Origin of the sequence: Streptomyces ruber (assembly GCF_014648075.1) — a bacterium.
GTDB lineage: Bacteria > Actinomycetota > Actinomycetes > Streptomycetales > Streptomycetaceae > Streptomyces > Streptomyces ruber.
On sequence record NZ_BMQK01000002.1, the window covers coordinates 575574 to 632109 of the forward strand.

The 56536-nt window shown below is 72.3% G+C and carries 53 protein-coding genes (2 of these 53 only partly in view); 28 read left to right on the plus strand and 25 right to left on the minus strand.

What is annotated here, in order from left to right; translation table 11 throughout:
* Together IEZ04_RS07010 and IEZ04_RS07015 are read right to left on the minus strand one after the other, a co-directional pair.
* Positions 1 to 45, minus strand: partial view of a methyltransferase gene (locus IEZ04_RS07010; protein WP_189215805.1) — the start only. 1026 nt of this gene lie to the left of the window's left edge; the window shows 45 of its 1071 coding nt (coding positions 1–45); it begins with the start codon at positions 43 to 45; the stop codon falls past the left edge of the window.
* Between the two features lie 43 nt (positions 46 to 88).
* On the minus strand, positions 89 to 526 hold the full coding sequence (locus IEZ04_RS07015) for an ester cyclase (protein ID WP_189215806.1): 438 nt from the start codon (positions 524 to 526) through the stop codon (positions 89 to 91).
* Here IEZ04_RS07015 and IEZ04_RS07020 point away from each other — a divergent pair.
* On the plus strand, positions 525 to 1583 hold the full coding sequence (locus IEZ04_RS07020) for a class I SAM-dependent methyltransferase (protein ID WP_189215807.1): 1059 nt from the start codon (positions 525 to 527) through the stop codon (positions 1581 to 1583). The genes IEZ04_RS07015 and IEZ04_RS07020 overlap by 2 nt on opposite strands.
* Here IEZ04_RS07020 and IEZ04_RS07025 read toward each other — a convergent pair.
* The 5 genes from IEZ04_RS07025 to IEZ04_RS07045 are packed head-to-tail and all read right to left on the minus strand — an operon-like array spanning position 1561 to position 6592.
* Positions 1561 to 2577, minus strand: coding sequence for an acyltransferase domain-containing protein (locus tag IEZ04_RS07025; RefSeq protein ID WP_189215808.1), 1017 nt, complete (start codon positions 2575 to 2577; stop codon positions 1561 to 1563). The genes IEZ04_RS07020 and IEZ04_RS07025 overlap by 23 nt on opposite strands.
* A gap of 10 nt (positions 2578 to 2587) precedes the next feature.
* The gene (locus IEZ04_RS07030) at positions 2588 to 3649 is read right to left on the minus strand and encodes a ketoacyl-ACP synthase III family protein (RefSeq protein WP_189215809.1); all 1062 of its coding nucleotides are present in this window, start codon (positions 3647 to 3649) and stop codon (positions 2588 to 2590) included.
* Entirely contained in the window at positions 3646 to 4941 is a 1296-nt protein-coding gene (locus IEZ04_RS07035; RefSeq protein WP_189215810.1) for a ketosynthase chain-length factor, read from the minus strand. The genes IEZ04_RS07030 and IEZ04_RS07035 overlap by 4 nt, the downstream gene beginning before the upstream one ends.
* Positions 4942 to 4946: 5 nt before the next feature.
* Positions 4947 to 6206, minus strand: coding sequence for a beta-ketoacyl-[acyl-carrier-protein] synthase family protein (locus IEZ04_RS07040; RefSeq protein ID WP_189215811.1), 1260 nt, complete (start codon positions 6204 to 6206; stop codon positions 4947 to 4949).
* Positions 6203 to 6592: an antibiotic biosynthesis monooxygenase family protein gene (locus tag IEZ04_RS07045; RefSeq protein ID WP_189215812.1), complete on the minus strand. Its 390-nt coding sequence runs from the start codon at positions 6590 to 6592 to the stop codon at positions 6203 to 6205. Before IEZ04_RS07045 ends, IEZ04_RS07040 begins: the two co-directional genes overlap by 4 nt.
* Positions 6593 to 6752: 160 nt before the next feature.
* Here IEZ04_RS07045 and fabG point away from each other — a divergent pair, with 160 nt between their 5' ends.
* Positions 6753 to 7538 carry a 3-oxoacyl-ACP reductase FabG gene (gene fabG / locus IEZ04_RS07050; RefSeq protein WP_189215813.1) on the plus strand — a complete coding sequence of 262 codons (786 nt, stop codon included), beginning with the start codon at positions 6753 to 6755 and terminating at the stop codon, positions 7536 to 7538.
* Positions 7539 to 7566: 28 nt separating this feature from the next.
* Positions 7567 to 8514 (plus strand): aromatase/cyclase, encoded by a 948-nt coding sequence (locus IEZ04_RS07055; protein WP_189215814.1) that lies wholly within the window; start codon positions 7567 to 7569, stop codon positions 8512 to 8514.
* Positions 8515 to 8597: 83 nt separating this feature from the next.
* Here IEZ04_RS07055 and IEZ04_RS07060 read toward each other — a convergent pair whose 3' ends face one another.
* The 4 genes from IEZ04_RS07060 to IEZ04_RS07075 are packed head-to-tail and all read right to left on the minus strand — an operon-like array spanning position 8598 to position 12731.
* Positions 8598 to 9353 carry an SDR family NAD(P)-dependent oxidoreductase gene (locus IEZ04_RS07060; RefSeq protein WP_189215815.1) on the minus strand — a complete coding sequence of 252 codons (756 nt, stop codon included), beginning with the start codon at positions 9351 to 9353 and terminating at the stop codon, positions 8598 to 8600.
* A 9-nt stretch (positions 9354 to 9362) separates the two neighbouring features.
* On the minus strand, positions 9363 to 10694 hold the full coding sequence (locus tag IEZ04_RS07065) for an activator-dependent family glycosyltransferase (RefSeq protein ID WP_189215816.1): 1332 nt from the start codon (positions 10692 to 10694) through the stop codon (positions 9363 to 9365).
* 7 nt (positions 10695 to 10701) lie between these two features.
* A complete protein-coding gene (locus tag IEZ04_RS07070; protein ID WP_229820871.1) occupies positions 10702 to 12273 on the minus strand; it encodes an NDP-hexose 2,3-dehydratase family protein in 1572 nt (523 codons plus the stop codon).
* A gap of 2 nt (positions 12274 to 12275) precedes the next feature.
* Positions 12276 to 12731, minus strand: a complete 456-nt coding sequence (locus tag IEZ04_RS07075) for a nuclear transport factor 2 family protein (RefSeq protein WP_189215817.1) — start codon at positions 12729 to 12731, stop codon at positions 12276 to 12278.
* 228 nt (positions 12732 to 12959) lie between these two features.
* Between IEZ04_RS07075 and IEZ04_RS07080 the strand changes: the two genes are divergently transcribed.
* From IEZ04_RS07080 to IEZ04_RS07105, 6 genes are all read left to right on the plus strand, one after another.
* Positions 12960 to 13214, plus strand: a complete 255-nt coding sequence (locus IEZ04_RS07080) for an acyl carrier protein (RefSeq protein ID WP_189215818.1) — start codon at positions 12960 to 12962, stop codon at positions 13212 to 13214.
* On the plus strand, positions 13211 to 14074 hold the full coding sequence (locus IEZ04_RS07085) for an SDR family NAD(P)-dependent oxidoreductase (protein ID WP_189215819.1): 864 nt from the start codon (positions 13211 to 13213) through the stop codon (positions 14072 to 14074). Before IEZ04_RS07080 ends, IEZ04_RS07085 begins: the two co-directional genes overlap by 4 nt.
* Before the next feature lie 82 nt (positions 14075 to 14156).
* On the plus strand, positions 14157 to 14987 hold the full coding sequence (locus IEZ04_RS07090; protein WP_189215820.1) for a VOC family protein: 831 nt from the start codon (positions 14157 to 14159) through the stop codon (positions 14985 to 14987).
* Positions 14984 to 16252 carry a cytochrome P450 gene (locus IEZ04_RS07095; RefSeq protein ID WP_189215821.1) on the plus strand — a complete coding sequence of 423 codons (1269 nt, stop codon included), beginning with the start codon at positions 14984 to 14986 and terminating at the stop codon, positions 16250 to 16252. The genes IEZ04_RS07090 and IEZ04_RS07095 overlap by 4 nt, the downstream gene beginning before the upstream one ends.
* A 364-nt stretch (positions 16253 to 16616) precedes the next feature.
* Complete coding sequence (locus IEZ04_RS07100; RefSeq protein ID WP_308429783.1) at positions 16617 to 17354, plus strand: AfsR/SARP family transcriptional regulator; 738 nt, start codon at positions 16617 to 16619, stop codon at positions 17352 to 17354.
* Between the two features lie 22 nt (positions 17355 to 17376).
* Positions 17377 to 18489 carry a DegT/DnrJ/EryC1/StrS family aminotransferase gene (locus IEZ04_RS07105; RefSeq protein WP_189215823.1) on the plus strand — a complete coding sequence of 371 codons (1113 nt, stop codon included), beginning with the start codon at positions 17377 to 17379 and terminating at the stop codon, positions 18487 to 18489.
* 3 nt (positions 18490 to 18492) lie between these two features.
* On the opposite strand, the gene IEZ04_RS07110 is transcribed toward IEZ04_RS07105, so the two are convergent.
* Genes IEZ04_RS07110 through dnmZ form a run of 3 tightly spaced genes read right to left on the minus strand, consistent with a single transcriptional unit; the run spans position 18493 to position 21320 of the window.
* Positions 18493 to 19416: an NAD-dependent epimerase/dehydratase family protein gene (locus IEZ04_RS07110; protein ID WP_189215824.1), complete on the minus strand. Its 924-nt coding sequence runs from the start codon at positions 19414 to 19416 to the stop codon at positions 18493 to 18495.
* Positions 19417 to 19423: 7 nt separating this feature from the next.
* The gene (locus IEZ04_RS07115) at positions 19424 to 20062 is read right to left on the minus strand and encodes a dTDP-4-dehydrorhamnose 3,5-epimerase family protein (protein WP_189215825.1); all 639 of its coding nucleotides are present in this window, start codon (positions 20060 to 20062) and stop codon (positions 19424 to 19426) included.
* Positions 20063 to 20102: 40 nt separating this feature from the next.
* Positions 20103 to 21320 (minus strand): amino sugar nitrososynthase DnmZ, encoded by a 1218-nt coding sequence (dnmZ, locus tag IEZ04_RS07120; RefSeq protein WP_189215826.1) that lies wholly within the window; start codon positions 21318 to 21320, stop codon positions 20103 to 20105.
* Positions 21321 to 21483: 163 nt separating this feature from the next.
* Between dnmZ and IEZ04_RS07125 the strand changes: the two genes are divergently transcribed.
* A complete protein-coding gene (locus tag IEZ04_RS07125) occupies positions 21484 to 22263 on the plus strand; it encodes a cyclase family protein (RefSeq protein ID WP_189216040.1) in 780 nt (259 codons plus the stop codon).
* A 52-nt stretch (positions 22264 to 22315) separates the two neighbouring features.
* Entirely contained in the window at positions 22316 to 23545 is a 1230-nt protein-coding gene (locus tag IEZ04_RS07130) for a class I SAM-dependent methyltransferase (RefSeq protein WP_189215827.1), read from the plus strand.
* On the opposite strand, the gene IEZ04_RS07135 is transcribed toward IEZ04_RS07130, so the two are convergent.
* From IEZ04_RS07135 to drrA, 3 genes are all read right to left on the minus strand, one after another.
* Positions 23538 to 25115: an FAD-binding oxidoreductase gene (locus IEZ04_RS07135; RefSeq protein ID WP_189215828.1), complete on the minus strand. Its 1578-nt coding sequence runs from the start codon at positions 25113 to 25115 to the stop codon at positions 23538 to 23540. The two genes, IEZ04_RS07130 and IEZ04_RS07135, sit on opposite strands and share 8 nt — an antisense overlap.
* 112 nt (positions 25116 to 25227) lie before the next feature.
* Positions 25228 to 26076 (minus strand): daunorubicin/doxorubicin ABC transporter permease DrrB, encoded by an 849-nt coding sequence (gene drrB / locus IEZ04_RS07140; protein ID WP_189215829.1) that lies wholly within the window; start codon positions 26074 to 26076, stop codon positions 25228 to 25230.
* Positions 26073 to 27062 carry a daunorubicin/doxorubicin transporter ATP-binding protein DrrA gene (gene drrA, locus IEZ04_RS07145; protein WP_229820873.1) on the minus strand — a complete coding sequence of 330 codons (990 nt, stop codon included), beginning with the start codon at positions 27060 to 27062 and terminating at the stop codon, positions 26073 to 26075. The genes drrB and drrA overlap by 4 nt, the downstream gene beginning before the upstream one ends.
* 234 nt (positions 27063 to 27296) lie before the next feature.
* Between drrA and rdmE the strand changes: the two genes are divergently transcribed.
* Positions 27297 to 28910: an aklavinone 12-hydroxylase RdmE gene (gene rdmE, locus IEZ04_RS07150; protein WP_229820874.1), complete on the plus strand. Its 1614-nt coding sequence runs from the start codon at positions 27297 to 27299 to the stop codon at positions 28908 to 28910.
* Here rdmE and IEZ04_RS07155 read toward each other — a convergent pair.
* The gene (locus IEZ04_RS07155; RefSeq protein ID WP_189215831.1) at positions 28888 to 29913 is read right to left on the minus strand and encodes a helix-turn-helix transcriptional regulator; all 1026 of its coding nucleotides are present in this window, start codon (positions 29911 to 29913) and stop codon (positions 28888 to 28890) included. The two genes, rdmE and IEZ04_RS07155, sit on opposite strands and share 23 nt — an antisense overlap.
* Positions 29914 to 30439: 526 nt before the next feature.
* Between IEZ04_RS07155 and IEZ04_RS07160 the strand changes: the two genes are divergently transcribed.
* Positions 30440 to 31039, plus strand: coding sequence for a response regulator transcription factor (locus IEZ04_RS07160; RefSeq protein ID WP_189215832.1), 600 nt, complete (start codon positions 30440 to 30442; stop codon positions 31037 to 31039).
* 15 nt (positions 31040 to 31054) lie between these two features.
* On the opposite strand, the gene rfbB is transcribed toward IEZ04_RS07160, so the two are convergent.
* Together rfbB and IEZ04_RS07170 are read right to left on the minus strand one after the other, a co-directional pair.
* On the minus strand, positions 31055 to 32029 hold the full coding sequence (rfbB, locus tag IEZ04_RS07165) for a dTDP-glucose 4,6-dehydratase (RefSeq protein WP_189215833.1): 975 nt from the start codon (positions 32027 to 32029) through the stop codon (positions 31055 to 31057).
* The gene (locus IEZ04_RS07170; protein WP_189215834.1) at positions 32026 to 33093 is read right to left on the minus strand and encodes a glucose-1-phosphate thymidylyltransferase; all 1068 of its coding nucleotides are present in this window, start codon (positions 33091 to 33093) and stop codon (positions 32026 to 32028) included. The genes rfbB and IEZ04_RS07170 overlap by 4 nt, the downstream gene beginning before the upstream one ends.
* Positions 33094 to 34144: 1051 nt before the next feature.
* Here IEZ04_RS07170 and IEZ04_RS07175 point away from each other — a divergent pair.
* Positions 34145 to 35059, plus strand: a complete 915-nt coding sequence (locus IEZ04_RS07175; protein WP_189215835.1) for a HipA family kinase — start codon at positions 34145 to 34147, stop codon at positions 35057 to 35059.
* A complete protein-coding gene (locus IEZ04_RS07180) occupies positions 35056 to 35337 on the plus strand; it encodes an Rdx family protein (protein ID WP_189215836.1) in 282 nt (93 codons plus the stop codon). The genes IEZ04_RS07175 and IEZ04_RS07180 overlap by 4 nt, the downstream gene beginning before the upstream one ends.
* Positions 35338 to 35343: 6 nt before the next feature.
* Here the strand turns inward: IEZ04_RS07180 and aceB are convergent, their stop codons facing one another.
* Both aceB and IEZ04_RS07190 read right to left on the minus strand, forming a co-directional pair.
* A complete protein-coding gene (gene aceB, locus IEZ04_RS07185) occupies positions 35344 to 36969 on the minus strand; it encodes a malate synthase A (RefSeq protein WP_189215837.1) in 1626 nt (541 codons plus the stop codon).
* Positions 36970 to 37107: 138 nt separating this feature from the next.
* Complete coding sequence (locus IEZ04_RS07190) at positions 37108 to 37719, minus strand: nucleotidyltransferase family protein (RefSeq protein ID WP_189215838.1); 612 nt, start codon at positions 37717 to 37719, stop codon at positions 37108 to 37110.
* 257 nt (positions 37720 to 37976) lie between these two features.
* On the opposite strand from IEZ04_RS07190, the gene IEZ04_RS07195 reads away from it, so the two are divergent.
* Positions 37977 to 38324: a DUF5955 family protein gene (locus IEZ04_RS07195; protein ID WP_189215839.1), complete on the plus strand. Its 348-nt coding sequence runs from the start codon at positions 37977 to 37979 to the stop codon at positions 38322 to 38324.
* On the opposite strand, the gene IEZ04_RS07200 is transcribed toward IEZ04_RS07195, so the two are convergent.
* Positions 38321 to 39121: an IclR family transcriptional regulator gene (locus IEZ04_RS07200; RefSeq protein ID WP_189215840.1), complete on the minus strand. Its 801-nt coding sequence runs from the start codon at positions 39119 to 39121 to the stop codon at positions 38321 to 38323. The genes IEZ04_RS07195 and IEZ04_RS07200 overlap by 4 nt on opposite strands.
* 270 nt (positions 39122 to 39391) lie before the next feature.
* Between IEZ04_RS07200 and allB the strand changes: the two genes are divergently transcribed.
* The 4 genes from allB (at position 39392) to IEZ04_RS07220 (ending at position 44022) form a co-directional block, all read left to right on the plus strand.
* Entirely contained in the window at positions 39392 to 40741 is a 1350-nt protein-coding gene (allB, locus tag IEZ04_RS07205) for an allantoinase AllB (protein ID WP_189215841.1), read from the plus strand.
* 59 nt (positions 40742 to 40800) lie between these two features.
* On the plus strand, positions 40801 to 41988 hold the full coding sequence (gene alc, locus IEZ04_RS07210) for an allantoicase (protein ID WP_189215842.1): 1188 nt from the start codon (positions 40801 to 40803) through the stop codon (positions 41986 to 41988).
* A 143-nt stretch (positions 41989 to 42131) separates the two neighbouring features.
* Positions 42132 to 42557, plus strand: coding sequence for a ribonuclease domain-containing protein (locus IEZ04_RS07215; RefSeq protein ID WP_189215843.1), 426 nt, complete (start codon positions 42132 to 42134; stop codon positions 42555 to 42557).
* Positions 42558 to 42792: 235 nt separating this feature from the next.
* Complete coding sequence (locus tag IEZ04_RS07220; protein WP_229820875.1) at positions 42793 to 44022, plus strand: cytochrome P450 family protein; 1230 nt, start codon at positions 42793 to 42795, stop codon at positions 44020 to 44022.
* Between the two features lie 34 nt (positions 44023 to 44056).
* Here the strand turns inward: IEZ04_RS07220 and IEZ04_RS07225 are convergent, their stop codons facing one another.
* Positions 44057 to 45067, minus strand: coding sequence for a Gfo/Idh/MocA family protein (locus IEZ04_RS07225; protein WP_189215844.1), 1011 nt, complete (start codon positions 45065 to 45067; stop codon positions 44057 to 44059).
* A gap of 188 nt (positions 45068 to 45255) precedes the next feature.
* On the opposite strand from IEZ04_RS07225, the gene IEZ04_RS07230 reads away from it, so the two are divergent.
* From IEZ04_RS07230 to IEZ04_RS07255, 6 genes are all read left to right on the plus strand, one after another.
* A complete protein-coding gene (locus IEZ04_RS07230; protein ID WP_189216043.1) occupies positions 45256 to 45990 on the plus strand; it encodes a GntR family transcriptional regulator in 735 nt (244 codons plus the stop codon).
* A gap of 98 nt (positions 45991 to 46088) precedes the next feature.
* Positions 46089 to 47234 carry an ROK family glucokinase gene (locus tag IEZ04_RS07235; protein ID WP_189215845.1) on the plus strand — a complete coding sequence of 382 codons (1146 nt, stop codon included), beginning with the start codon at positions 46089 to 46091 and terminating at the stop codon, positions 47232 to 47234.
* On the plus strand, positions 47231 to 47818 hold the full coding sequence (locus IEZ04_RS07240) for a sugar kinase (RefSeq protein WP_189215846.1): 588 nt from the start codon (positions 47231 to 47233) through the stop codon (positions 47816 to 47818). Before IEZ04_RS07235 ends, IEZ04_RS07240 begins: the two co-directional genes overlap by 4 nt.
* 136 nt (positions 47819 to 47954) lie before the next feature.
* Complete coding sequence (locus tag IEZ04_RS07245) at positions 47955 to 50852, plus strand: SCO1167/SCO6262 family helicase (protein WP_189215847.1); 2898 nt, start codon at positions 47955 to 47957, stop codon at positions 50850 to 50852.
* Between the two features lie 563 nt (positions 50853 to 51415).
* Entirely contained in the window at positions 51416 to 53284 is a 1869-nt protein-coding gene (locus IEZ04_RS35765) for an SWIM zinc finger family protein (protein WP_444545449.1), read from the plus strand.
* Positions 53285 to 53828: 544 nt separating this feature from the next.
* The gene (locus tag IEZ04_RS07255; protein WP_268245654.1) at positions 53829 to 54401 is read left to right on the plus strand and encodes a Tn3 family transposase; all 573 of its coding nucleotides are present in this window, start codon (positions 53829 to 53831) and stop codon (positions 54399 to 54401) included.
* 296 nt (positions 54402 to 54697) lie between these two features.
* Here IEZ04_RS07255 and IEZ04_RS07260 read toward each other — a convergent pair whose 3' ends face one another.
* On the minus strand, positions 54698 to 55141 hold the full coding sequence (locus tag IEZ04_RS07260) for an Rrf2 family transcriptional regulator (protein WP_189215849.1): 444 nt from the start codon (positions 55139 to 55141) through the stop codon (positions 54698 to 54700).
* Between the two features lie 161 nt (positions 55142 to 55302).
* Here IEZ04_RS07260 and IEZ04_RS07265 point away from each other — a divergent pair, with 161 nt between their 5' ends.
* Together IEZ04_RS07265 and IEZ04_RS07270 are read left to right on the plus strand one after the other, a co-directional pair.
* Entirely contained in the window at positions 55303 to 55773 is a 471-nt protein-coding gene (locus IEZ04_RS07265; protein ID WP_077797483.1) for a nuclear transport factor 2 family protein, read from the plus strand.
* Between the two features lie 687 nt (positions 55774 to 56460).
* Positions 56461 to 56536, plus strand: the 5' end (the start) of a protein-coding gene (locus tag IEZ04_RS07270; RefSeq protein ID WP_229820876.1) for a hypothetical protein. It continues 95 nt past the right edge of the window; only the first 76 of its 171 coding nucleotides appear in the window; the start codon lies at positions 56461 to 56463; its stop codon lies beyond the right edge, outside the window.

The window sequence follows — 56536 nt, forward strand, 5'->3', positions numbered from 1 at the left end:
GTCGATCTGCTGCGGCCGGGCCGCGACGGTCGGTTCGGCTGTCATGGGTGTGTCCGCGCTCCTGTCAGGGCGTCGACGGGGAAGGTGGTCAGCGGCGCCAGCCCTCAGGCGTGGGCCAGGGCTCGCCGAGCTGGCGGTATGTGCCGAGGTAGTCGGGCCAGTCGCGGTGGTCGCGGATCTTGCCGTCGACGATGCGTATGAGGTGGATCTGCTCACCGGAGAAGCGGCGCCCGGTGGGCGGCATGCCGACGAGGTTCCCGACGTGCCGGCCGTAGAGGGCCAGCTTCGCCCGTACCCACGAGCCGTTCTCCTCGTACGCGATCTCCTCCAGGTGCGCCTCCTCGGAGAAGGCGTACTTGAGCCAGGTGACGGCAGCCGCGAACGCCTCGGGACCGCGTGCGTCCGGATTGTGCTCCAGCGCGCCCGGGTTCAGGTACTCGGGGTGGATGAACTCCGCCACATCGTCGGTCTTTCCTGTGTTGTAAGCCTCCACCATGCGCCGGACCAGATCGATCTGTGTGCTCATGAAATTCTCCTCCCGCACCGGAAACGATGCCGCCGGCGGCGGCTGCACCCACGATTTTTGTTTTCTCTCGCAGCGATGTACAGAAGGCACCGGAGTTACTCGAACGGCACTCCACCGCTCTTCTAGTGCAGGTCGAATACTGGAGTCCGGGCCGGAATGGAACCCGATCGCCGAATCGCAGAGGCAGGAGCCGACGTTGCAGGACACGTCCTACAAAGAGCAGGTGGCGCACGCCTTCGACCAGTCGTCGTCGACTTATGACCGTCTGGGGGTGCAATTCTTCGGACCCATGGGGCGCCGCCTCGTGGATATCGCCGAACCGGCGGTCGGTGAACGTGTGCTCGACATAGGGTGCGGGCGCGGTGCATGTCTGTTTCCGGCGGCGGAGAAGGTCGGCCCGAAGGGCCGTGTCCACGGCATCGACATCGCTCCCGGAATGATCGACGAGGCGCGGAAGGAAGCGGTGGGGCGTGGCCTGCGCAACGTCGTCCTGGAGGTGATGGACGCCGAATCGCCGACCTTCCCGCCACGCTCCTTCGACCTCGTCATGGGGAGCTACAGCGTCATCTTCCTGCCGGACGCGGTGAGCGCGCTGGCGCGCTACGCCGCGATTCTGGACGACGCCGGAAGGATCGCCTTCACCAGCCCGGAGTTCCGGGCCGGCACGTTCCCCTTCCTGCCCCCGGAGTTCACTCCGCTCATCCCGCGGGCGCTGCTGGAGCACCTGCCCGAGCAGTGGCGGCCCGAGGCGTTGGTCCGGCGGTTCAACAGCTGGCTGGAGCGGGCCGAGGACCTGCGTCAGGCTCTTGAGCGCTGCGGCTACACCTCGGTCGACGTCATCGACGAGCCGGTGCGTATGACGGCCCTGTCCAGCGAGGCGTGGGTGGAGTGGTCCCACACCCAGGGGATGCGGCTGCTGTGGCAGCACCTTCCCGAAGCCCAGCGGACGGAACTGCGCGAACGGCTCATCGAGGGGCTCGACGAACTGAGCGACGACAACGGGGCGCTCGCCATCGACGTGCCGGTCCGTTTCGTCACCGCCCGGGTCGCCCGTTGAGCGAGGAGGTGCGGGCACGCACCGCCGCCAGCGCCGCCGCCGCGGACTCCCGGTCGGCCTCGGCCGCGCCGGCCCGCGGCGGCAGCAGCGGTACCACGGTATTCCGCCCGGACCGTACCGTCGGATGCCGGCGGGCGATGGTGCTCAGCCCCTGCCCCGGGCCCGTCTCCAGGCAGACCACCTCCGTGCGCGAGGTGAGGACCGCGTCCAGCGCCGGCCAGAAGCGCACGGTCTCCACGGGATGCCCGGCCCAGTACGACGGGTCGGCGGCCACGCGCGCGGTCACCAGCCCGCGACGGTAGCCGGAATGCAGGGGAACGCGCGGCGCCGTCACCGGTGTGGCGGCGAACCGCTCGGCCGCACCCGCCGCGTACGGGGCCAGCACGGGACTGTGGAAAGCGGTCATCGAGGGCACCTCACGGCAGGTCAGGCCCGCCTGGCGGAGCCGCCGGGTGACCGCGCGGAGCGGCCCGTCGGGTCCTGCCAGGATCGTCTGACGGGGTGAGTTGACGGCCGCGACCGTCACCTCGCCGTCCCCGAGGTACGGAGCCAGCGCGTCCTCGCCCGCGGCCACCGCCAGCATGCCTCCCGGCGGGGCCGGGGCCAGCCGGCGTACCCGGTCCAGCAGGAGGCCCGCCGCATCGCGCAGGGTGAACACCCCGGCGAGCGCGGCAGCGGCCATCTCCCCGACGCTGTGTCCCAGCAGCGCCCACGGCCGGCCGGTCGCGGCCGTCACCATCCTGCCGAGGGCGTAGTCCACGGCGAACAGCAGCGGCTGGGAGCGGGTGACGTGGTCCAGCGGCACGGCGGGGTGTTCACTCATCCAGTCGGCGCGCAGCCGGCGTCCCTCCCCGTCGGCGGTGACGTCGTACGCATCGAAGACCTCGTCCATGGCAGCGGTGAACACCGGATCGTGTCCGTACAGGCCGACGGCCATCCGCGCATGCTGCGACCCCTGTCCGGGGAACAGGAGGAGAACGACGGACGGTGTCATGACGGGCTCCTCACCGGGCGGCCGGAGCGGCCGCCCACGACGGGCGTTCCAGCAACTCGACGACGGCGCACGACCAGCTGAAGCCGGCGCCGACGCTCACCAGCAGACACAGTTCCCCCGGGGAGAGGCGGCCGGAGGTGATCAGGTGGTCGAACCCGGCGATCGGGTCACCGCCTCCGAGATGGCCGGTGCGCCGGCCGAACTCCCACGTGGTGCGTCTCGGGTCGACGTCCCACTTGTTGAAGAAGGCCGCGCTCAGCCGACGCCAGCCCATGTGCGGCAACACCACCCGGCTGATGTCGCCGAGGCCGACCCCGGCCGTCCGCAGCGCGCCGGTCAGCGCCGCCTCCTGGCCCGCCGAGACCCGGGCGACACTGAACGAGGTACCGGTCTCGGCCACGTACGCCCGCTTGTGCGCGTCCAGGTCCACGGTCCGCTGCTCCTCCGGCGACGGCGGGCCGAACGGGTGCCCGCCCCGGTGCATGCCCTCGAGCACCGGCTCGGAGACGGTCACCAGGCTGCGCAGCCGGGCGAAGCCGCCCTGCCGGGAGACCACCAGGGCCGTACCGCCGTCGGCGTACACCGTGCCGGGGTCGCTGCGCCAGCGGTCGAAACCCGGCGGACGCATCCGGTCGCCCGTCGTGATCAGCGCGGCCGTCCGGTCCGGGGAGGCGAGCAGGTAGGCGTGGGCCAGCTCGAGGGCAGCCATGCCGCCGTTGGACACCTGCCGCACCTCCATGGCCGGGCAGCGGTTCCCGACGGCCACCCGCTGGACGTAGGAGGCGGGCGCCCACAGGTGGTGCCCCTGGAAGTACAGGCTGGCGTGGAGAACGAGGTCGATCCGGGCCGGGTCGACGCCGGAACGGCGCACGGCCTCCTGGGCCGCCAGAGCCGCCATCTCGGCCGGGGTCTCCTTGTCCGCGACCGCCACCGACAGCATCGCCGTCGAGGTGGCGAGTCTGCGGTCACAGTGCCCGGCGGCCACGGCCTGCTCCGTGGTCACCGGCGGAGGCAGCCAGATCCCGCAGCCGGCCACGTACAGGTCCCCGGGAGCCGGTACCGGTGCGGTCATGCGGCCTCCCGGACCACGAGCGCGCTGTTGAAACCGCCGTAGCCGCGGGCGACGACGAGGGCCGCCGGGCCGGCGGCCCGGGCCGCCCTCCCGGCCAGGGGCCGCGGCCGTTCGGTCACCAGGTCGAGCGGCAGCTCCGGATCGGGGTCGACGTGGGCGGTCACCGGAACCACACCGTCCCGCAGCGCCAGCAGAGCGGTCGCCACGTCCAGCGGCCCGGCGCCCGAGTACAGCCGGCCGGTGAGGGTCTTGGGCACCGTCACCGGGACCCCGCGCGGCCCGAAGACCGCCGCCAGGGTCTCCGCCTCGGCCGCGTCCAGCTCCGGCACCGCGGCGCCGTCGGCGAACACCACGGCTACGTCGGCGGCGTCCAGCCCGGCGTCGGCCAGCGCTCCCTCGACGGCACGGACGAGCGAGGAGGGGCGGCCGGAATCCGGCGGGGGGTCGAAGCTCGCCCCGTACCCCGCGATCTCCCCGTAGACCGTCGCACCCCGGGCGGCGGCCCGCTCCCCGTCCTCGACGGTGAGGATGGCTCCTCCCTCGCCCGGGACGTGCCCGGCCGCCCGTCGGTCGAAGGGCAGGTATGCGGCCGTGGGGTCGTCCGATGCGCTCAGTCGGCCCGACTTCACCTGGGCCGCCATGCCGTACGGGCACAGAGACGAGTCCACGGCGCCCGTGACGATCAGTTCGGATCCGCCTCGGATCTTGCGCCGGGCGTGCGCGAGCGCGTCGAGGCCGCCCGCCTGCTCGGTCACCACCACGCCGACCGGGCCGCGGAGGTCGTGACGGATCGCGATCTGCCCGGTGTTGACGGCGTAGAACCAGGCGAACGACATGTACGCGCTGACGTGTGCCGGTCCCTCGCTCCAGAGATGCTGCAGCTCCCGCTGGCCGAAGTCGAAACCGCCGGACGCGCTGGCCGTGATCACGCCCGCGTCCAGCGGGGAGGAGGGGGAGTACCGGGCCTCGCGCAGCGCCCAGTCGGCGGCGGCCAGCGCGTACTGCGTCATCCGGTCGGTCTGCGCCAGCAGCCGCTTCGGCAGGTGGGCGTCGGGTACGAAGCCGGTCACCTCCCCGGCCAGCCGGCCCAGGCTGCCGTCGCCCGCGAACCGCCGCAGCGGCCCGATGCCGCCCCGGCCTTCCAGGACGGCGTCCCAGTACTCCTGCGCGCCCAGACCGTTGGGGGCGATGATGCCGAGGCCCGTCACGACCGTACGGCCCGTACCGCCCCGCCCGGCCGTGGGCGACGAGGAGAAGTCAGAAGGTGCGGTCCGTGCCGCCGTACGTGTCATTCGGCTCACCTCTCGAACCGGCTCAGCACCATGGCGCTCTGGAAGCCGCCGAAGCCGCTGCCCACGGTCAGGGCGTGCCGCACCCGCTGCTCGCGCGCCGTCAGCGGGACGTAGTCCAGGTCGAGCTCCGGATCCGGGTCGTGCAGGTTCGCGGTCGGCGGGATGGCGCCGTACTCGACCGCCAACGCCGTCGCCGCCACCTCCAGGGAGCCGACCGCGCCCAGGGAATGCCCGATCATCGACTTGATGGAGCTGATCGGCACGCGGTGGGCGTGGTCGCCCAGGGAGCGTTTGAAGGCGGCGGTCTCGTGCCGGTCGTTCTGCTTCGTCGCCGTTCCGTGGGCGTTGACGTAGTCCACGTCCGACGGGACGCGGCGGGCCTCGTCGAGCGCCGCGGTGATCGCAGCGGCCATCTCGGCGCCGTCGGCGCGCAGCCCCGTCATGTGGTAGGCGTTGCTGCGCGACGCGTACCCGCCGATCTCCGCGTAGATCCGCGCCCCCCTGCGCAGCGCGGCCTCCGCCTCCTCCAGGACCACGATCGCACCGCCCTCGCCCAGGACGAAACCGTTGCGGCTGCGGCTGAACGGGCGGGACGCGGTTCCGGGCGTGTCATTGTGGTCGGAGGTCGCCCTGATGGCGTCGAAGCAGGCCACGGTGATCGGCGCTATGGGAGCGTCCACCCCGCCGGCGATCATGGCGTCCACCGAGCCCTCCCGGATGAGCTCACATGCGTACCCGATGGAGTCGATCCCGGAGGTGCACCCGGCCGAGACGACGTTCACGGGCCCCTCCGCCTCGGCGAGCCAGGCCACTTCGGCGGCGATGGAACTGGGCACGAAGTAGTCGTACAGCTCGGGCGATCCCCTGTCGGGGTCCACGACCCAGTGCGCTCCGCTGTCACTGAGGGCGACGTACTCCGACTCCAGCTTCTGGGTGCAGCCCACGGCGGTCCCCACACACACCCCGACCCGGTGGGCCGACTCCTCCTCGATCCGCAGCCCGCTGTCGGCGAGCGCCTCCCGGCCGGCGACCAGTGCGAACTGGCCGGCGCGGTCGAGGCGCCGGGTCTGCTCCCCGGACAGCCCGGCCGCCACGGGGTCGAAGTCGCACTCGGCGGCGATACGGGAACGGAAGGGCGTGGCGTCGAAGGTGCTGATGGCCCGGGTCGCGGTGGTCCCGGACAACAGGAACTTCCAGAACGGCTCGGTCCCCGTGGCGCCGGGGGCCACCACGCCGATCCCGGTGATGACGACCCGCCGGTTCACACCGACCACCCTCCGGGCCCGGACGGGGCCGGCACGTCCGGTGCCACGCGCACCTGGCGATGCCGGTACAGGGCCGGTTCGCTGGTGCTCAGTGCCCGCAGGGCCGCCGCGTGGGCGGGGAAGTTTGGGTGTGCCAGGGCGGCGCGGAAGGAGGCTTCGTCGTCCCAGACCGCGACGTTCACGTACTGCGGGCGGGTTCCTGCCGCTCGGTGACCGGTCTCCGCCGGTACCAACAGGGTGTGCCAGCGGAAACCGGGCCGACGGCACAGGAACTCGGCCGTTCCGGCGAACGCCGCCTCGAAGTCCTCGGCGGATCCGCTCAGCGTGAATCGGTTGACGAACATCACCGATCCGCGGCCGGCGTCGTTCGTTTCTGGCAGAGGCATCGCTGCTCCACAGGTCCGTTGGTCCAGGTGGTGCGGGAGGGGCGTCGGTCACGCCGGTCTCCGAGGCTCTGCGGCACCGCTCGCGGACCGCTGGAAGCCGGGTCGTCAAGCGCGGCTCGAGCACGGCCTGTGAGATTGGCCCTCCGTCGAAGGGAGGACCATGTCCGACGCAGTCAACCGGGTCGCACTCGTCACCGGGGGAACCAGCGGCATCGGTCTCGCCGTGGTGCGAAAGCTCGCCAGGGACGGGACCCGGGTGTTCCTGTGCGCCCGCGACGAGAGCGCCGTCACCAGGACCGTGAAGGAACTGCAGGCATCGGGACTGGAGGTGGACGGCGTACGGTGCGACGTGCGCAGCACCGAGGAGGTCGACCGGCTGGTCCGTACGGCACGCGACCGCTTCGGACCGGTCGGCATCCTCGTCAACAACGCGGGCCGCGGCGGTGGCGGGGTGACCGCCGAGATCTCCGACGACCTGTGGCTGGATGTCCTGGACACGAACCTCGGTGGAGCTTTCCGGGTCACCCGGGCGGTCCTCGCCCGCGGCGGCATGCTGGAGCACGGATGGGGCCGGATCATCAACGTCGCCTCCACGGGCGGCAAGCAGGGAGTGGCGCTCGGTGCCCCCTACTCCGCCTCCAAGAGCGGTCTGATCGGCTTCACCAAGGCCGTCGCGCTGGAGCTGGCCGGGAAGGGCGTCACCGTCAACGCCGTCTGCCCCGGTTACGTCGAGACGCCCATGGCGCAGGGTGTCCGTCGGCGTTACGCCGCCTTCTGGGGCGTCACCGAGGACGACGTGCTGGAGAAGTTCCAGGCGAAGATTCCCCTCGGCCGCTACTCGACGCCCGACGAGGTGGCCGGGATGGTGCACTACCTGGTCTCCGACACCGCCGACTCGATCACGGCCCAGGCCGTCAACGTCTGCGGTGGCCTCGGCAGCTACTGACCGTCCGCGACACAGCCCAGGAGGGCAGATGACCGAGTCGCCCCTACAGGAGACCGAGCACGAGACACACATCTCCGCCCCGCCGGACGCCGTGTTCGCCGTGCTCGCCGACGCACCGGGCTGGCCTGCGGTGTTCCCGCCCAGTGTGCACGTCGAACAGATCGAGCGCACCGGCTCCGGCGAGCGGATCCGCATCTGGGCCACGGCGAACGGTTCGCTGCGCACTTGGACCTCGCGGCGCGAGTTCGACGAACGGGCCCGCAGGATCCGTTTCCGGCAGGAGGTGTCCGCCCATCCGGTCGCCGCGATGGGCGGCGAATGGACGGTCGAGGAGGCCGGCGACGGCGGCACCCGGGTACGGCTGACGCACGACTTCCGGGCCGTGGACGACGACCCGGAGACGATCGGCTGGATCCACCGGGCCGTGGACCGCAACAGCGAGGCGGAGCTGGCGTCCCTGCGCTCCGCGCTGGAACGGCCCGACGGCACCGCGCCGACGACCTTCGAGGACACCGTCCTCGTCAACGGCCGGGCCGAGGACGTGTACGAGTTCCTCTACCGCAGTGACCTCTGGCCGGAACGGCTCTCGCACGTCGCGCGGATCGCGGTCAAGGAGGAGGAACCGGGGCTCCAGCACATGGAGATGGACACGCTCGCGGCCGACGGCTCGACGCACACCACCGCGTCGGTGCGGGTGTGCTCGCCCGAACGGCGGGTCATCGTCTACAAGCAGCTGCGTACCCCGGCCCTGCTCTCGCTCCACCTCGGGCGCTGGTCGGTCCGTCCCGGCGGTGACGGCGACGGGATCGCCGTCACCTCGGCACACACCGTGTCGGTGATCCGCTCCGCTGTCCCCGGCATCCTCGGCGAACGGGCGACCGAGACGGACGCTGTGGACTTCGTCCGCCGGGCCCTGGGCCGCAACAGCCTGCTGACCCTGGAGGCGGCCAAGAGGTACGCCGAGTCCCGCGCCTGAACACGGTTCCGTACGGCCCGCAGGGCGCCCTCCGGCGAGCGGAGGGCGCCCTGCGGGCGTCACCGGCCGGGGCCGGCCCCGCATCACGTCACCGAGAGACCTCCGTCCACGGCCAGGACCGCCCCGCTGGCGTAGGAGGCACCGGGATCGGCGAGCCGCACCACCCACCACGCGATGTCCTCGGGCCGGCCCACACGGCCGAGCGGGACACGCCGGGCCATCGTCTCCAGGAAGCCGTCGTAGGCATCCTGGGACATCCCCGACCGTGTGCCCGTGCCGGTCTCGATCACCCCGGGGGCGATGCCGACCACGCGTATGCCACGGGGACCGAGCTCCACGGCCCAGGACCGGGTCAGCAGGTCGAGGCCCGCTTTGGTCGCCCCGTAGACGGCGTTCCCCGGCCAGGCGCGCCGGCCGAGCGCCCCCGCCGAGCCGATGTTCACCACCAGACCGGAGGCGGACTCGAGCGGACCGAGCAGGGCCCGGGTGAGCAGGACGGGGGCCACGAGGTTCGTGGCCACCTGTGCCTGCAGCGCGGCCGGGTCCAGCTCGCCGAGGTTCCCGAAGGCGGCGGTGGCGGCGTTGTTCACGAGGACGTCGACGACGCCACCGAGCCGTTCCTGCACCTCGCGGGCGATCGCGTCCGGTGCCGAGGGGTCGGTGATGTCCATGGTCAGCGCATGTGCGGTGGTGTGCCCGTGTACCGTCTCGGCCAGCGGACCGGGGGTCCTGCCCACGACGAGGACGCGGTCGCCCCGGTCGGCGAAGGCGCGGGCGACGGCTCGTCCGATGCCGGAGCCACCACCGGTCACGATCACGGATCGCTCTGTGTTCGTCATGTGGCGAGGCTAGAGAGCCGCGGTGGAAGGCGACTTGAGCGAGGGGAGCCGCTCGGTGTCGCCGGCCCGGTGCTCGGCGGTCAGCCGCTCCAGCACGGGCACGATGTCGTTCGGACTCGGCGTTCCGACCATCTCGGTGCGCACCCTGCGGGCTCCGGCGGCGTAGGACGGGTCGTCGAGCAGGGCGAGGACGCGCTCGCGCAGCAGCTCCGGCGAGACATCACCCGCGTCGACGTACATGCCCGCCCCGCTGCGGGCCAGGCCGTACGCCTTCTCCATGGCGTCCCACATCATGTCGGGCACGATCAACTGCGGTACCGCGTGGACCAGTGCGGTCATGAAGGTGCCGGACCCACCGTGGTGGATGATGCCCGCGCAGGACGGCAGCAGGGCGTTCAGCGGGACGAAGTCCACGGCCCGCACGTTCGGCGGCAGGGCACCCAGTCCTTCGCGCAGTTCGCGCGGGAGGGTGGCGACGACCTCCACGTCCAGACCGTCCACGGCGGCCAGCACGTCGGAGGCCGCGACCGTACCGGCGCCGGCCGCCTCGCCCAAGGACACCCCGAGCGTCAGGCACAGGCGCCGCGGATGGCGGGGCGGTTCGCGCAGCCAGTCCGGGAGCAGGGAGGGCCCGTTGTACGGCACGTAGCGGACCGGCACGTAGGGCAGATCCAGGGGGATGCGCATCGACGTCGGCGTGGGATCGACGGTCCACTGCCCGAGGACGAGCTCCTCGCTCATGTCCGCGGCGCTGCCGCCGCACCGCTCCAGCGTCCAGGTGAGCCACTCGGCCAGCGGATCGTCCCGCAGCTCGGGCGGCTGCCGGTCCAGCAGGGCGCGGAAGGCCTTCCTGTTCCTGCCCATCTGGTCCGGGCCGAACAGCAACCGGGCATGCGCCGCCCCGCTGAGCCGGGCGGCCACCGGACCGGCCAGCGTCAGCGGATCCCAGATCACGAGGTCCGGCCGCCAGTCACGGGCGAGGGCGACGAGGTCGTCGACCATGGGTTCGGGGCAGACGTTCTGGAAGACCATGGCGGTCATCGCGGTGAACATGCCGAGCGCGTGATCCCACGGATACGGGTCGTAGCGGGTGTTGCTCATGGCGAGACCGCCGAGGTTGCGGTCGTCCTCGAAACTGGCGTTGGCCTCGCGGGTCTCCTCCTCGATGTTGAGGTCCTCGCCGATCCTCACGGCGGTGAGGCCGGCCCGGACGATGTCGTCGAGCACGTCGGGCTGGCTGGCCACAAGGACCTCGTGCCCCGCGGTCCGCAGCGCCGACGCCAGGGTGACCTGGGCGTAGACGTGGGAGCGCGCGGCCATGGTCGTGAACAGGACTCGCACGGGCAACTCACCTCCGGGGCGGGGCGGACGGCACGGCCGATCGGATGACGGGCGAGCCCACGGACAGACTGTGCAGACAGGCGACCAGGGTGCGGGCCTGGACGTTGACGTAATGGGAGTGCCGGAGCAGCTCGGCCAGCTGGTGGAGCGTCAGCCAGCGGTAGGCACCGCCGTCCGGGATGTCACGGTCGGCCTCGACGATCATGTAGGTGTTCACGGCGTGGTGGAAGCGCCCGCCCTCCTCCGAGAGTGCTGTCGCGTAGCGCACGCGCTCGGGCGGTGCCTCCAGCACGGCGTCGAGGAAGCGGGGCCTGGCTTCGGCCGGCAGGACGTCCAGACTGCCCGGAGTGCACTGCACGGTGGGCGCGATCTCCACGACGTCGACGTAGCCGGGCTCCACGCGCGCGTGCGCCAGGACGTGCAGGACGCCGTCGATCCGCCGGACGACGAATGCCGCGACGCCCTGGTCCCTGGGCTCGATCATCGGCTGGCTCCACCCGGACACCTCCCGCGAGGCAGCCGTCACGTCGACGGCCATGACCTGCAGGAAGCGTCCGCTCTCGTGGGCGATCACACCGTCGCGCGCGTACCAGTGCGGCAACGCGTTCAAGGCGGCCGGGCGAGTGTGCACGTCGGTGCGGCTGCGCAGGTCGGCGATCCAGCTGACGATGTCCACGGTGCTGTGCAGGCTGCCCGCAGCGGCCGTGCACGACCGTACGACGGACCGGTGGAAGCCGGCTTCGGGACGGCCCGCGCCGCCGTCGGGAGCGCCGGGGTGATCCGTACCCGCGGACCGGGCGTTCCCAGGGCCGTCGGCCGCGGCCGGTTCCGCAGCGGCCAGCGGGTGCGGGCCCCGGCTCGCGAACGGCAGACAGGCGAGCACCGTCCGGGCATCCATGTTCACGAGGTTCTCGACACCCAGCAGCCGGTGCAGCTGACCCAGCGTCAGCCAGTGGAAGTCCGCGCGGAGCGGCACGTCGCCGGTCACCTGGACGACCATGTTGCGGTTGCGCTTGCGGTAGAACCAGGATCCCTGCTCGGACTGGAGCACGTCGGCGATCACCCGCCGTCCGGCGGTGTCACGGAAGTGCTCCAGGTACGGTATGGCCTTGCCGCCGTGCACCCGCGTGTAGTTGCTCCGGGTCGCCTGCACGGTCGGCGAGAGCTGCAGGCCGCCCACGTTGCCGGGCTCGAACTTGGCCTGTACCAGGAAGTGCGGGATCCCGTCGAACTCCTTCACCAGGAAGCCGAGGATGCCGACCTCCGGCTGGTTCAGTATCGGCTGGGACCAATGCGGCACGGGTGCACCCGGGATGCGGACGTCCAGGCCCTCGATGGCGAAGAACTTCCCGGTGCGGTGGGAGATGGTTCCCGTGGCCGCGTCGCGGTCCCACTCCTTGAGGGCGTCGAGCGGGATCCGCTCGGTGCGGTGGACGACCCGGGCCGAGCGGTCGGCGTACCACGCCCAGAAGCGGTCCATGCCGCCCAGACCGTCCCGGGCGAGAACGGACCGGGCGATCCGGGCGGTCAGTGCGGCGTCGTCGTGACGGCGCACCGACAGGGCGGGGAAGTCGCCCATGGTCAGTCCAGCCCGTCCCGGGTGACCACACGGTGCCTGACCCGCCACTCGTCGGCCACCCGCACCAGGATGTCGCTGCACACCGTGCTGCGGCGCAGCACCGGCTCGCCGCCGCGCGGTGTCTCCAGTACCGCCGCGTAGCTGCGGGCCGTGACCTCGTCGCCCTTCCCGGCCACGGTCAGCATGCCGATCCAGTGCCTGCGGGTGATGCCGTCGGCGGCGAACCGGTCAGCCGTGCGCCGGGCCGCCCGCGCGATGTCCGTGGCCCCGCGGACGGCCTCGCCGCCCACCTCGAAGACACCGTCGTCGGCGAACGTACGCGCCCAGTCCTCGGCCCTGCCGTCGTCCAGAAGCTGCATCTGCCGTGCGTAGAACCGCTGTATCTGAAGGTGGACGGCGGGATCGGCCGCATCCGCCGAGTCGGTCGCCGGCCCGCCGGCCGCCGGAAACGTGTCCATGGTTGCCCCCTGGGTCGCTCTGTGGCCTTGGTCGGCCCGGTCCATGGCCCGGCCGGGCGCGCCCGCCGGCCGGGGCCGTGCCCCACCCTGTGCCGTCTGCCTGGAGGGAAGGCGGACAACGACCGGTCCACCACCGCTCCAGCGCGACTGGACGCCCCGCGTCGAGGGTGGTCGCCGCGGTCCCGACGAGACCGCGCAGACGTGCAGCGACGGGTACGGAGGAGAGGAATGGCTGAGCTCAGCCTGACGGAACTGCGGGAGATCATGCGGCAGAGCACGGGCGAGGACGAGGCGCACGACCCGGCGGACGCGGGAGCCATGACGTTCGAGGACCTCGGGTACGACTCCCTGGCCGTCCTGGAGACGGTCAACCGTATCGAGCGGACCTACGGGGTCAAGCTGCCCGAGGAGGAACTGTCCGAGATCAGGACACCGGACGGCCTGCTGGTGTTCGTCAACGAGAGGCTGCGGGCGGCGGCATGACGGCGGCCGCTCCGAGCCACGGACACCCCCGGGACGGGCTGGCGGGCCGCACGGTGCTGGTCACCGGGGCCACGTCCGGTATCGGCCGGGCGGCCGCCCTCGCGATCGCCCGCCAGGGGGCCCACGTCGTGCTCGTCGGCCGTGATGCCGAGCGTCTCCGGACGGTCACGGAGGAGGCCGGGCGGACCGCAAGCCCCGTCCCGGCGGCCTTCCGCACGGACTTCACAGAACTGCGGCAGGTGCGCGGACTGGCGGAACAGCTGCGCGAGCGCTACCCGCGCATCGACGTCCTGGTCAGCAACGCCGGTGCCATGTTCTGGTCGCGCACGACGACCGCGGACGGGTTCGAGGCCACCATCCAGGTCAACCACCTGGCGGGCTTCCTGCTGGCGCGGCTGCTGCGGGACCGGCTTGCGGGCGGGCGGCTGATCCTCACCTCGTCCGACGCGTACACCCAGGGCCGGATCGACCCGGACGACCTCAACGGCGACCGCCACCGTTACAGCGCCGGCCAGGCGTACGGCACGTCCAAGCAGGCCAACATCATGGCCGCCGCCGAGGCCGCCAGGCGCTGGCCGGACGTGCTGGCGGTCAGCCATCATCCGGGAGAGGTCCGCACCCGCATCGGACGGGGCACGATCGCCTCGTCGTACTTCCGGTTCAATCCCTTCCTGCGCTCCGCGGCGAAGGGCGCCGACACCCTCCTGTGGCTGGCGGCCGCACCTGCCGGGGAGCTGACCCCGGGCGGCTACTACACGGATCGGCGGCTGTCCCCGGTCAGCGGCCCGACGGCGGACGCCGGTCTCGCGGCCAGACTCTGGGAGGCCAGCGAGGCCGCCGTGGGCTGCACCACAGGCTGACGGTGACTGTTCGGCCGTGCCCGCACTCCGACTCGACGCGCACACGGACCCCGTGTGCCGCTTCACCGAAAGGACACGATTCGTGACCAGGTTCGCGCCCGGCGCTCCCGCATGGTTCGACCTCGGTTCGCCCGACGTCGCCGCCTCGGCGGACTTCTACAGCGGCCTGTTCGGCTGGACCGCCACCGTGGTGAGCGATCCGGCGGCCGGCGGGTACACGACGTTCAGCCACGACGGGAAACTGGTCGCCGCGGTCGCCCGCCACCAGATCGACACCCCGTACCACCGGCCGTACGGGCCCGGGAACGACCAGCACGGCATGCCGGCCATATGGACCGTGTACTTCGCCACCGATGACGCCGATGCCCTGACCGAGCGGGTCGGGGCGGCGGGCGGTGAGGTCATCATGACCCCGATGGACGTCCTCGGCCTCGGCCGGATGGCGGTCTTCGCCGACCGTGCCGGGGCGGCGTTCGCGGTCTGGCGCAAGGGAGTCATGGAAGGGGCCGAGGTGACCGGCGTCCCCGGCTCCGTCGGCTGGGTCGAGCTGGTGACCGGTGACGTCGACGGCTCCCGGGCCTTCTACCCGGCCACGCTCGGACTGACTCCGGTGGACACGGGCCTGGAGGGGGTGACCGACCCGGTCTGGCACCTCGGGGACGACCCGGTCGCCGGTACCCGCGAGCTGGGCGTCACCGGCGCGGTACGGCCGCACTGGGCCGTGCTGTTCGCGGTGGGCGATTGTGACGCCACGGCCCGGCGCGCCGTGGAGCTGGGCGGCTCCGTGGAGAACGAACCCGCTGACACGCCCAGGGGGCGGCGGGCGGACCTGCTCGACCCGCACGGAGCCGGGTTCTCGGTGATCGAACCGCACGACAGGTCCTCCGCCGCGGCGGCGGGCGGTGCCTCGTGACGTCCGGCGCGCCCCGGGTGGACGCCGAACCGTTCGGCTGCCCCGTGATGGCCATGCGGCGCAAGCCCGAGGTGCACGACACCTTCCGGGAGGCGGGCCCGGTCGTCGAGGTGAGAGCCCCCGCGGGTGGCCCCGCGTGGGTCGTCACCGACGACGCCGTGGCCCGTGAGGTGCTGACCGATCCACGGTTCGTGAAGGACCCCGAGCTCGCCCCCGCGTCCTGGCGGGGAGTGGACGACGGACTCGACCGCCCCGTCCCCGAACTGCGTCCCTACACGCTCATCGCCGTGGACGGCGAGGACCACCGGCGGCTGCGCCGCATCCACGCCCCCGCCTTCAACCCGCGTCGGCTGGCCGAGCGGGCGGACCGGATCGCCGTCATCGCCGGCCGGCTGCTCACCGAGCTCGCCGACGTCTCCGACCGGTCGGGCGAACCGGCCGAGCTGGTCGGCGGGTTCGCCTACCACTTCCCGCTGCTGGTCATCTGCGAGCTGCTCGGGGTGCCGGTCACCGACCCGGTGATGGCACGGGAGGCCGTGAGCGTCCTCAAGGCCCTGGGGCTCGGTGGCCCACAGAGCGACGGGGGTGGCGGCACGGGGGCGGACGGGGAGGTGCCGGACACCTCGGCACTGGAGGGCCTGCTCTCCGAGGCCGTGCGCTCCGCCCGACGGAGCGACACGCAGACCATGACCCGCGTGCTGTACGAACGGGCGACGGCCGAGTTCGGCTCCGTCACCGACGACCAGCTCATCTACATGATCACGGGGCTCATCTTCGCGGGTCACGACACGACCGGTTCCTTCCTGGGCTTCCTGCTCGCGGAGTTCCTGGCGGGTCACCTCGCGCCGGACGCCGACGACGACGCCGTCTCGCGATTCGTGGAGGAGGCGCTGCGTCACCACCCGCCGGTGCCGTACACGTTGTGGCGGTTCGCCGCCACGGAAGTGACCATCGGCGGAGTCAGGCTGCCGCGTGGAGCGCCGGTGCTCGTGGACATCGAGGGCATCAACACCGACGCTCGCCACCACGACGACCCGCACGGCTTCCACCCGGACCGCCCGTCGTACCGGCGGCTCACATTCGGCGACGGCCCGCACTACTGCATCGGTGAGCAACTGGCCCAGCTGGAATCGCGCACGATGATCGGCGTGCTGCGCAACCGGTTCCCCGCGGCACGACTGGCCGTGCCGTACGACGAGTTGCGGTGGAGCCGGCAGGGGGCGCAGACGGCGCGGCTCACCGGGCTGCCCGCCTGGCTGCGCTGACCGGCCGGCCGCCACCGGTCGGGGACCGCCCACCGTGAATGACGCGGTGGGCGGTCGCCGTGTGCGCCGGTGCCGCGGCGGACACGTCCCGTGGGCGCCCACCGTGACTCCCGCATGCCAGGATGTGATGAATTCACCTCAGCCGGTGCCGTACACACTTCTACGGCGCGCATTTCCTTGCGAGGATGTACCAAGCAAACGGGGCCGCCCGAAGCGATCCTTCGGTCGCCGGAGATATTCCACCTGCTGACGCCAATGGAAGGCCACAGAGGGAGCACCGGCAATGCAGATCAATATGTTGGGTCCACTCGTCGCACACAAGAACGGCATATCGGTGACACCGATAGCCCGTAAACCTCGACAGGTGTTCTCGCTCCTTGCGCTGCAGGCGGGCACGGTCGTGAAAGTGCCCGCACTCATCGAAGAGCTCTGGGGAACCCAGCCCCCGGCCAGCGCGCTGACCACGCTGCAGACCTACATCCTCCAGGTGCGCCGGGGCATCACGGTGGCCCTCGGCGCGAGCCACAACGGACCCGCCAAGGACGTGCTGCGCACCTGCTACGGCGGCTATCTGCTCGACGTGAGCCGCACCTGCACCGACGTCCACGCCTTCGAGCGCCTCGCCGAGGAGGGCAAACGGGCCTTCGGGAAGGGAAACCTCGACCTGGCGTCCGCGCGTTACCGCCAGGCCCTCGGCCTGTGGCGCGGCGACGCGCTCGTGGACGTGCATGCCGGCATGCGGATCGGCATGGAGGTGGCGCGCCTGGAGGAGAGCCGGCTCGGTGTCCTGGAGGCCCGTGTGGAGACCGACCTGCGGCTGGGCCGGCACACGAGCCTGCTGCCCGAGCTGTCGGCGCTCACCGCACGCCATCCCATGCACGAGAACCTGTGGGCCCAGTTCATGATCGCCCTGCACCGTTCGGGCCGCACCAGCCAGGCCCTCGAAGCCTTCATCAAGCTGCGCAAGACGCTGGTGAACGAACTCGGCGTCGAACCGTCCGCCCGTCTCCAGCACCTTCAGCACGCAATTCTGCGAGCCGATCCCGGCATCGACCGGATCGGCCCCGAAGTGCCGACGGCCGCTTCCGTCGTAATCGCCTGACCGCGCCCTGAGAAGGAGTCACGTGTCCACCCACGTCTGGCAGTACCTCAACGAATACCGGGAAGAACGCGCCGACATTCTCGACGCGGTCGAGACCGTCTTCGAATCCGGCCGGCTCATTCTTGGAAGCAGTGTCCGCGCTTTCGAGGAGGAATTCGCCGCATACCACGGCCTGTCGTACTGCGCCGGCGTCGACAACGGCACCAACGCGCTGGTTCTCGGTCTCCGTGCGCTCGGGATCGGCCCCGGGGACGAGGTCGTGACCGTTTCCAACACGGCCGCTCCCACCGTGGTCGCCATCGACGCCGTCGGCGCCACACCCGTCTTCGTCGACGTGCGCGAGGAGGACTACCTCATGGACACCGATCAGCTCCGGTCGGTGATCGGCCCGCGTACCCGGTGCCTGCTTCCCGTCCATCTGTACGGACAGAGCGTGGACATGGCCCCCGTGCTCCGGCTCGCCGCCGAGAAGGGCCTGAAGGTGCTGGAGGACTGCGCCCAGGCACACGGTGCACGGCGTCACGGGCGGCTGGTCGGCACCGACGGCCACGCGGCGGCCTTCTCCTTCTACCCGACCAAGGTCCTCGGTGCCTACGGTGACGGTGGCGCCGTGGGCACCCAGGACGCCGACGTCGACCAGCGCCTGCGGCGCCTGCGCTACTACGGGATGGAGGAGCGCTACTACGTCGTGGACACCCCCGGGCACAACAGCAGGCTCGACGAGGTGCAGGCCGAGATCCTGCGCCGGAAGCTGCGCCGCCTCGACGCCTATGTCGAAGGCCGCCGTGCCGTCGCCCGCCGCTACGAGGAGGGACTCGGCGACCTCGACGGCCTGGTGCTGCCCAGGACGGCGGAGGGCAACGACCACGTCTACTACGTGTACGTGGTCCGGCACCCGGAACGGGACCGCATCCTCAAGGCGCTGACCGCCCATGACATCCACCTGAACATCAGCTACCGGTGGCCGGTCCACACCATGAGCGGATTCGCCCACCTCGGTTACGGCCGGGGCGACCTGCCCGTGACCGAGCGGCTGGCCGACCAGATCTTCTCCCTGCCGATGTACCCGTCCCTGCGCGCCGACGAGCAGGAGAAAGTGATCGACGCAGTGCGGGAGACCGTCGGCAGCCTGTGAGTCTCAAGCGGCGGCACCGTGCGCGACCCGCCACATGCTGTGCACCGAGTCCCGCAGGCCGATGCGCGGCGTCCAGTCCAGCAGGCGCCACGCCCGTGTGACGTCCAGCTGTGTCCAGTCGCCGCCCTTGCTCCGCACCGGGAGGTCCCGGCGGTCCGTCCGGTCCTCCGGGAAAGCGGCGGCCTCCAGGAGCCAGCCGACCAGGTCGCCGATCGGCACGGCCTCGCCGCGCCCGACGTTGACGACCAGTCCGCCGGCCGCCGGGGCCTGCCCGGCCCGGACCACCGCCCGCGCCACATCCCGTACGTCGACGTAGTCCCGCCGGGCGTCGGCGACACTCAGCTCCAGCCGCCCGCCGTCCGCCAGCGCGGTCCGCACCCGTGCCATCAGGGCCGCCAGGAAACTCTCCTGCGGGGGGTGGGGACCCGACATGTTCGCCGCGCGCAGGACCACCGCGTCCAGCAGGCCGTCCCGCACGGCGGTCAGGACGGCCGACGAGGTCTCCAGCTTGATGCGCGCGTAGGGTGTGACCGGCTCCGGCACCAGGTCCTCGTGGAGCAGCGTGCCGGCCGGGACCGGGCCGTACTCGTGCACCGAACCCAGGTGCACCAGGCGCGGCCGGTGCGGCACCGACCCGAGAGCCTCGACCAGGCGCCGCACCAGCCGCAGATGCGAGTAGGTCATCTCCTCCTCCGTGTCGCCCCAGCCGCCCGCCGCATTGACCACGACGTCCGCCGGCGGATCGCCCAGCACCGCGGCGATCCGCTCGGGGACGGCGGCCGCGAGGTCCAGGGCGGTGAAGCCGACGCCGGTCAGGTGCGGCGCCGGACGCCGGGCCACGCCGTGCACGTCCCACCCCCGCGCCGCGTACGCCGCGCACACCTGCCGGCCGACACTGCCCGTCGCGCCCAGAACCACGACCCGCATGCCGGCCTCACCCGTCCCCGCGAGTCGTGGCGCGCCCTCCGGCCGACGGCCACAGCGTCGACTCGACCGCCCGGCACGCGGCGTACTCCGGAAGGGCGCCGGCGAGCCGGGCCTGCTCCATGGTGGGCGCGACCCGGTCCCGCTCGGACAGCACCGGCTCCAGGTCGCCGGGCACGGGCAGCCCGAGTGCGGGGTCCAGCACCGACACGGCGAGCTCGTTCGCCGGGACGTACTCCCCGGACAGCATGTACGACATGACGGTGTCGTCCTCCAGAGCCACGAACGCGTGTCCCACCCCGACCGGGAAGTACACCGTCCGGAAGTCCCGGGGCTCCAGCTCGACGGCGTCCCACCGGCCGAAGGTCGGGGAGCCGACCCGCAGGTCGACGACGATGTCCAGCGACCTGCCGCGGGCGCAGTAGACGTACTTGGCCGAGCCCGGCGGTGTGAGCGTGTAATGCACGCCCCGCACCACTCCCCGCCGCGACAGGCTGTGGTTCGTCTGCCGCACCGGGAAGAGGGGGTGGCCGACCGCGGCCGTGAACGCCTCCTCCCGGAACGGTGAGACGAACAGTCCCCGCTCGTCCGGGAACACCTCCGGAGCGAACGTGAACGCTCCCTCCACCATCAGCTCCCGTGCCTTCATCGCCCTCCTCCGGCTCCGAGGGTTCCGCTTCGCCCGGCGCTCATCGCCCGAGCGCCGCTTCGCTCAGATAGTCGACGCCGTCCGTGAAGTTGTAGGGGTGCATGAACCCGCCCGCCCGGACATCGCGGTACATGCGCGCCAGCGGATGCGAGTTGCTGTAGGCGGCACCGCCCACCAGGGTCACACAGTCGTCCACGACACTCACGGCGTGCCGGTTGACCAGCAGCTTGGCGTACTGGAACGACGTCATCATCGCGCGGCCGCGCGCGCCGAGGTCGCCGCCGAGGTCGTCGGAGAGCCGGTCCGTGGTGGCCAGCGCGCTGGCCACCGCCGTGTGCAGCGCGAACAGCCGTGCGTCGATCTCGGCGACGGTGGTCCGCACGGCGGCCGGCGGTGTGCCGCCGCGCCGCCGCAGCTCCTCGACGGCGATCCGGCGGGCGGAGTCGGCGATGCCGACGTAGATGCCCAGCATGGCGATCGAGCTGACCGTCTGCCCCGCGAGCGCCGCATCGTCCCGGACTCCGGGCACCCCGCGCGGCAGCACTCGGTCCTCCGCCACGGGGCAACCGTCGAAGACGATGTCCACGCTGCCCGAGGACCGCATCCCCATCCCGTCCCAGTTGTCCAGCACGGTGAGGCCGGGGCTCGTGCGGGCGATCACGGGCGCGGCCAGACGGACGGGGGCGCCCTCCTCCTCCAGACGGGCCGACACCACGTAGTGGGTGGCGATGCCGGCCATACTGACCAGCGTCTTGCGGCCGTCCAGCCGGTAGGAGCCGCTTCCGGCGCGCGTGAGCACGGTGGTGCCGCGCACATCCTTCACCGCGCCGCACACGACGGCCTCACCGGAACCCATCTGCCGCAGCAGGTCCTCGGCGAACGGTCGCGTCGACGGCGTACCGTGCCGCCACTCGAAGTCCAGTGTCAGGCCCCGGCTGAACTGCATGTGCAGTGCCAGTGCCACCCCCGCGTCCCGGCCGGCGACGTGGGCGAGGGCGAGCGCGACATCGTGCAGTGACCGTACACCGAGCCCTCCGAGCTCCTCCGGGACGGTGGCGCCCAGCACTCCCTCCTTGCGCATCCGGTCGAAGAGATGGACGGGCAGGGTCGCCTCACGGTCGTTCTGCCGGCTCTCCGCCTCCAGGGCCGGCCGGTACCGCCCCATGAGGTCGAGCAGCCGCTGCCCGGCTGCGGTCCTGGGCTCGCGCAGGCCGTAGTCGGCCCGGGAACCGGGGTCGTGCACAGATGCCTCTGTCATGGCTCCTCGATGGGCTGGGGGACAACACCGGGAACCACGATGCCGACCAGTGTTCGAGAGCCGCTGGAGCGAAGGTGCGAGGCACGTGGTCCACCGGTGTTCCGTCGCCGCTCGAGGAGCTGCCGGTGTGCTGTGGTGGCCCGAGAGAGCGGAGGCGACGACCATGCGCATCATCGACATCTCCACCGCGGTGGACGCGTCGGGATGGGAACCGGACCAGGTGCGACACGAGGTGCTCGACCCCCGGGACGGCGCCGTGCACATGAGCGAGGAGATGCGGGGGCACTTCGGCGTGGATCTCGACCCCGACGATCTGCCCGACGGCGAGTTCCTGTCGCTCGACAGGCTCACCCTCACGTCCCACACCGGCACGCACGTGGACGCCCCCTCCCACTACGGCTCGCGGGCTCACTACGGCGACGGCAGGCCGCGGCACATCGACGAACTCCCGCTCGACTGGTTCTACGGGCCCGGGATGCTGCTCGACCTCACCGGCTGCGAGGGACCGACGGCCGGCGTCGAGGACCTGAAGGAGGCGTTCGTCCGGATCGGGCGCGTGCCGGAGCCGGGCACCATCGTGCTGCTCCGCACCGGCGCCTCCGCCTGGGCCGGGACCGAACGGTACTTCACCGACTTCACCGGTCTGGACGGTCCCGCCGTGAACCTGCTCCTCGACCGGGGAGTACGGGTCATCGGCACCGATGCGTTCAGTCTGGACGCGCCCTTCGGCGCCGTCATCCGCCGGTACCTGGAGACGGGGGACCGGTCGGTCCTCTGGCCGGCCCACTTCATCGGCCGCCACCGGGAGTACTGCCAGATCGAGCGGCTGGGGAACCTGGCCGCGCTGCCGGGTGACCACGGCTTCCGTGTCGCGTGCTTCCCGATCAAGATCACCGGCGCGGGTGCCGGGTGGACCCGCGCGGTCGCCTTCGTCGACGAATGACTGTTCCGGGCGGTGCCCACGGCCCGGCGGCTGCCCAGCATCAGGAGGGATCATGGAGCCGAACGAAACGACATGTCGTATCTGCGGTGGCCGAGTACGGGAGTTCTTCGACTTCGGCCGCCAGCCGCTGTCCGACTTCTTTCCGTCGGAGGAGGAACTCGACAAGGAGTTCTTCTTCCGGCTCGCGGTCGGGATGTGCGCCACGTGCACCATGGTCCAGCTGCTGGAGGAGGTGCCCCGGGACCGTATGTTCCGCTACGACTACCCGTACCACTCGTCGGGTTCCGAGCGGATGCGCGAGCATTTCGCCTCCACCGCCCACCGGCTCATCAGCACCGAGCTGACCGGACGGGACCCGTTCTGCGTGGAGATCGGCAGCAACGACGGGGTGATGCTCGGTACGGTACGCGACGCCGGCGTCCGGCACCTGGGCGTGGAGCCCTCCGGCGGCGTCGCGGAGGTGTCCCGGGCCAAGGGCATCCAGGTGCGGACCGCGTTCTTCGAGGAGTCCACCGCCCGGGAGATCGCCGAGGAACACGGACCCGCCGATGTCATCTACGCGGCCAACACCATCTGCCACATCCCCTACCTCGACTCCGTCTTCCGGGGCGTCGACGCGCTGCTCGGCCCGGACGGCGTCTTCGTCTTCGAGGACCCGTACCTGGGCGACATCGTGGAGAAGAACACCTTCGACCAGATCTACGACGAGCACTTCTACCTGTTCACCGCCCGGTCGGTGCACACCACCGCCCGCCGCTTCGGGTTCGAACTGGTCGACGTCGAGCGGCTGCCCGTGCACGGCGGCGAGGTCCGTTACACCATCGCCCGTGCGGGCCGGCGGCGGCCGAGCAAGGAGGTCGGCGAGCTCATCGCGGAGGAGAGCCGCCGCGGGCTCGCCGACCTGACGACACTGGAGAAGTTCGGTGCCGAGGTCAGACGGGTCTGCTGGGACCTCGTGTCTCGCCTGCGCGAACTGCGCGACCTCGGCTTCTACGTGGTCGGGTACGGGGCGACCGCCAAGAGCGCCACCATCCTCAACTACGCCGGGATCGGTACCGACCTGCTGCCGTGCGTCTACGACACCACGCCCGCCAAGATCGGCCGTCGGCTCCCCGGGTCACACATCCCCATCCGCTCGGCGGAGGAGTTCAAGGCTCCCTACCCCGACTACGCGCTGCTCTTCGCCTGGAACCATCTCGACGAGATCCGTGCGCGGGAGGCGGCGTTCACGGAGCAGGGAGGCCGCTGGATCCTCTACGTCCCGGAGTTCCGCATCAGCTGATCACGGTGTCGTCGTCCCCGGGCAGTCGGACGGACAGCGCGTGCCGGAAGACGTTGCCCGGGTCCCAGCGCTCCTTGACCCGCTGGAGCGGCGCGTAGTTGTCCCGGAAGTACAGGCGGTGCCAGGGGACGCCGCTGGTATTGAGCACCGGGTCGGCCAGGTCGGCGTCGGCGTAGTTCACGAAGGCGCCCCCGTAACCACGGTCCGGGTCGGGCACTCCGCCCGCGTCGCCGAAGACCTCCCCGTAGGACGCCCGCACCCACTCCAGGTGGAGGGCGTCCTCCCCTTCGTCGAACCAGAACACCGACCAGTACGTCTTGAGTACCGCGTCCCGGTGGGCCGTGGCCGTGTCCGCCGGGCCGGCCCTGTTGACCTCGCCCCCGTGCGAGAGCAGGTAAACCGTCGCCGCGGGGTTGTGGTACCCGGACACGTCGGTGAGGCGTCTGTGCACCAGCCGGGCCTGCTGTTCGGTCCACCCGGTGCGCAGAAAGGCCGCTTTGGACTTGAACCGGCCCTTGACCCCCGCGAACTCGTCCGGGACGAGGGTCGCCGTCAGCCAGGGCAGCGTCGTCACCGAGACCACCGGGCGCACACCGACGTTCCTCGACACTTCCGCGATGAACCCGTCGGTGAGCTCCTCCGCGTCGGGCCGGGTGGCGTCGACGGCCGTCTCCAGTGTGAGGGGCCCGCCGCCGGCCCGCGGCAGGGCGAGGCTGTTGTCGAGCCGGGCGCCAGGATCGCCGGGAGCCGCGTGCTGCTCGTGCCACGTGCCGAAGTTCCGCACCAGGGCGAGGAACGCGGCTTCGTCGACGTCCTGCCAGTCCCAGCGTGCCGTCTTGCGGAGCACCGCGGCCGGCGGCCTGGGCAGCAGCCGGCCCGGGTCCGCGGGCCGCGACCGGGAGCCGGTGTCCGTGTCCGGGGAGCGGAACAGATAGCGCGTGACCAGACCGAAGCTGCCCCCGCCCCCGCCGGTGTGCGCCCACCAAAGGTCACGGTGGGGGTCGGACGGCTCCCTGGTCGCCCGCACCAGCCGGGCCCGCCCGGTGGAAGCGGGCACCACGACCTCGATCCCGTAGAGGTGGTCGACCGACAACCCGTACCGGCGCGACAGCGCTCCGCCGCCGCCGCCCGCCACATGGCCGCCGACCCCCACGTCGGGGCAGCGGCCGGCCGGGACGGTCACGCCCCACCCGAGGTAGAGGCTTCGGTACATGGTGCCGAGAGTGGCTCCCGAGTCGACGGAGAACGCGTTCAGCTCCTCGTCGTAGGACACCGACCTCATCTCGGACACATCGATCACCGTGGCGACGGCGGGGTCGTCCACCAGGGACTCGAAACAGTGGCCCCCGCTGCGAACCGCCAGCCGCCTGCCGTCGCGCACGCTGTCCTCGACGGCCCGCAAGGCCTGTCCGGCGGAGGCCACCACCTGGATCGTGTCGGGGGCGGGACGGAAACGGGCGTTGATGCCGCGGCCGACCAGGTCGGCGTAGCGGGGATCGTGCCGCTCGACGACAGCCGGCGGACGAACCGACGGGTGCGGTGCCGGGGAACTCTGCGGATACCGGGTCAAGGGAGACGCCCCTTCCTGGTGTCGGCGATCTGTCCCCGGGACACTAGGTGTGCCGCTCACACCCCCTCAACATCGCTCCAGCGCGGTGCGAGCGGCACTCCGGCACGCGGTCTCAGCGGGCATTCTTGGTGCGGTACAGACGCATGGTCAGCGGTCCGAAGACGGCCACCAGACCGACGCAGACGCAGAGGACCAGGCCCACGTCCCAGAAGTCGGCGCTCCCGTGCATGAGTGCGCGGGAGGCCGTCGCGGCGTGGCTCATCGGGTTGGCGTCCACGACGCCCTGCATCCAGCCCGGCATCGTCTCCGGCATGACGAAGATGTTGCTCATGAAGAGCAGCGGGTAGAGCACGATCATGCTGGTCCCCGAGACCCGTTCCGGCTCGCTCGCCACCACGCCCAGGGCGGCGAAGATCCAGCTCACACTGAAGCCGAAGACGATGAGCACCAGCATCGCCAGGACGACGCCGAGAGCGCCGCCGTCCGGACGGAAGCCGAGCAGCAGGCCGAGGAGCACGGTGGTCGTCAGGGCGACCACGTAACGGAGCACGTCACCGAGGAGGCTGCCGGCCAGCGTTGCGGGCTGCCAGAAGGGCAGCGTCCGGAAACGGTCGAAGACGCCCTTGTGGATGTCCGTGTTGAGCGAGGTGCCCGTGTAGACGGTCATCATGACGACCGCCTGCACCATCACGCCCGGCAGGTAGAACTGCAGGTACTCCTCGGTGGAGTCCGCGAACGCCCCTCCGAAGAGGTACGTGAACATCAGCAGGAAGATCAGCGGCATGAGGACGATGTCGATCAGCTGCACCGGGAAGTGCTTGAACGCCATCATCGCCCGCCACAGATGTGTCAGGGTGGCGGACACCGCCGTCACGCGGGGCGGCCGTTCACCCGCGGACAGTACCGTCCGCAGCCGGCCGTCCACGGTCGTGGTCCGCGTGGTGTGCTGAGCCGTGGTCATGCGGCCTCCTCCTCCGACGTCTTCCCGGTGTGCTGGTCATCGGCCTTGTGACCGGTCAGGGCCAGGAACACCTCGTCGAGGCTGGACTGGCCGAGGGAGAAGTCACGTACCTCCACCGCCGTGCGCGACAGCCCGGCGAGGGCTCGCATGACCGCCTGGGTGTCGGTCACCCGGGCGGTCAGCGTCGTCGGGTCGGAGCCGGGGTGAACCGTGACGCCCAGCTCCGCGCTCAGGAAGCGTTCGGCCTCGGGACGCCACCGGGCGTCCTGCAGTCGCAGTCGCAGGACGTCGGAGCCCAGCGAGGACTTCAGCTCCCCGGTGGTGCCCTCGGCTATCACGCGGCCCTGGTCGATGACCGCGATGCGGTCGGCGAGCTGGTCCGCCTCGTCCAGGTACTGCGTGGTGAGCAGCACCGTCGTGCCCGCCTCGACCAGTGCCCGGACGATGTCCCAGACCTGGGTGCGGCTGCGCGGGTCGAGGCCGGTGGTCGGTTCGTCCAGGAAGAGGAGATCGGGGGTGACGACGATGCTCGCGGCGATGTCGAGCCTGCGCCGCATACCGCCGGAATAGGTCCGAAGGAGCCGGTCGCGGGCGTCGCCGAGCCCGAAGCCGTCGATCAGCTCGGTGGCGCGTGCCCTGGCCCGGGCCCAGGAGTAGCCCTGGAGCCGGCCCATGAGGACGAGGTTCTCCAGGCCGGTCAGTCCTTCGTCGACGGAGGCGTACTGGCCGGTGACGCTGATCCTGCGACGCACCGAGTCGGGTTCGCCCAGCACGTCGTGACCGAAGATCCGGGCCGTGCCGCCGTCCGGTCGCAGCAGTGTCGCCAGCATGCGGATGGTGGTGGACTTGCCGGCGCCGTTCGGTCCCAGGATTCCGTAGACGAGCCCGGCCGGGACCTTCAGATCGAGGCCGTCCACCGCCCTCGTTCTGCCGTAGACCTTGACGAGGCCGGACGTCTCGATGGCCCATGTCGGCTGCGTACTCACAGAACGCCCCCAGTGGTCACGTGGAGCGGACATAACGTGCACTGTGCTTCTTTTCGGTCACTCGTCTTCACGTTGAGTACCGTAGCCCCCATTGAGGACACTTCATGGCCGCGATTGTCCCGCCCGCCGGACCAATCTCCACGGCACGTTCCACCGGGCCTCGTGACCGCCTCGAGTGGCGCCCCCGACCCTTGCGCATACGGCCGGCGCGGCCGCGAACCCGGGAGGTATGAGGTGGTCCTGACGAAAACGGAAGTCGACGTACTTGTGGTGGGCGGCTCTCTCGGAGGGCTGTCCACCGCCCTGTTCCTCGCTCGTCGGGGTGTACGCGTCCTGCTGGTGGAGCGGCACGCCACCACCTCGCTGCTGCCCAAGGCGGCCGGCCAGAACCCGCGCACCATGGAACTGTTCCGCTACGGCGGCGTGGCCGACGACATCCTGGCCGCTGACGACATCCGCGGCGCGCAGGGCGACTTCACCGTCAAGGTCGTGGAGCGGGTGGGCGGGCGCGTGCTGCACAGCTTCGCGGAGAGCTTCGAGGAACTCGTGGGTGCCACGGAGCAGTGCACACCCATGCCCTGGGCGCTCGCCCCCCAGGACCGCGTGGAGCCCGTCCTGCTGACCCACGCGGTCAAGCTGGGCGCGGACGTCCGGTTCTCCACCGAACTGACGTCGTTCCGCCGGGACGGCGACGCGGTCACCGCCCGTCTGCGGGATCTCGGCACGGGCGCGGAGAGCGTCGTGGAAGCCCGGTACATGGTCGCCGCCGACGGGCCCCGAAGTCCGGTCCGTGAAAGCCTCGGCATCACCAGGCGGGGTCACGGGACACTCGCCCACTTCATGGGCGTCATCTTCGAGGCCGACCTCACGGCCGTCGTACCGCCCGGCTCCACCGGCTGGTACTACCTGCAGCATCCGCGCTTCACCGGCACGTTCGGCCCCACCGACCGGCCGAACCGGCACACCTTTTACGTCCGTTACGACCCCGGACGCGGCGAGAGCGCGCAGGACTACACACCGCAGCGCTGCACCGAGCTGATCCGGCTGGCCGTCGACGCGCCCGACCTCGTGCCGGACATCCTCGACGTCCAGGCGTGGGAGATGGCGGCGTACATCGCCGACCGGTGGCGTGACGGCCCGGTGCTGCTGGCCGGCGACGCAGCCAAGGTCACCCCGCCCACGGGTGGTATGGGCGGCAACACCGCCATCGGCGACGGGTTCGACGTGGCCTGGAAGCTGGCCGCCGTGCTGCGGGGTGAGGCGGGCGAGGAACTCCTCGACAGCTACGGGGCGGAGCGGTCGCAGGTGGCCCGCCTCGTGGTCGACGAGTCGCTCGCGATCTACGCCCAGCGCATGGCCCCCCACCTGCTCGGCAGTGTTCCCGAGGAACGCGGCACGGCGGAGGTCGTGCTGGGTTTCCGTTACCGCTCCGGTGCGGTCGCCGTCGAGGACGACGGCGACGTCGCACTCTGCGAGGACCCGCGGCGTCCGTCCGGCCGCCCCGGCTTCCGCGCACCCCATGTCTGGATCGAGCGGGGCGGGAGGCGGCGGTCCACCCACGACCTCTTCGGCGACCGCTGGGTGCTGCTGGCGGCTCCGCGCGGCGGGGCCTGGGTGCAAGCCGCCGTCCGGGCCGCGGAGGACCTCGGTGTCCGCCTCGACGCCCATCTCGCCGGCCGTGACGTCGGCGACGGCCCGGGTGCCCTGGCGCCGGCGTACGGAATCGGTCGGGCAGGCGCCAGCCTGGTGCGTCCGGACGGCGTGGTCGCCTGGCGCACGGCGGCGGCGCCCGGCCCGGACGCCCAGGACCGGCTGGACGAGGTTCTCACCCGCCTGCTGGCCCGCTGACGGAGGTGTCACGCGCGGCCTGCCCGGCCTCGGCGGGGCCGGGCTCCCGCGGTGTCACGGCCCGCTTGAGCCGGTTCGACAACTCCGCTATGTAGTCGATCAGTTCCGGGGGCTCGTGCACCTCGAACTCGATGCCGAACATACCGATGGTGAGCGCGAGCCACTCCAGCGAGTCGGCGGCCGAACGCAGCCGGCACGTCCGGTCGTCCACCGCCGTGAGAATGCCGTCGCGCGGGCGGACGCGCTCCGCCACGACCTCGACGGGTGCGTGGAAGGTGACGAGCGCCCGGTAGTTGGCGAGGGAGGAGGTGATGGACTGCGCCACGTAGGCCGCCGCATCCTCGGCCGGCAACTCGCGCTGCCGGAAGCACACGCCCGTCAGCGACGGCTCCTCCATGCGGTCCACGCGGAAGGTGCGCCAGTCCTGCCGCCCCATGTCCCACGACAGCACGTACCACTTGCGATTCACATGGACCAGACGGTACGGCTCCACCAGGCGGCTGCTCGTCTCCCCGTCGCGCTTGCGGTAGCCGAACCTGAGCCGTTGCTGGTCGCGGCAGGCCTGGGCGACCGCGGCGAGATATCCGGGGTTGACGGTGGGGCCCGCTCCGAACATGGGCACCGTGTACATCTGCAGGGCGTTGACCCGGCTGCGCAGCCGCTTGGGGAGCACCTGCTCCAGCTTGGCCAGTGCGCGGATCGACGTGTCCTCGATGTCCGTCACGCTTCCGCCCGCAGCCGTTCGCAGCCCCACCGCGATGGCGACCGCCTCGTCGTCGTCGAGCAGCAAGGGGGGCAAGTGGGCACCCGCTTCCAGCCGGTAGCCTCCCCCCACGCCCGGAATGGCCCGAACCGGATACCCGAGGTCCCGTAACCGCTCGACGTCCCTGCGCAGGGTACGGGGGCTGACACCGAGCCGTTCCGCCAGTGTGCGCCCCGGCCAGTCGCGGCTGTTCTGCAGGAGGGACAGCAGACGGAGCATGCGGGACGGCGTCTCGGTCATGCCCTCAGAGTGGCACGAATCGCGGTCACTCCGCGGCCGCGATGCCGTCCTCCTGCGTTTCCAGTGACCCAGGTACTCCCATAGCCACTACCGGAATCGCCTCTTATAGTTGCATGCAGACGCTCGGCGGGCGGAGACCACGCCAGTTCATGCCGAGAGCAGACGGGGGAGTCGATGAGCAGCAATCAGCCGCAGGTCCGACGGCGGCTCATACCAGCCGGTTCGTTCCCGGACATGTCCACCCTGGCATCAGCGGCAACTCCCCGCTGCGAGAAGCCGCGACCTAGCGTGTGAGCCGGCCCGGCCAGGTCGCATCCGTTCCACCGCAGGCCGAGTCGGAGCCGTTCCACCGCAGTCCGTGTCGGAGCCGGCCCACCGAGGGCTGAGCGCTGCGTCAGCGCGACTCCGACCGCTGCCCGGAATTCGGCCGCCCAGGACGGTAGGACCACGCCGGCCGGTATCGCGTCGCGATCTGGTGGAGTCCCATCGACAACCATGCTTGGGGGAGTGCATGACGATTCGAGTCATGATTGCTGACGGACTGGAGCTGGTCCGCGCCGGACTCGTTCTCCTGATGGAACGCGAACCGGACATCAAAGTCGTCGCCTCCACCGGTGTCGGTGCCGGCAGCGAGTTGATCCGAACGGTGCTGGAGTACAGTCCCGACGTTGCGGTCATCGACGTCGACATGCACGAGCGGGAGAGTCTCCTCGCCGCCACGACGATCCAGGAGCACCTACCGGAGTGCCGCACGTTGCTCACCGCGCGTTTCGCCCGGCTGGCCACCGTGCGCCAGTCGCTCGCATCCGGTCTGGGCGGCCTGGTGCTGAAGAACTCCCACCCGACCCAGCTGGGCAACGCCATAAGAAGCGTCCACGAGGGCCGTCGCGTGTTCGACACCGAACTGACGCTCGCCGCGTGGGGCAACACCGGCTGCCCGCTCACGGAGCGGGAGATGGAGATACTCCAGCTCGCCGCCGCGGGCGACGACGTCAAGGAGATCGCCGTCAAGCTGTCGCTCTCGCCCGGAACGGTCCGCAATTACCTGGCGACGACCGTCGGGAAGATGAATGCGCGCAATCGGCTCGACGCGGTGCGGATCGCCAGCTCGTCGGGCTGGATCTGACCCCCGCTGCTCGGCTCAGGCGGCGGTCAGAGGCTCCCACCAGGTGCGGTTGTCGCGGTACCAGGCGACGGTCTCGGCGAGCGAGCTCCGGAAGTCCCGACGGGGCCGGTAGCCGAGCAGTCGGGAGATCTTCCCGTGGTCGACGGCGTACCGCCGGTCGTGCCCCTTGCGGTCGGCGACGAAGTCCACGGAGTCCCAGTCCGCGCCCACCGCGTCGAGCAGCAGGGAGGTCAGCTCCTTGTTGGACAGCTCCGTGCCGCCGCCTATGTTGTAGATCTCCCCCGGTGAGCCCTCCGTCCTGACGAGTTCCACGGCATCGCAGTGGTCGTCGACGTGCAGCCAGTTCCGCAGGTTGCCACCGTCGCCGTAGAGCGGCACCCGGCCGCCGCGCAGCAGAGTCGTCACAAAACGTGGAATGACCTTCTCCGGGTGCTGGTGTGTGCCGTAGTTGTTCGAGCAACGGGTGATCCGGACGTCCAGTCCGTGCGTGTGGTGGTACGACAGCGCCAGCACGTCGCTCGACGCCTTGGTGGCCGCGTACGGGGAGCTGGGGCGCAGTGGATCGGTCTCGGTGCTGGTGCCGACGTCGACGGAGCCGTACACCTCGTCCGTCGAGATGTGCACGAAGGTGCCCAGGCTGTGACGCAGAGCCGCCTCCAGCAGGATCTGTGTACCCAACACGTTCGTGCGTACGAACGCCCTCGCTCCCAGCACCGAACGGTCGACGTGCGACTCGGCAGCGAAGTGGACGATCTGGTCGTGGGCGGCGACCAGCCGATCGACGAGCGGGGCGTCGCAGATGTCGCCGTGGACGAAGGCGAACCGGGCGTCCCCGCGCACGGACTCCAGATTGGCCTCGTTCCCCGCATAAGTGAGCTTGTCCAGCACCGTGATCCGGACCGGGCTGCCGTCGTGGGACCCGAGGACGTTGCGGACGTAGTGCGAGCCGATGAAACCGGCACCGCCGGTCACCAGGATTCTCGTGGTCATGAGGAGATCTCCACCCTGCTGTCGTCACCGAGGATGAGCCGGGCGCCTGCCGGTACGCGGGGAGCCGGCGTGACCGTCACGTTCCGTCCGATGAGGGAGCGTTGGACCCGGCGGGTGCCCGTGAGCCGGGAGTCGCCCAGCATGATGGAGAACTCGATCTCGCTGCCCTCGATCCAGCAGTTCTCCGCGATGGAGGTGTAGGGCCCGACGTAGGACTCGGTCACCACCGTCCCGGGGCCGATGACAGCGGGGCCCACGATCCGCGACGCCCGGATCTGTGCCCCCGCTTCGATCCGTACCCGCCCCACCACTTCGCTCGCCGCGTCGACCCGGCCCTCCGTACCGGGCTCGATCCCGTCGAGCACGGAGCGGTTCACCTCCAGCATGTCGGCGACGTTCCCGGTGTCCTTCCAGTAGCCGGAGATGGTGGTCGAGCGCACGTCGTACGATCCGTCGAGGAGCCACTGCAGGGCGTCCGTGATCTCCAGCTCGCCCCGCCACGACGGTGTCACGGCGCCGACCGCCTCGTGCACGACCGGCGTGAAGAAGTAGATCCCGACCACCGCCAGATCACTGCGGGGATGTCTCGGCTTCTCCTCCAGTGCGACGACCCGGCCGTCCGGGCCGATCTCCGCCACACCGAAGCTGGAGGGGTCGGAGACGCGGGTGAGCAGGATCTGGGCGTCGGGGCGTTCCACACGGAACGTGTCGACCAGATCCGCGATGCCGCCGACCACGAAGTTGTCGCCGAGGTACATGACGAAGTCCTCGTCGCCGAGATAGTCGCGGGCGATGAGGACGGCGTGTGCCAGACCCAGGGGCGCCTCCTGCGGAAGGTAGGTCACACGAAGGCCGAACCCGTCGCCGTTGCCGACGGCCTTGCGGATCTCCTTGGCCGTCTCTCCCACGACGATGCCGACCTCGGTGATGCCGGCCTGCGCGATGTCCTCGAGGACGTAGTAGAGGACCGGCTTGTTGGCCACCGGAACCAGTTGTTTGGGAGACGTGTGGGTGAAGGGTCGCAGGCGCGTGCCCGACCCCCCGGACAGGACGAGAGCCTTCATGCCGCCGGAGCCTAGGCGGCGCACCTCAAGCCCAACTGGTGTACGGATCGTGCACTCGCCTCCTTCGGAACGGGGTGTCCCGGACGGTGCACCGCTCCCGCCGGGACGCCCACTCGGTCACCCCCCGCCTCCGGCAGCCGCAGACGGAAACAGGCGCCGTCCGGCTGCGGCCCGTACCCTCGCGTCGCCTCCGTCGGTGTCGGCCAGGTCGCGGACGCTCCACAGTCCCGGCCGGACCGTTCGAACAGGTGCGAGAGGAAGGCGGGGCCACTCCCAGGTGGTTCGTGAGCATCTCCGAGAGGGCGACCCGGTGGACGTACGCCCGCAGTCCGCGCCCGGCGGACGAGTCCCTTGGAAGCGGGTGACGCCCTCGGCGATCCGGGCGAGGACCTCGGCGCGCCGTTCCGCGTCGGCCGCCGCGGAACGGCGCACAGGAGACCGATGGTGGCCGGCGGGTTGTGCAGTCGGCGGGCCGCGACGGCGACGACGTCGCGCCGCTCCAGCGCTTCCCCGGTTCGCGTTCCGTCCGCCGCCGCCGGGTGACGTCCCGCAGCGCGATGACGTGCAGCCGCTCGCCCTCGAACACCGTCGTGGTGACCCGCACGTCCACGACGCGGCTGTCGCCCCCCGGGCAGCACGGTTCGATGACGGTCCGGCCGACGGTGAGCGGGGAGGGCGAGGCCGCTGCCGGTCGGGCCGTCGGCCGGGCGGCCGAACAGCTCCGTCGCGGCCGGGTTGCAGCAGTGGACGACACGCTGCCCGTCGACCGCCACGACGCCGTCCGCCGACGCCACCGGGACCGCCCGCACGATGTCCTCGTGTCCCGCCCCTGCGGTGCATGCAGCCCGCGTCGCCCGGGGCGGACATCGCCCCGCCGCGCGCTGAACGGTGCGGCGGCACTCGGGCTTCTCTCGCCTCGCCCGACGATCACCCTCGGTTACTATGCCTCCCCGGGGCCGATGACGGGCGCATCCCGCTGTCGGGCGCCTTCTCGGGGCGACCGTGGAGTGCGAGGGCGATGAGGGGCGACGAAGTGGGGTGGCCTGAGGAAATGCTGAGAGAGGTCACTGCGACCCGCTACCTCACACCCCTGCACTCCGGCGGCTCCGTCCCCGGCGTGGTCGAGGCCGACGACCTCGGGACCTACGTCGTGAAGTTCACCGGCTCCGCGCAGGGCCGCAAGGCGCTGGTCGCCGAGGTGATCGTCGGCGAGCTGGGCCGTGCCCTCGGGCTCCGGGTGCCCGAGCTGGTCCTCGTCCACTTCGACCCGGTGATCGGTGCCGACGAACCCCACCAGGAGGTACGGGACCTGCTCGACGCCAGCCCCGGCCTCAACCTGGGCATGGACTTCCTGCCGGGCGCCGTGGACTTCACCCCGGAGGTCGCCGCGGACTTCCCCGTCGACCCCGTGGAGGCGGGCCGGATCATCTGGCTGGACGCGCTCACCGCGAACGTCGACCGCACGGTGCACAGCTCGAACCTGATGGTGTGGCCCACGTTCGGCACGGCGCCCCCGCGGCTGTGGCCCATCGACCACGGCGCCGCCCTCGTCTTCCACCACCGCTGGGACACCTCGGCGCCGGAGAAGGCGTACGACTTCCGCCACCACGCCCTCGGCCACGGCGCCCCCGACACCCGGGCCGCCGACGCCGAACTCGGGCCCCGCGTGACCGAGGAGCTGCTGCGTGACGTGACGGCCCGGGTGCCGGACGCCTGGCTGGCCGGGGAGCCGGGCTTCGCCTCGCCCGACGAGGTGCGCACCGCCTACGTGGACTACCTGCTGGCCCGCGTCCGGGCGTCCGAGGTCTGGCTGCCCCGGGACTTCCCCAGCCGCGAGGAACTCGCCGCCGAGAACGCCCGCCGCGCGGCGAAGACGCGACGAGGCCGCCCGGCCTGGCTCAAGCAGGTCCCCGACCTGCACGGCAAGCCGGGCGCGGAACAGGATTGGTCGGTGCACCTGGGATGACGGACCCGCAGCGCGTGGAGATCGAGTACTGCACCCGGTGCCGCTGGCTGCCCCGCGCGGCCTGGCTGGCGCAGGAGCTGCTCACGACCTTCGAGGCCGAACTGACGGAGCTGTCGCTGAGGCCCGGCACCGGTGGCGTCTTCGTCGTGCGCGTGAACGACGAGGTGGTGTGGGACCGCCGCGAACAGGGCTTCCCGGAGCCGACGGCGGTCAAGCGCCTCGTACGCGACCGAGTGGCCCCGGGGAAGCCCCTGGGCCACTCGGACAAGTGGGCGTAGGGGGCGTCAGCCCTTGAGCCGCTCGTACGCGGGCAGCGTCAGGAAGTCCGCGTAGTCCTCGTCGAGCGAGACCCGCAGCAGCAGGTCGTGGGCCTGCTGCCAGGTGCCGGACGTGAACGCCTCGTCGCCGATCCCGGCACGGATGTCCGCCAGCTCCGCGGCGGCGATCCTGCGGACCAGGTCGGCGGTGACACGCTCGCCGTTGTCGAGGACCACGCCCGCGTTGGTCCACTGCCAGATCTGGGAGCGGGATATCTCGGCGGTCGCCGCGTCCTCCATCAGGTTGAAGATGGCGACCGCGCCGGAGCCGCGCAGCCAGGCCTCGATGTAGCGGATGCCGACCTGGACGGCGTTGACGAGGCCCGCGTACGTGGGCCGCGCGTCGAGGGAGTCGACCGCGATCAGGTCGGCGGCCTCGACGTGGACGTCCTCGCGCAGGCGGTCCTTCTGGTGCGGGCGGTCGCCGAGCACCTTGTCGAAGGACTCCATGGCCACGGGGACGAGGTCGGGGTGGGCGACCCAGGAGCCGTCGAAGCCGTCGTTCGCCTCGCGGTCCTTGTCGGCGCGGACCTTCTCGAAGGCCGCCTCGTTGACCTCGGGGTCGCGCCGGGACGGGATGAAGGCCGCCATGCCGCCGATCGCGTGCGCGCCGCGCCTGTGGCAGGTGCGGACGAGGAGTTCGGTGTACGCGCGCATGAACGGGGCCGTCATCGTCACCGCGTTGCGGTCCGGGAGGACGAACTTCGGTCCGGCGTCACGGAAGTTCTTCACGAGGGAGAAGAGGTAGTCCCAGCGGCCCGCGTTGAGGCCGGAGGCGTGGTCGCGGAGCTCGTAGAGGATCTCCTCCATCTCGTACGCGGCCGTGATCGTCTCGATGAGGACGGTGGCGCGGACGGTGCCCCGCGGGATGCCGAGGTGGTCCTGCGCGAAGACGAACACGTCGTTCCAGAGGCGGGCCTCCAGGTGCGACTCGGTCTTCGGGAGATAGAAGTACGGGCCCTTGCCCGCGTCGAGCAGGCGCCGGGCGTTGTGGAAGAAGTACAGGCCGAAGTCGACGAGGGCGCCGGGGACGGCACGGCCGCCCTCGTCGACGAGGTGGCGCTCGTCGAGGTGCCAGCCGCGGGGGCGGGTGACGACCGTAGCGAGCTCCTCGTCGGGCCGCAGGGCGTACGACTTGCCGGTGCGCTCGTCGGTGAAGTCGATGTTCCGGGTGTACGCGTCGATCAGGTTGAGCTGGCCGAGGACCACGTTCTCCCAGGTGGGCGCGGAGGCGTCCTCGAAGTCGGCGAGCCACACCCGGGCGCCCGAGTTGAGCGCGTTGACCGTCATCTTGCGGTCGGTGGGGCCGGTGATCTCCACCCGGCGGTCGTTCAGGGCCGCGGGCGCCGGGGCCACCCGCCAGGAGTCGTCCGCGCGGATCGCCGCGGTCTCCGGGAGGAAGTCGAGCGTGGCGGTGCGGGCGATCTCGGCGCGGCGCTCCGCGCGGCGGGCGAGCAGTTCGTCGCGCCGGGGCGTGAACCGCCGGTGCAGCTCGGCCACGAAGGCGAGGGCCGCGTCGGTCAGGACCTCCTCCTGCCGGGGGAGGGGCCCGGCGTCGACGACGGCCAACGAGGACGGCGCTGGTGCGGACATGAGCTGTCACTTCCTTCGGCGGGCCGGGGCGGCTGCTTCTGCTGAGTGGATAGTAGTTTTCTCATGGTGGAAGCTCAATGAATTGTTGATGTCGAGATTCTCCGGATCGAGCCATTTTGTTGCCCGTTCGGCGGGCGTTCACTCGAGCCGGACCAGATCGGCCTCCGTGTCGATGTCGTACGGCCGGGCCACGTCCCCGCACTCGACCAGGGCCACGTCGTCCGCGCGGGCCGCCAGGTAGTTCCGCGCCCCCTGGTCCCCGGTCGCCGCCGCGCCGACACCCGCCCAGTGGGCCCGGCCGAAGAGCACGGGGTGGCCGCGCCGGCCGTCGTACGCGGCCGCCGCGAGCGATCCGGGCGAGGTGTACGCGGACCGGACCCGCGCCACCGCCGCCGCGCCGATCCCCGGCTGGTCCACCAGCGACACGAGCGCCGCCCGGGCGTCCGTACCCGCCAGCGACGCGAGGCCGGCCCGCAGGGAGGACCCCATGCCCTCCGCCCAGTCCGGGTTCTCCACGAGTACGCAGCCGGGGAGTTCCGCCAGTTCCGCACGGGCGCGCACGGTGTCCGCCGCCGCGCCGAGCACCACGTGGACCCGGGAGCAGCCGCCCTCGCGCAGCGCCGCGACCGCGTGCTCGACGAGCGGGCGTCCCCGGTGGGTCAGCAGGGCCTTGGGGCGGCCCCCGAGGCGCCGCCCACCCCCCGCGGCCAGCAGCAGTCCGGCGATCCGGTCGTCCTTGGTCTCCGTCATGCCCCCTGCATACCCGACGCGTATCCGACCCGGACACCTACGTGCCGTGGCACCTCCGGCGGGGCGCGCGGGACTTCGGGGCTCCCGGGGGCTCGCGGGGGCGCGCGGGGGCTGGATTTCGGCCCGCATGGTGGCGCGCGAGGCATTGGTGGCGTTAACTGGCGCGCATCCCTGAGAGCCCGGACCGAAGCCGCGGGAGGCCGCCGGGCTCCGTACGGACACGTCGCGCGCACGAGTGGGTGCGAGGGGGGAGAGCTGTGTTGCGGAGTCTGGGACAGAAGCCGGTGACCGGCAGCGGTGAGGATCCGAGGGTGGCCGGACTGCGGTCGGCCGTGTCGCGACTGCGCCGTGAACTGGCGGTGCTGCCGCCGGAGTTCCCCGACCGCTCCATCGCCGAGGACGAACTCGCGGCGCTCGCCGCGATGGCCGTGGGCGGCGTTCCCGAAGTGTCCCGGCTGCACCGCTCCCTGTTGCTGGTGGCCGGTGCCATCGGCTCGGTCAGCGCCCTGACGACAAGCCTCGCCGATGTGCGCAGAGCGGTGGAGCTGTTCGGGGAGGCGCCGCGGTCCGGGCGCACCGGCGCCGGGCGGGACGGCAGATCCTAGGCGCCGGTGCCCGAACTCGCCAGCGTCTCGGAGAGCTCCGCCGCGACCTGCCGGAGCACCGGCACGATCCGCTCCGTCGCCGCGTCCGTCACCCGGCCCGCCGGGCCGGAGATGGAGATCGCCGCCGCGGTGGGGGAGCCGGGCACCGGGACGGCGAGGCACCGCACCCCGATCTCCTGCTCGTTGTCGTCGACGGCGTACCCGAGCCGGCGCACGTCCTCCAGGGCGGCCAGGAAGGCGTCGGGCGTCGTGATCGTCTTCTCGGTGGCGGCGGGCATGCCGGTGCGGCCGAGCAGCGCGCGCACCTCCTGTGGCGGGAGCCCCGCGAGCAGGGCCTTGCCCACACCGGTCGAGTGGGGCAGCACCCGTCGGCCCACCTCGGTGAACATCCGCATCGAGTGCTTGGACGGCGCCTGCGCCACGTACACGATCTCGTCGCCGTCGAGCAGCGCCATGTTCGCCGTCTCGCCGGTCTCCTCGACCAGCCGGGCGAGATGGGGGCGGGCCCAGGTGCCCAGCAGCCGGGACGCGGACTCGCCGAGGCGGATGAGGCGGGGGCCGAGGGCATACCGCCGGTTGGGCTGCTGGCGTACGTAACCGCAGGTCACAAGGGTGCGCATCAGCCGGTGGATGGTGGGCAGCGGCAGCCCGCTGCCGGCCGACAGCTCGCTCAGACCGACCTCGCCGCCCGCGTCCGCCATACGCTCCAGCAGATCGAAGGCGCGCTCCAGGGACTGGACCCCGCCACCGCCGGCGGCGGACGGCTTGCCGGTGGCGCTGGAGCTGGACGTCGGCACGGCGCGTTCCTTTCGGCTGACGGGCAGGGCAGCAGAGTACCCGTGGGCCGGTCGACGCCCCGCCGGGGCGAAAGCTACGTTCTGCTTTCCGGAATGTTAATTCCGCTGCGTGAAAGCGTGCAGAGGGGGCGAAGGGGGTGCGCGGCGGGCGTAGGTGCTCTTGACGGGCGGGTGGGGCGAGTGAAGACTCCTTGCGCCGCCGCTTCAACAGTCCGTTGAAGGGTGGCGGAGGGGTGGCCGGAGGGGTGGCCGGAGGGCAGAGGGGGCCGGATGCGCGACGTCACAGCGGTCGAACTGGTGTTGCGTTCGACGCGGGTCATCACTCCCGGAGGCATGCGCGCCGCGTCGGTCGCGGTCGCCGCGGGCCGGATCGCCGCCGTGCTGCCGTACGACGCCGGCGTGCCCGCGGGAGCCCGGCTGGAGGATCTGGGCGACGACGTCCTGCTGCCCGGCCTCGTCGACACGCACGTGCACGTCAACGATCCGGGCCGCACCGAGTGGGAGGGCTTCTGGACCGCGACGCGCGCCGCGGCGGCCGGCGGTGTCACCACCCTGGTCGACATGCCCCTCAACTCCCTGCCGCCGACCACGACGGTCGAACACCTGCGGATCAAGCAGGCGGCGGCCGTGGACAGGATCCATGTCGACGTGGGCTTCTGGGGCGGCGCGCTGCCGGACAACCTCGATCAGCTGCGGCCGCTGCACGACGCGGGCGTCTTCGGCTTCAAGGCGTTCCTGTCGCCGTCCGGGGTGGCGGAGTTCCCCGAGCTGGACCGGGAGCGGCTCGCCCGCTCCATGGCCCGGATCGCCTCCTTCGGCGGGCTGCTGATCGTGCACGCCGAGGACCCGCACCACCTGGCCGCGGCCCCGCAGCGGGGCGGCCCCCGGTACGCCGACTTCCTCGCCTCCCGCCCGCGCCGGGCCGAGGACGCGGCCGTCGCCCACCTCGTCGCCGAGGCCCGGCGGCTGGACGCCCGCGTGCACGTCCTGCACCTGTCGTCGGCCGACGCGCTGCCGCTGATCGCCGAGGCCCGGCGCGCGGGCGTGCGGCTCACCGTCGAGACCTGCCCGCACTACCTCACGCTGACCGCGGAGGAAGTGCCGGACGGCGCCAGTGAGTTCAAGTGCTGTCCGCCCATCCGCGAGGCCGCCAACCAGGACCTCCTGTGGCGGGCACTGGCCGACGGCACGATCGACTGCGTGGTCACCGACCACTCGCCGTCCACGGCCGACCTGAAGACCGACGACTTCGCGACCGCCTGGGGCGGCATCTCCGGCCTCCAGCTCAGCCTGCCGGCGGTATGGACGGCGGCCCGCGCGCGGGGGCACGGTCTGGAGGACGTGGTGCGCTGGATGGCGGCGCGTACGGCGGAACTCGTCGGCCTCGACGACCGGAAGGGCGCCATCGAGGCCGGCCGCGACGCGGACTTCGCCGTCCTCGCCCCCGACGAGACGTTCACCGTCGACCCGGCCGCCCTCCAGCACCGCAACCGCGTCACCGCGTACGCGGGCCGGACCCTCTACGGCGTCGTCAGATCCACCTGGCTGCGCGGCGAACGCGTCGCCGTCGACGGCGAGTTCACCGAGCCGAGGGGCCGGCTGCTCACCAGAACCCCTTGACCCCTTGACTTCCCGGTCCACCCGCGCCCGTGGCCGCCGACTCCCGAAAGGCACCTTCCGTGACGGCGATACCCAGCTTCACCGGCGACGCGAACCCCTACCGGGGCGGCGACCCGTACGCGGACTACCGCACCGCCGACTTCCCCTTCGCCCGGCACGTCGATCTCGCCGACCGCCGCCTCGGCGCCTCGGTCGTCGCGGCGAACGACGAGTTCTTCGCCCAGCGCGAGAACCTCCTGCTGCCCGGGCGCGCCGAGTTCGACCCGGAGCGCTTCGGGCACAAGGGCAAGGTCATGGACGGGTGGGAGACCCGGCGGCGGCGCGGCGTCTCGGCCGCCCATCCGTGGCCGGCGGCCGACGACCACGACTGGGCGCTGGTCCGCCTCGGCGTCCCCGGAGTGATCCACGGCATCGTCGTCGACACGGCCCACTTCCGCGGCAACCACCCGCGGGCGGTGTCCGTCGAGGGGGTCTCCGTACCGGGCTCGCCGTCGCCGGAGGACCTCCTCGCGGACGGCGTGCGGTGGACGACCCTGGTCCCGCGCACCCCGGTCGGCGGCCACGCGGCCAACGGCTTCGCCGTCCCGCCGACGCGGCGCTTCACGCACCTGCGCGTCAACCAGCACCCCGACGGGGGCATCGCGCGCCTGCGGGTGTACGGCGAGGCCGTGCCCGATCCCGCCTGGCTCGGCGCGCTGGGCACGTTCGACGTCGTCGCCCTGGAGAACGGCGGCCGGGTCGAGGACGCCTCCGACCTCTTCTACTCGCCCGCCGTCCACACCGTCCAGCCGGGCCGCTCCCGCAGGATGGACGACGGCTGGGAGACGCGCCGCCGCCGTGACCAGGGCAACGACTGGATCCGCTACCGGCTGGCCGCGCGGTCCGAGATACGGGCGATCGAGATCGACACGGCGTGTCTGAAGGGCAACGCGGCGGGCTGGGCGGCGGTGTCGCTGAGGGACGGCGAGACCGGCGAGACCGGTGAGACCGGCGAAACCGGCGAAGCCGGTGAGGACAGCACCGGCGGTACGGGCGGTGAGTGGCGGGAGATCCTGCCCCGCACCCGCCTCCAGCCCGACACGAACCACCGCTTCGTCCTCGGCGCGGCGGCCGTCGGCACCCACGCGCGCATCGACATCTACCCCGACGGGGGCATATCCCGGCTCCGCCTGCACGGTTCGCTGACGCCGGAGGGGGCCGCCCGGCTCGAGGCGCGGTACCGGGAGTCGGAGGGCTCGGAGGGCTGAGCACGCGCCGGTGGTGAACGGGCGAGAACCTGTGACGACCCGCCGGGCCCGGGTGAACTCCGTGAAAAGCAATCGGGGCGAGCCCGAGGAGCCGCTGCCGTTGTCATTGACATGCCATCGTCTACGCGGGTCACGATGGGCTCATGCGATTCCCCCCACGCACAACCCGCCTCGGCGCGGCCGCCGCGCTCCTGTCCGCCCTGCTGGTCGGCGGCACCGTCACCGCCGCCGGCCCGGCCACCGCCGCCGGCCCGGCCACCGCCGCCGACACGTCCGCCGCCGCGGTCGGCAGCGTCTGTTACAGCGACCTCCCGTCGCAGGCCCACGACACGCTCGACCTCATCGCGTCGGGCGGCCCCTTCCCCTACCCCCAGGACGGGACCGTCTTCCAGAACCGCGAGGGCATCCTGCCCGGCGAGGCCACCGGTTACTACCACGAGTACACGGTGGAGACCCCCGGCTCCGCCACGCGCGGTGCCCGCCGCATCGTCACGGGCGAGTCGTACCAGGAGGACTACTACACCGCGGACCACTACGCGTCGTTCGACCTGGTCGACCACGGCTGCTGATCCGCCGCCGATCCGGCCGGCCCGTCGCGGCCGGCCGGATCCGCGGCTCCCGGCTGCGGCGGACAGGGCGACGGACAGGCACGGGCAGCGCGACGCTTCTCGTGGACCCCGTAGCAGGACGGCAGGACGGCAGGACGGCAGGACGGGCACCGACGGGGCGGCCCGCGCGTTGGACGGTGTGGACGTGTCCTGCGGGCCGTACAGCGCGTGCCGCCCGTGACGGAGGGGAGGCCCCTTGGAGCCGCGGAACGAGCGGAACGAGCAGCCGGGACGGATCGTCGACCTGGGGGAGTACGGACGCCGGTTCACCGAGGACCCGCATCCCGTCTACGCGGAGCTGCGCGAGCGCGGTCCGGTGCACCGGGTGCGGTTGCCGCCGCCGTTCGCCCAGGTGGAGGTGTGGCTCGTCGTCGGACACGAGGCGGCACGCGCGGCGCTCGCCGACGACCGGCTGTCCAAGGACGCGTCCAAGGACGTCTTCCAGGCCGGTGCCGCACTCGCCGACGGGCTGATCGGCAAGCACCTGCTGATCACCGATCCGCCGCAGCACACACGGCTGCGCCGGCTGATCGCCCGGGAGTTCACCGGGCGGCGCGTGGAGCGGCTGCGGCCGCGGGTGCAGGAGATCACCGACGCGCTGCTCGACGCCATGCTGCCCGGCGGCCGCGCCGACCTCGTGGAGTCGTTGGCGTTCCCCCTGCCCATGACCGTCATCTGCGAGCTGCTGGGCGTGCCGGAGCTGGACCGGAAGGCGTTCCGCGCGCTGTCGACGGAGCTGGTGGCGCCGACGCGGGAGGACGACGGGTACGACACGGTCGTCCGGCTCGCCGCCTACCTGGACGAGCTGATCGAGGAGAAACGGTCCGCCCCGTCCGCGTCCACGGACGACCTGCTGGGCGATCTGATCCGGACCACGGACGAGGACGGCGACCGGCTGTCGGCGGCGGAACTGCGCGGCATGGCGTTCGTGCTGCTCGTCGCCGGCCACGAGACGACGGTGAACCTCATCGCCAACGGCGTGCACGCGCTGCTCACCCACCCCGGCCAGCTCGCCGCGCTGAGGGCGGACATGAGTCTGCTCGACGGGGCGGTGGAGGAGATCCTGCGGTACGAGGGTCCCGTGGAGAACGCCACGTTCCGCTACGCCGCCGAGTCGTTCGACCTCGCCGGGACGCCGGTCGCGGCGGGTGAGCGGGTGATGATCGGGCTGACGGCCGCCGACCGCGACGGCAGCCGCTTCCCGGAACCGGACCGTTTCGACATCCGCCGCGCACCCCAGGGCCACCTCGCCTTCGGCCACGGCATCCACTTCTGCCTGGGCGCCCCGCTGGCCCGCATGGAGGGCCGCGTCGCCCTGCGCTCCCTGCTGGAGCGCTGCCCGGACCTGGCGCTGGACGGCCGGCCGGACGACTGGCTGCCGGGGATGCTGATGCGGGGGCTGCGGAGGCTGCCGGTGCGGTGGTAGGCGCCGGGCGGCAGCCCGGCCGCACCGGCTCCCGTCAGTGCGGCGCCCCGGTGATCTCACCGACGTTCACCGGGCGCCGTTCCTGGCGGGAGAGCTCACAGGCCTCGGCGATGCGCAGGGCCTGCAGGGCGTCACGGCCGTCGCACGGGTTGGCGCGCTCCCCGCGGACCACCTCCACGAACGCGGTCAGCTCCGCCTCGTACGCGGGCCCGAAGCGGTCCAGGAAACCGGTGTACGGCTTGTCGGCGGGCGGGGGCCCGGCCGGCTCCGTGGACGCGATCGGCGTGCGGTCGTCCAGGCCGACCGCCACCGTGTCGAGCTCGCCGGCGAGCTCCATGCGGACGTCGTACCCGGCGCCGTTCTGCCGTGCCGCGGTCGCGGTGGCGAGGGTGCCGTCCTCGAGGATGAGGACCGCCGCGGCCGCCGCGTAGTCCTCCGCCTCGCGGAACATCGCGGGTCCGGTGTCCGACCCGGTCGCGTACACCTCGGCGACCTCCTGCCCGGTCACCCACCGCAGGACGTCGAAGTCGTGGATCAGGCAGTCCCGGTAGATCCCACCGGACAGCGGCAGGTACCCGGCGGGCGGCGGCGCCTGGTCCGCCGTCAGCGCCCGTACGCTGTGCAGCCGCCCGAGCCGTCCCGACCGCACGGCCTCCCGCGCGGCGGCGTACCCCGGGTCGAAACGGCGCTGGAAGCCCATCTGGAGCTCGGTCCCGGCCGCGTCCACCTCGGCCAGCGCGTGCAGCGTGCCCGGCAGGTCCAGGGCGATGGGCTTCTCGCAGAACACCGGCAGTCCCGAACGCGCCGCCCGGCCGATCAGCTCGGCGTGGGCCGCGGTCGCCGCGGTGATCACCACGGCGTCCACGCCCCAGGTGAAGATCTCGTCGACCCCGGGCGCCGCCGTCTCGCCCAGACGGTCCGCGAGCTCCTGGGCCCGCCCCCGGTCGACGTCCGTGACGATGAGCGAGCCGACGTCCCGGTGGCGGCTGAGCGTGGCCGCGTGGAACGTGCCGATGCGACCCGCGCCTATGAGTCCGATGCGCATGGGACAAAAGTGGAGGCGGGCCCGCCGCCCTGTCAATCACTCTGCCCCTGCTTTGTGCTTTTGTGCTTTTGTTCTTTCGTCGTATTGTTCAGACGTTCGGACGACGTGACGACCTGACCGCACAACTTCCCGTCCACCAGCACCGGGGCTACGCTCGGCCCGTGCCGAAACCAGAAGTGGACCCGACCGTGCCGCTCCAGCTCAGCGTCGACCGCAACAGCCCGGTCCCGCTGTACTTCCAGCTGTCGCAGCAGCTGGAGGCCGCGATCGAGCGGGGCGCGCTGACCCCGGGCAGCCTGCTGGGCAACGAGATCGAACTCGCCGGGCGGCTCGGCCTGTCCCGGCCGACCGTCCGCCAGGCCATCCAGTCCCTCGTCGACAAGGGCCTGCTGGTCCGCCGTCGCGGCGTCGGCACCCAGGTCGTGCACAGCCAGGTCAAACGACCGCTCGAGCTCAGCAGTCTGTACGACGACCTGGAGGCGGCCGGACAGCGCCCCGCGACCCGGGTGCTCGCCAACACCGTGGTGCCCGCCACCGCCGAGGTGGCCGCCGCGCTGGGCGTCGGCGAGGGCGGCGAGGTGCGGCGCGTGGAGCGGCTGCGGCTGGCCCACGGCGAGCCGATGGCGTACCTGTGCAACGTGCTGCCCGTCGGCCTGCTCGACCTGGAGTCCGGGCAGCTCGAGGAGACCGGCCTGTACCGGCTGATGCGTGCCGCAGGCATCACCCTGCACAGCGCGCGGCAGGCCGTCGGCGCCCGCGCCGCCACCCGCGCGGAGGCCGAGCGCCTCGACGAACCGGAGGGCGCGCCCCTGCTCACCATGGAGCGCACCACTTTCGACGACACGGGCCGCGCGGTGGAGTTCGCCACCAACGTGTACCGCGCCTCGCGCTACTCGTTCGAGTTCCAGCTCCTGGTCCGCTAGCGTTCGGGTGCCCGGCTCGCGGTCCGCCGGCGGTGCGGCGGCGGCAACGCGGACGCCCCACGGCGCGCCCGGCGGGTGCGTAGGGCAGAATCGGCGCGATGAGCACCTACCGCGACTTCACACACCGCGGCTCCGCCCGGGCCACCGTCCTGCGGACCGTGGGCACGCGCGAGCGCCGTTCGCACCTGTCCGCGCCCCGCGTACCCACGGTCGGCATCGACATCGGCGGTACGAAGGTGATGGCGGGCGTCGTCGACGCCGACGGCACCATCCTGGAGAAGCTCCGCACGGAGACGCCCGACAAGTCCAAGAGCCCCCAGGTCGTCGAGGACACCATCGTCGAACTGGTCCTGGACCTCTCCGACCGGCACGACGTGCACGCCGTCGGCATCGGCGCGGCCGGCTGGGTCGACGCCGACCGCAACCGCGTCCTGTTCGCCCCCCACCTGTCCTGGCGCAACGAGCCGCTGCGCGACCGCCTCGCCGACCGCCTCGCCGTCCCGGTCCTGGTCGACAACGACGCCAACGCCGCCGCCTGGGCCGAGTGGCGCTTCGGCGCGGGGGCCGGCGAGGACCACCTGGTGATGATCACGCTCGGCACCGGCATCGGCGGCGCCATCCTGGAGGACGGGCAGGTCAAGCGGGGCAAGTTCGGCGTCGCGGGCGAGTTCGGCCACATGCAGGTCGTCCCCGGCGGCCACCGCTGCCCCTGCGGCAACCGCGGCTGCTGGGAGCAGTACAGCTCCGGCAACGCGCTGGTCCGCGAGGCCAGGGAGCTCGCCGCCGCCGACTCCCCGGTGGCGTACGGGATCATCGAGCACGTCAAGGGCAACATCTCCGAGATCACCGGCCCGATGATCACCGAGCTGGCCCGCGAGGGCGACGCCATGTGCATCGAGCTGCTCCAGGACATCGGCCAGTGGCTCGGCGTCGGCATCGCCAACCTCGCCGCGGCCCTCGACCCCTCCTGCTTCGTGATCGGCGGCGGTGTGTCGGCCGCCGACGACCTGCTCATCGCCCCCGCGCGGGACGCCTTCCGGCGCCACCTGACCGGCCGCGGCTACCGCCCCGAGGCCCGGATCGCCCGCGCCCAGCTCGGCCCCGAGGCCGGCATGGTCGGCGCCGCGGACCTCGCCCGGCTCGTCGCCCGCCGCTTCCGCCGCGCCAACCGCCGCCGGGTGGAGCGCTACGAGCGCTACGCGCGGTACACGGAGACCCGCCGCACCACCCAGGACTCCGCATGACGGCCGCCCTGCCGCGCCAGCCTGCGCCGCCGGACGAGCCGGCGCCGGACCGGTCCCCGGAGAACCGGCGCCGCATGATCCGGCGCCGCGCGCTGACCCTGGTGATCATCGTGCTGCTGATCGGCATCCCCGCCGGCTATCTGGCGATCTCCGCCGGCCAGAGCCGTGACAGCGGCCGGGACAAGGAGGAGAAGTACTCGGCGACCGGTCTCACCGCCGGCTATCCGTCGCGCCTCCAGCGCCGCCTGTACCACGTGCCCGTCCCGCGGGGCTCCTGGGACGTCGCCTACTACGAGACGAACAACTGGAAGACCAGCCGCCTCTACGTCCAGTTCCTCACCAACGACGTGGGGCTGGAGCGGTTCCTCGGCGAGATCGGCACGAGCCCCGGGGCGCTGGAGCCGGACGACATCACCATCAGCGACCGCGACCGGGAGACCGTCGGCTGGGACTTCTCCGGCCCGGGACCCTGGTCCGGGCTCGTCCGCGAGCAGCCCGACCCGGCGCCGACGCACACCGTCGTCGTCAACCGGTCGAATCCCGAGCACCCGATGGTGTACGTGGTGTCGACGACGACTCCGTGACGGACCGACTCCGTGACGGACCGACTCCGTGACGGACCGACGGACCGCGTCGGCGGCCGTCGGAGCCGGTTGTCAGACCCCGCCCGTAGAGTCGGAGACGATCGATCCGACAGCCGGGCGGGAGGTGACCGGGCGTATGAGGGACGGGGCCGTACGGACGGCCGTGCACGGCGGGCACACGGCGGGCGCGGCGGGTGCTGCGGGCGCGTACGAGGCGTCCGCCGGGGGCGGTGCGGAGGTGTCCGCGCGGCTCGCCGCCGTCTTCCTGCCCGCGCCCGTGCCACGGCAGGGACGGGTGGCCTTCTGGGATCCGTCCGATCCGGAGCCCGACGCGGACCGCGCCGCGTGGAACTGCGAGATCACGGTCGTACGGCCGCACGGCAGCCAGGTCCGCAGGGCGACGGTGCCCGCCGTGTCGCTGCCGGTCGGCGAGGCGCTGCCGCTGCTCGCGCGGGCCCGCCGCGACCCCGCCGCCCACCCCGCCACCGCCTGCTGGGGCGCCGCCGCGCTGCACGCGCTGCGGCTCGTCGCCCGCGGGCGGCTGCTGCCCGGTCTCACGCCCGAGGGCCACGACGCGTGGCGGACCGGACCGCTCGACCAGGACGACATCGCGCACCTGCGGGCGGTGGCCGCCGCCCTCCCGTACGAGGGTCATGCCGTGCCGCTGGCCGGCGGCGGCCCGCTCCGGCTGCCCGAGCCCGAGGCACTGATGCGGGCCTTCCTCGACGCGGTGGCCGACACGCTGCCGCGCACCCCGGCCGCGCCCCACGCGTACGGCAGGCCGTTCGCCGCTGCCGCGCCGCAGCGCCTGCCCCGCGCGCGGGACTGGGCTGCGGAGGTCGCGGCGGGGATGGACGCGGGGCTGCGGATCTCGCTGCGGCTCGACCTGTCGGCGTCCGACCTGTTCGACGACAGCGAGGGGGCGCGGCGGGCCGGCGCGGCCGTCGTCCAGGTGCACAGCCTCGCCGACCCGACGCTCGTCGCCGACGCCGCCGCGCTGTGGGCGGGGGACGCGGAGCCGGCCTTCGGGCCCCGCGCGCGGGTGGACGCCGCGCTGGCCGTGCGCCGCGCGGCCCGTGTCTGGCCGCCCCTGGACCGGCTCGCCGAGCAGGACGTGCCCGACGTCCTCGCCCTGTCCGAGGAGGAGGTGGCCGACCTGCTGGGCGTCGCCGCGACCCGCCTCGCGGCGGCCGGTGTCGCCGTGCACTGGCCCCGTGACCTCGCCCGCGACCTCAGCGCCACGGCGGTGGTCCGCCCCGCGCCCGGCTCCGCCACCGACGGCACCGGCTTCTTCGACAGCGAGGACCTGCTCCAGTTCCGCTGGCAGCTGGCGATCGGCGGCGACCCGCTCACCGAGACCGAGATGGACGCCCTCGCCGAGGCCCACCGCCCGGTGGTCCGGCTGCGGGACCAGTGGGTGCTCGTCGACCCGGCCCTCGTCCGCAAGGCCCGCAAGCGCGAGCTCGGCCTGCTCGACCCGGTCGACGCGCTCTCCGTCGCCCTGACCGGCAGCGCGGAGGTCGACGGCGAGACGGTGGAGGCCGTGCCGACGGGCGCGCTGGCGGCGCTGCGGGACCGGCTGACGGCGGGAGCGGGCACCGTGGAGCCGCCGCCGGGGCTGGCCGCCCGGCTGCGCGACTACCAGCTGCGGGGCCTCGCCTGGCTGGACCTCATGACCTCCCTCGGCCTCGGCGGCTGCCTCGCCGACGACATGGGCCTCGGCAAGACGGTCACGGTCATCGCGCTGCACCTGCGCCGGGCCCGCCGCGAGCCCACCCTCGTGGTCTGCCCGGCGTCCCTGCTGGGCAACTGGCAGCGGGAGATCACCCGCTTCGCCCCGGGCGTCCCGGTCCGCCGGTACCACGGGACCGAGCGCACCCTCGGCGGCCCGGACGGCGGCTTCGTGCTCACCACGTACGGCACGATGCGGACGGCCGCGCCCCTGCTGGCCGGACACTCCTGGGGCATGGTCGTCGCGGACGAGGCCCAGCACGTCAAGAACCCGTACTCGGCGACCGCGAAGGCCCTGCGCACCATCCCGGCGCCCGCGCGCGTCGCCCTCACCGGCACCCCCGTGGAGAACAACCTCTCCGAGCTGTGGGCCCTGCTCGACTGGACGACCCCCGGCCTCCTCGGCCCCCTCAAGTCCTTCCGCGCCCGCCACGCGCGCGCGGTGGAGGCCGGTGAGGACCAGGAGGCCGCCGAGCGGCTGGCCCGCCTGGTCCGCCCCTTCCTGCTGCGCCGCAAGAAGTCCGACCCCGGCATCGTCCCCGAACTGCCGCCGAAGACGGAGACGGACCACGCGGTCCCGCTCACCCGCGAGCAGGCCGCGCTGTACGAGGCCGTGGTGCGCGAGTCGATGCTCGCCATCGAGACGGCCGACGGCATCGCCCGCCGCGGCCTGGTGCTGAAGCTGCTGGGCGCGCTGAAGCAGATCTGCGACCACCCGGCGCTGTACCTGAAGGACGCGGAGGACGGTCCGGGCGCGGACGACCGTCTCGCGGTCCGCTCCGGAAAGCTCGCCCTGCTGGACGAGCTCGTGGACACCCTCCTGGCCGAGGACGGCTCGGCGCTGGTCTTCACCCAGTACGTCGGCATGGCCCGCCTGATCACCGCCCACCTGGCGGCCCGCGCGATCCCGGTCGAGGTGCTGCACGGGGGCACTCCGGTCAAGGAGCGCGAGCGGATGGTCGACCGGTTCCAGAGCGGCGCGACCCCCGTCCTGGTCCTCTCCCTCAAGGCGGCGGGCACGGGGCTGAACCTCACCCGCGCGGGCCATGTCATCCACTTCGACCGCTGGTGGAACCCGGCGGTGGAGGAGCAGGCCACGGACCGCGCCTACCGCATCGGCCAGACCCAGCCCGTCCAGGTCCACCGCCTCGTCACCGAGGGCACGGTCGAGGACCGCATCGCGGAGATGCTGCAGGCCAAGCGGGCCCTCGCCGACGCCGTCCTGGGCTCCGGGGAGGCCGCCCTGACCGAGCTGACGGACCGGGAGCTGACCGATCTGGTGTCGCTGCGGAGGCAGACGTGAGCGGGGCGAAGGAGACACGCGACGGCGCGGGACGCGAGCCGGCCGGTACGGGCCGGCCGGGCGACGTGGCCCGCCGGGCGCTGCGGGCGGCCCGGCGGGAGCGGGCGGCGCGGGAGACACGGCCGCCCGAGGAGCTGCCGGCCGCGTCCGCGCCCGGGCCGGACGACGGAGGAACGGTGTCCGCGCGGCCCGCGGGCGCGAGCGGGCAGGCACGGCCGGGGGACGTGGCCCGGGAGGCGTTGCGGGCGGCGCGTGAGGCCCGCGGGGAGGCACGGGCGGGGGACACGACGGAGCCGGAGGAGCAGCCCGGACGGACACGCCCGGCCAGCGCCTCCGCGCGGAGCCGTTCCGCGGCGAGGCGTCCTTCCGCGCCCGCGGGACGCCCCACCCCGGGGCGGAGCGCCCCGCGCGAGACGACGGTAAACCGGGCAGCGGAGCTGCGTGCACTGCTCGCGGGCGCCTTCGCCGTGCCCACCGCCGCCGACGAAGCGCGGCCGCGCCCGGACGACACCCCCGGGCACGGCACCGAGGGACACGGCGACGCGTCCGGCGCGGGGCCGGCCGTGACCGGTGGGTCCGGGGCCGACGCGCCGCCCGGATCGGCCCCGGGCGCCGCCCGGCCGGGAGCCGCCCGGCCGCCCCGGCCCGGCTCCGACGCGCCGCCCGTCACCGGTGCGGCGGCCGTTCCCGGTGTATCGGCCGGTCCGGCGGCCGGGGCAGCTGCGGCGCCCGGCCCCGGCGCGGAGACCGGAACGGGTGCGGCACGCGAGCGGGCGGCCGGGGCACCGGCAGCGTCCGATGCGCCGCGGGCGTCCGGTTCGGGGGCGGCGCCCGACTCCGGCGCCGGGACCACCCCCGGCGCGACGCCCGAGCAGGCGGCCGACGTGCACGCCACGCCCGCCTCGCCGCGCCCGGCCGCCCCCGGTTCCGGCGTGCCGACCGGCCCCGGCGCCTCATCCGGGCGGGCAGCCGGCGCACCCACTCCGCCTGCCTCTCCCGGGCGGGCAGCCGACGTACCGACCCCGTCCGCCTCCCCTGGGCGGGCAGCCGACGTACCGACCCCGTCCGCCTCCCCTGGGCGGGCAGCCGACGTACCGACCCCGTCCGCCTCCCCTGGGCGGGCAGCCGGCGCGCCTCCGCCATCCGCCTCGCCGCGCGTCCCCCCGTCGATGGCCGCGCCCGCCCGCGACGGCGATCTGCGGCGTACCTTCGCCGCCTTCCCGGCGCGTCGTGGGCCGGGGGAGCGGTTCGCGGAGACCTGGTGGGGCGATGCGTGGGTGGGCGCCCTGGAGCAGGGGGCCCTCGACGCGGCGCGGCTCGGGCGGGGGCGGGAGTACGCCCGGCAGGGGCACGTGGACGCGATCACGGTCACCCCCGGTCTCGTCCTCGGCTATGTGCAGGGCAGCAGGGCACGGCCGTACCGCACGCAGGTCCGGCTGCGGACGCTGTCCGACGGCGACTGGGAGCGCTTCCTCGACACGGCGGCCGAACGGCCGGGGCACATCGCGGCGCTGCTCGACAGGGAGATGCCGCACTCCCTCGCCGACTGCGGGGTGCCCCTGCTGCCCGGCCCCGGCGACCTCGCCCCGAGCTGCAGCTGCCCCGACTCGGGTCACCCCTGCAAGCACGCCGCCGCGCTCTGCTACCAGACGGCGCGCCTCCTGGACGAGGACCCGTTCGTCCTGCTTCTGCTGCGCGGACGCGGTGAGCGCGAGCTGCTCGACGCGCTGTCCCGGCGGAGCGCCGCCCGCGCGGCCCGCGCCGCGCAGGACCAGGACCCCGCGCCCCTCCCGGGCGTCCGGGCCCGTGACGCCCTGGCCCCGCGTCCGCTGCCGCCGCTCCCGGCGCCGCCGCCTGCGTTGCGGCACCCCGAGCAGCCTCCCGTCCACCCGGGCGCGCCGGGCGGCCCGGACCCGTTCGCCCTGGACCAGCTGGCCACCGACGCGGCCGCCCGCGCGCACGCGCTGCTCGGTACCGGCCGCGACCCGGTCGCGGATCTCACGCTCTGGCAGGACGCGGTACGGCTCGCCGCCGCCCGCCCCGGTTCCGGGCTCACCGCCGCCACCCGCGCCCTCTACGCCTCGCTCGCCGCCGCCACCGGCCGCACCCCGGCCGACCTGGCCCGCGCGGTGGCCGCGTGGCGGCAGGGCGGGATCGACGGGCTCGCGGCCCTGGAGGAGCCCTGGGATCCGCCGGCGGGCCGCTTCGACCGTGCGCGGCCCCTCCTCCGCGCCGCCGACCTCCCCGCCTTCCGGCCCTGGCGCAACCGCCTCACCCACCCCGGCGGCCATCTCCAGCTCCGCCTGGGCCGCGACGGACTGTGGTACGCCTACGAGTCGGAGCCGGACCGCGACGACTGGTGGCCCCGCGGCACCCCCGACCCGGACCCGGTGGGCGCCCTCACGGGCCTCGGCGCGGCCGACGGCCTCTGAGACCGGACCGCATCGCTCGGGAGCCGCCGGCACCCGCCCGGCACCCGCCCGTGAGCCGCTCGCGAGCTCCTCGTGAGCCGCTCGTGGTGAAGATCGTGTGAGGGTCCGCGGCCGATCTCCCGGAACCGGGCGCGGAGGCCGGGGGTCCGAGGACGGATCACGTCCGCGGGGACGCTAGCGTGGAGCGGTGAGTGAGACGCGGACGCCCGTCCTCCAGTACCGCCTGGACGGTCCGAAGGACGCCCCGGTCATCATCCTCGGCCCCTCGCTCGGTACGACGTGGCACAGGTTGTAGAGACCGTCCAGGGGCGTCCACGCCAGTCCATGGTGTGTGCGTTGTAGCAGGTCAGGTCTTGCGGTCCGGTGGCGTCGGCGTAGTTGGTGACAGACGTGTGACAGGGCCGGTGACAGACCGAGGCTCCGCCGGGGAGCATCCTTGGCGGGCCTCTGCCCGGAGCCACGAGACGAAGCCTCACGGGAGCGCTCCGGTGAGGCATCGCTGTGAAGTTCACTGTGCGTGCCCGCGTGACGCGTTCGACTCGTCATGCAGTTTGTCTTCCAGCGCTGTCCTCGGGGACGCTGCATTTGCGATCGCAGCCATGACGGACGACGTTCCGAGCGGCTGAACACCGAGGCGTCCTTTGCCGCCCTTTGTGGAGTTGGGGACTGGGACCTGATCGAGTCGCAGTTCCGGCACCTGATGCGGGTGGCGATCTCCGTACGCGAGGGAGCGATCTCCTCGTCCACGCTGCCGAAGCGGCTGCGGTCGGGATCGTGGAAGAACGCCACCTGCACCGCGTTCCGCGAGGTCGGCCGCGTGATTCGCACCGTGCAGCTGCTGCGCTACCTCTCGGATGCCCCGCTGCGCCGGCGGGTGACCGCGGCGACGAACAAGGTCGAGGCGTTCAACGGCTTCTCCCAGTGGCTCGGCTTCGGCAACCGTGGCGTCCTCGCCGGCAACGACCCCGTCGAGCAGGAGAAGGCGATGAAGTTCAACGCGCTGCTCACGAACGCGGTGATCTTCCACAACGCCCTGGACATCGCGGAGATCGTCCGGCAGTTGCCGGAGGAGGGCTGGACGATCGAGCCGGAGGAACTGGCCCACATCTCGCCGTAGGGACAATCTGGGCCTGGCGGGGGACGGTCTGGGCTTGTCGAGGTGCCCGTGCACCGTGAAACGGGGCACGCCGAATCTGTCGGGGATCTGCTGGACGGTCTTCTCCCGCTCGTCGTCGTAGAGCCGCTGGACGAGCACGGCCTGGTCCGCGGTGAGCTCGGCCTGTGCCCGCCGTCTGTTCCGGCGGCGGATCCAACGCGTTCGGCGCGGGATTCCCTCTCCACGCTCACGTCACTCCGCCCCGGTGGGCAGAACCCACGCCGAACCCTACGGTTCGCACGGGGTCGCCCAGTTGATCAGAGAGGCTGGCGAGGTGCCGCGAGTACGTCCCTGAGTACCTTCTCGAGCGTGACGCGGGCCAGTTCGTGTCTCAGGGTCTCCTCGATGTCCTGGTAGACGCCCCGCATTGCCGGCTGGATGCCGTGACCCACCACGCATCCCTGGTCAGGAGTGGTGCGGTGCATCGCGAACAGCGGGCCGGGTTCCACTGCCTCGTACACGTCGAGCAGGGTGATCGACCCCAGCTCGCGCGCCAGCGACCAGCCCGCGCCCGCGCCCCGCCGGGACTCCACGAGGCCGGCCCTGCGCAGCTCGCCGAGCAGCCGTCTGATCACCACGGGGTTGGTGTTCGCGCTGGCTGCGATCTGCTCGGAGGTGGCGACCTCGTGGCCCTGGCGCTGGTAGAGACCGATCCAGGCCAGCGCATGGGCGGCAATGGTCAGCCTGCTGTTGGCGCTCATGATCCCTCCTCCGGTCGCAACGCTCCATGTTACGACAGCGCAGTCGCAACAGTGAAGGTTGCGACAATCTGGCGTAACAATTATCGTTACGACAGCCGGGAAGGGTCAATCAAAGACAAGCGCGGACCGTGAGCATGTCGCGAACTCGAAGGAGAACAGCAATGGAAAGTAACGAAAAGATCATTCGCGAGGCTTACCGGCTCGCGGAAGGGAACGTTCTCGACGGTGACGGTTTCCTGGCCTTGTTCACCGAGGACGGGTCGTTCAACGACATGTCGACCTCGCAGAGTTTCCGCGGAGAGCAGATTCCTCAGGTGATCGCGGGCCTCGCCCGCTCGTTCCCCGATGTACACCGTGAGCTGCTCGAGGTACATGCGTTCGGTGATGTCGTCGCCGTCGAGCTGCGAATCCAGGGCACGCATCTCGGAGGGTTTCCGACTCCGGTCGGCGAGATCCCACCGACCGGGAACCGGATCGACGTGCCGGCGGCGGACCTCTGGTACCTCCGTGACGGAAAGATCGAAAGGTTCAACTGCTACAACCTGATGAGCGTGTGGCTTGATCAAATCGGGGTCCACCCCGACTTCAAGTCCGCAGTCGAAGCCACCGAGACAGCAGCCACGACGGCGTAACTCTGCCGGTCAGCGCCGAGTATGCGACAAGACACTCCCTTCTTCGGGCCGCATACCCGGCGCTGCTTCTTGAACAAAGTTGTTGTTCGCACCCAGCCGCCGACACGACCCGGCAGGCCGACTCATCGAGTATCAGCAGCCCTGGCCGGCAGGTAGGGCAACGACCCACATCGAGTGACGTTCTCCGGGCCCGCCACCACGAGACACACGGCTGCGACGGGACCCCACCCCAAAGATCATCGAGGTACGCGGGGCCGGACTGCCCTTCCCCATGCCGCCAAGCCCTGCGCATCCGACGCTGACCGTGGACGAGTTCCACGCGTGCGCGGACCGTGGAGGGCTCGGCCTGCCATGAGTCCGTGACGATTACGAGAACCGGCGCGGAGGCCGGCGTAAGAGACGGCACCACCCGCGCCCCTTGCTTTGCCCTTGGGCAGGACGACGACTCCCAGCTCGACGCCTTGCGGGCCACGGCATCCCGAGGGACAAGATCTTCAGCGAGAAGATCAGCACCCGCGTCCGCGGAGGGCCCAGTTCGAGGAGGCGCTCGTACGGCGCGGGAGGTCAAGGCCCACGCCCCGCACTGCCGCGTCAGCTTTACCGTGTACGAGATGAAGCGGCTCGGCCGCGACGCCGCCGAACTCACCGCGCTCGCCGACCACCTCACCGCCCACGGCCTGGGTCCTCGTGGAGCAGGTCAACGGCACGTTGACGCTGCACCGCAGACTGGCCCGCGAGTACGATCACCGGTCCGACACGTCCG

Coding starts and splice junctions, on each gene's coding strand:
- IEZ04_RS07260 (WP_189215849.1), bottom strand. CDS start 55,141: ATGAGCGCCAACAGCAGGCTGACCATTGCCGCCCATGCGCTGGCCTGG.
- IEZ04_RS07245 (WP_189215847.1), top strand. CDS start 47,955: ATGAGGGACGGGGCCGTACGGACGGCCGTGCACGGCGGGCACACGGCG.
- IEZ04_RS07055 (WP_189215814.1), top strand. CDS start 7,567: ATGACCGAGTCGCCCCTACAGGAGACCGAGCACGAGACACACATCTCC.
- IEZ04_RS07015 (WP_189215806.1), bottom strand. CDS start 526: ATGAGCACACAGATCGATCTGGTCCGGCGCATGGTGGAGGCTTACAAC.
- IEZ04_RS07225 (WP_189215844.1), bottom strand. CDS start 45,067: ATGCGCATCGGACTCATAGGCGCGGGTCGCATCGGCACGTTCCACGCG.
- rfbB (WP_189215833.1), bottom strand. CDS start 32,029: ATGACCACGAGAATCCTGGTGACCGGCGGTGCCGGTTTCATCGGCTCG.
- IEZ04_RS07130 (WP_189215827.1), top strand. CDS start 22,316: ATGGAGCCGAACGAAACGACATGTCGTATCTGCGGTGGCCGAGTACGG.
- IEZ04_RS07045 (WP_189215812.1), bottom strand. CDS start 6,592: ATGCCTCTGCCAGAAACGAACGACGCCGGCCGCGGATCGGTGATGTTC.
- IEZ04_RS07215 (WP_189215843.1), top strand. CDS start 42,132: ATGCGATTCCCCCCACGCACAACCCGCCTCGGCGCGGCCGCCGCGCTC.
- IEZ04_RS07180 (WP_189215836.1), top strand. CDS start 35,056: ATGACGGACCCGCAGCGCGTGGAGATCGAGTACTGCACCCGGTGCCGC.
- IEZ04_RS07060 (WP_189215815.1), bottom strand. CDS start 9,353: ATGACGAACACAGAGCGATCCGTGATCGTGACCGGTGGTGGCTCCGGC.
- dnmZ (WP_189215826.1), bottom strand. CDS start 21,320: ATGACAGAGGCATCTGTGCACGACCCCGGTTCCCGGGCCGACTACGGC.
- IEZ04_RS07020 (WP_189215807.1), top strand. CDS start 525: ATGAAATTCTCCTCCCGCACCGGAAACGATGCCGCCGGCGGCGGCTGC.
- IEZ04_RS07265 (WP_077797483.1), top strand. CDS start 55,303: ATGGAAAGTAACGAAAAGATCATTCGCGAGGCTTACCGGCTCGCGGAA.
- IEZ04_RS07125 (WP_189216040.1), top strand. CDS start 21,484: ATGCGCATCATCGACATCTCCACCGCGGTGGACGCGTCGGGATGGGAA.
- IEZ04_RS07170 (WP_189215834.1), bottom strand. CDS start 33,093: ATGAAGGCTCTCGTCCTGTCCGGGGGGTCGGGCACGCGCCTGCGACCC.
- IEZ04_RS07240 (WP_189215846.1), top strand. CDS start 47,231: ATGACGGCCGCCCTGCCGCGCCAGCCTGCGCCGCCGGACGAGCCGGCG.
- IEZ04_RS07030 (WP_189215809.1), bottom strand. CDS start 3,649: ATGACCGCACCGGTACCGGCTCCCGGGGACCTGTACGTGGCCGGCTGC.
- IEZ04_RS07110 (WP_189215824.1), bottom strand. CDS start 19,416: ATGCGGGTCGTGGTTCTGGGCGCGACGGGCAGTGTCGGCCGGCAGGTG.
- drrB (WP_189215829.1), bottom strand. CDS start 26,076: ATGACCACGGCTCAGCACACCACGCGGACCACGACCGTGGACGGCCGG.
- aceB (WP_189215837.1), bottom strand. CDS start 36,969: ATGTCCGCACCAGCGCCGTCCTCGTTGGCCGTCGTCGACGCCGGGCCC.
- IEZ04_RS07175 (WP_189215835.1), top strand. CDS start 34,145: ATGCTGAGAGAGGTCACTGCGACCCGCTACCTCACACCCCTGCACTCC.
- allB (WP_189215841.1), top strand. CDS start 39,392: ATGCGCGACGTCACAGCGGTCGAACTGGTGTTGCGTTCGACGCGGGTC.
- IEZ04_RS07235 (WP_189215845.1), top strand. CDS start 46,089: ATGAGCACCTACCGCGACTTCACACACCGCGGCTCCGCCCGGGCCACC.
- IEZ04_RS07070 (WP_229820871.1), bottom strand. CDS start 12,273: ATGGGCGACTTCCCCGCCCTGTCGGTGCGCCGTCACGACGACGCCGCA.
- IEZ04_RS07035 (WP_189215810.1), bottom strand. CDS start 4,941: ATGACACGTACGGCGGCACGGACCGCACCTTCTGACTTCTCCTCGTCG.
- IEZ04_RS07025 (WP_189215808.1), bottom strand. CDS start 2,577: ATGACACCGTCCGTCGTTCTCCTCCTGTTCCCCGGACAGGGGTCGCAG.
- IEZ04_RS07075 (WP_189215817.1), bottom strand. CDS start 12,731: ATGGACACGTTTCCGGCGGCCGGCGGGCCGGCGACCGACTCGGCGGAT.
- fabG (WP_189215813.1), top strand. CDS start 6,753: ATGTCCGACGCAGTCAACCGGGTCGCACTCGTCACCGGGGGAACCAGC.
- IEZ04_RS07160 (WP_189215832.1), top strand. CDS start 30,440: ATGATTGCTGACGGACTGGAGCTGGTCCGCGCCGGACTCGTTCTCCTG.
- IEZ04_RS07155 (WP_189215831.1), bottom strand. CDS start 29,913: ATGACCGAGACGCCGTCCCGCATGCTCCGTCTGCTGTCCCTCCTGCAG.
- IEZ04_RS07085 (WP_189215819.1), top strand. CDS start 13,211: ATGACGGCGGCCGCTCCGAGCCACGGACACCCCCGGGACGGGCTGGCG.
- IEZ04_RS07255 (WP_268245654.1), top strand. CDS start 53,829: ATGCAGTTTGTCTTCCAGCGCTGTCCTCGGGGACGCTGCATTTGCGAT.
- IEZ04_RS07115 (WP_189215825.1), bottom strand. CDS start 20,062: ATGAAGGCACGGGAGCTGATGGTGGAGGGAGCGTTCACGTTCGCTCCG.
- IEZ04_RS07080 (WP_189215818.1), top strand. CDS start 12,960: ATGGCTGAGCTCAGCCTGACGGAACTGCGGGAGATCATGCGGCAGAGC.
- IEZ04_RS07190 (WP_189215838.1), bottom strand. CDS start 37,719: ATGACGGAGACCAAGGACGACCGGATCGCCGGACTGCTGCTGGCCGCG.